The sequence below is a fragment of the Mesorhizobium sp. 113-3-9 genome, from assembly GCF_016756515.1.
Classification (GTDB): Bacteria; Pseudomonadota; Alphaproteobacteria; order Rhizobiales; family Rhizobiaceae; genus Mesorhizobium.
Window position 1 is genome coordinate 4987111 of the sequence record NZ_AP023246.1, and the last position, 54562, is coordinate 5041672.

General features: G+C 62.4%; 62 protein-coding genes (2 of these 62 running past the window's edge). 34 read left to right on the forward strand and 28 right to left on the reverse strand.

The genetic code is table 11. From position 1 onward, the window contains the following. The 8 genes from MesoLj_RS24435 to MesoLj_RS24470 form a co-directional block, all read left to right on the forward strand. Positions 1-367, forward strand: partial view of a competence/damage-inducible protein A gene (locus MesoLj_RS24435; RefSeq protein WP_202322850.1) — the 3' portion only. It extends 377 nt beyond the left edge of the window; only the last 367 of its 744 coding nucleotides appear in the window; its start codon lies beyond the left edge, outside the window; its stop codon occupies positions 365-367. Between the two features lie 142 nt (positions 368-509). Next, a complete protein-coding gene (locus MesoLj_RS24440) occupies positions 510-1343 on the forward strand; it encodes a universal stress protein (RefSeq protein ID WP_202322851.1) in 834 nt (277 codons plus the stop codon). Positions 1344-1460: 117 nt separating this feature from the next. After that, positions 1461-1961: a xanthine phosphoribosyltransferase gene (gene gpt / locus MesoLj_RS24445; protein WP_056566656.1), complete on the forward strand. Its 501-nt coding sequence runs from the start codon at positions 1461-1463 to the stop codon at positions 1959-1961. A gap of 210 nt (positions 1962-2171) precedes the next feature. After that, positions 2172-2660, forward strand: coding sequence for an NUDIX hydrolase (locus MesoLj_RS24450; RefSeq protein WP_140767772.1), 489 nt, complete (start codon positions 2172-2174; stop codon positions 2658-2660). A 116-nt stretch (positions 2661-2776) separates the two neighbouring features. Continuing rightward, positions 2777-3088, forward strand: a complete 312-nt coding sequence (locus MesoLj_RS24455; protein WP_202322852.1) for a PilZ domain-containing protein — start codon at positions 2777-2779, stop codon at positions 3086-3088. A gap of 664 nt (positions 3089-3752) precedes the next feature. After that, complete coding sequence (locus MesoLj_RS24460; RefSeq protein WP_202322853.1) at positions 3753-7541, forward strand: vitamin B12-dependent ribonucleotide reductase; 3789 nt, start codon at positions 3753-3755, stop codon at positions 7539-7541. 10 nt (positions 7542-7551) lie between these two features. After that, a complete protein-coding gene (locus tag MesoLj_RS24465; RefSeq protein WP_202322854.1) occupies positions 7552-9237 on the forward strand; it encodes an AIPR family protein in 1686 nt (561 codons plus the stop codon). Between the two features lie 366 nt (positions 9238-9603). Further along, positions 9604-10056 carry a pyridoxamine 5'-phosphate oxidase family protein gene (locus MesoLj_RS24470; protein WP_140767775.1) on the forward strand — a complete coding sequence of 151 codons (453 nt, stop codon included), beginning with the start codon at positions 9604-9606 and terminating at the stop codon, positions 10054-10056. A gap of 72 nt (positions 10057-10128) precedes the next feature. On the opposite strand, the gene MesoLj_RS24475 is transcribed toward MesoLj_RS24470, so the two are convergent. Both MesoLj_RS24475 and MesoLj_RS24480 read right to left on the reverse strand, forming a co-directional pair. Continuing rightward, on the reverse strand, positions 10129-10755 hold the full coding sequence (locus tag MesoLj_RS24475) for a hypothetical protein (RefSeq protein ID WP_202322855.1): 627 nt from the start codon (positions 10753-10755) through the stop codon (positions 10129-10131). Beyond that, the gene (locus MesoLj_RS24480; RefSeq protein ID WP_202322856.1) at positions 10748-11269 is read right to left on the reverse strand and encodes a hypothetical protein; all 522 of its coding nucleotides are present in this window, start codon (positions 11267-11269) and stop codon (positions 10748-10750) included. Before MesoLj_RS24480 ends, MesoLj_RS24475 begins: the two co-directional genes overlap by 8 nt. Before the next feature lie 181 nt (positions 11270-11450). On the opposite strand from MesoLj_RS24480, the gene MesoLj_RS24485 reads away from it, so the two are divergent. Further along, positions 11451-11810 carry a hypothetical protein gene (locus tag MesoLj_RS24485; protein ID WP_202327444.1) on the forward strand — a complete coding sequence of 120 codons (360 nt, stop codon included), beginning with the start codon at positions 11451-11453 and terminating at the stop codon, positions 11808-11810. Between the two features lie 12 nt (positions 11811-11822). Here the strand turns inward: MesoLj_RS24485 and MesoLj_RS24490 are convergent, their stop codons facing one another. Then, positions 11823-12794, reverse strand: coding sequence for a DUF3592 domain-containing protein (locus MesoLj_RS24490; RefSeq protein ID WP_202322857.1), 972 nt, complete (start codon positions 12792-12794; stop codon positions 11823-11825). 124 nt (positions 12795-12918) lie between these two features. On the opposite strand from MesoLj_RS24490, the gene MesoLj_RS24495 reads away from it, so the two are divergent. After that, positions 12919-13290 (forward strand): VOC family protein, encoded by a 372-nt coding sequence (locus tag MesoLj_RS24495; RefSeq protein WP_202322858.1) that lies wholly within the window; start codon positions 12919-12921, stop codon positions 13288-13290. A gap of 13 nt (positions 13291-13303) precedes the next feature. On the opposite strand, the gene MesoLj_RS24500 is transcribed toward MesoLj_RS24495, so the two are convergent. Together MesoLj_RS24500 and MesoLj_RS24505 are read right to left on the reverse strand one after the other, a co-directional pair. After that, a complete protein-coding gene (locus MesoLj_RS24500; protein WP_202322859.1) occupies positions 13304-13912 on the reverse strand; it encodes a class I SAM-dependent DNA methyltransferase in 609 nt (202 codons plus the stop codon). Between the two features lie 66 nt (positions 13913-13978). After that, positions 13979-14212, reverse strand: a complete 234-nt coding sequence (locus tag MesoLj_RS24505; protein WP_202327622.1) for a hypothetical protein — start codon at positions 14210-14212, stop codon at positions 13979-13981. Here MesoLj_RS24505 and MesoLj_RS24510 point away from each other — a divergent pair. Further along, a complete protein-coding gene (locus MesoLj_RS24510) occupies positions 14211-14399 on the forward strand; it encodes a hypothetical protein (protein ID WP_202322860.1) in 189 nt (62 codons plus the stop codon). The two genes, MesoLj_RS24505 and MesoLj_RS24510, sit on opposite strands and share 2 nt — an antisense overlap. 32 nt (positions 14400-14431) lie before the next feature. On the opposite strand, the gene MesoLj_RS24515 is transcribed toward MesoLj_RS24510, so the two are convergent. Next, positions 14432-15505 (reverse strand): glycoside hydrolase family 25 protein, encoded by a 1074-nt coding sequence (locus MesoLj_RS24515; RefSeq protein ID WP_202322861.1) that lies wholly within the window; start codon positions 15503-15505, stop codon positions 14432-14434. A 236-nt stretch (positions 15506-15741) separates the two neighbouring features. On the opposite strand from MesoLj_RS24515, the gene MesoLj_RS24520 reads away from it, so the two are divergent. Beyond that, the gene (locus tag MesoLj_RS24520) at positions 15742-16725 is read left to right on the forward strand and encodes a DUF1402 family protein (protein WP_202322862.1); all 984 of its coding nucleotides are present in this window, start codon (positions 15742-15744) and stop codon (positions 16723-16725) included. Positions 16726-16750: 25 nt separating this feature from the next. Beyond that, positions 16751-17380, forward strand: coding sequence for a DedA family protein (locus MesoLj_RS24525; RefSeq protein ID WP_140767783.1), 630 nt, complete (start codon positions 16751-16753; stop codon positions 17378-17380). Here the strand turns inward: MesoLj_RS24525 and MesoLj_RS24530 are convergent. The 3 genes from MesoLj_RS24530 to MesoLj_RS24540 form a co-directional block, all read right to left on the reverse strand. Next, the gene (locus MesoLj_RS24530) at positions 17377-18168 is read right to left on the reverse strand and encodes a phosphodiester glycosidase family protein (RefSeq protein WP_202322863.1); all 792 of its coding nucleotides are present in this window, start codon (positions 18166-18168) and stop codon (positions 17377-17379) included. The genes MesoLj_RS24525 and MesoLj_RS24530 overlap by 4 nt on opposite strands. Before the next feature lie 121 nt (positions 18169-18289). Beyond that, entirely contained in the window at positions 18290-18916 is a 627-nt protein-coding gene (locus MesoLj_RS24535; RefSeq protein ID WP_202322864.1) for a transglutaminase-like cysteine peptidase, read from the reverse strand. Between the two features lie 135 nt (positions 18917-19051). Beyond that, positions 19052-19924 (reverse strand): undecaprenyl-diphosphate phosphatase, encoded by an 873-nt coding sequence (locus MesoLj_RS24540; protein ID WP_140767786.1) that lies wholly within the window; start codon positions 19922-19924, stop codon positions 19052-19054. Between the two features lie 169 nt (positions 19925-20093). On the opposite strand from MesoLj_RS24540, the gene MesoLj_RS24545 reads away from it, so the two are divergent. Then, positions 20094-20999 carry a hypothetical protein gene (locus MesoLj_RS24545; protein WP_202322865.1) on the forward strand — a complete coding sequence of 302 codons (906 nt, stop codon included), beginning with the start codon at positions 20094-20096 and terminating at the stop codon, positions 20997-20999. A gap of 5 nt (positions 21000-21004) precedes the next feature. On the opposite strand, the gene MesoLj_RS24550 is transcribed toward MesoLj_RS24545, so the two are convergent. Both MesoLj_RS24550 and MesoLj_RS24555 read right to left on the reverse strand, forming a co-directional pair. Continuing rightward, the gene (locus MesoLj_RS24550) at positions 21005-21217 is read right to left on the reverse strand and encodes a hypothetical protein (RefSeq protein WP_202322866.1); all 213 of its coding nucleotides are present in this window, start codon (positions 21215-21217) and stop codon (positions 21005-21007) included. 151 nt (positions 21218-21368) lie between these two features. Further along, positions 21369-21764 (reverse strand): GFA family protein, encoded by a 396-nt coding sequence (locus MesoLj_RS24555; protein WP_140767789.1) that lies wholly within the window; start codon positions 21762-21764, stop codon positions 21369-21371. A 111-nt stretch (positions 21765-21875) separates the two neighbouring features. Between MesoLj_RS24555 and MesoLj_RS24560 the strand changes: the two genes are divergently transcribed. Continuing rightward, positions 21876-22904: an isopenicillin N synthase family dioxygenase gene (locus tag MesoLj_RS24560; RefSeq protein ID WP_202322867.1), complete on the forward strand. Its 1029-nt coding sequence runs from the start codon at positions 21876-21878 to the stop codon at positions 22902-22904. A gap of 33 nt (positions 22905-22937) precedes the next feature. Here the strand turns inward: MesoLj_RS24560 and MesoLj_RS24565 are convergent, their stop codons facing one another. Together MesoLj_RS24565 and MesoLj_RS24570 are read right to left on the reverse strand one after the other, a co-directional pair. Next, on the reverse strand, positions 22938-23312 hold the full coding sequence (locus tag MesoLj_RS24565) for an SRPBCC family protein (protein ID WP_342215784.1): 375 nt from the start codon (positions 23310-23312) through the stop codon (positions 22938-22940). A gap of 235 nt (positions 23313-23547) precedes the next feature. Next, the gene (locus tag MesoLj_RS24570; protein ID WP_008875526.1) at positions 23548-23796 is read right to left on the reverse strand and encodes a ParB N-terminal domain-containing protein; all 249 of its coding nucleotides are present in this window, start codon (positions 23794-23796) and stop codon (positions 23548-23550) included. A 199-nt stretch (positions 23797-23995) separates the two neighbouring features. On the opposite strand from MesoLj_RS24570, the gene MesoLj_RS24575 reads away from it, so the two are divergent. After that, positions 23996-24412, forward strand: a complete 417-nt coding sequence (locus tag MesoLj_RS24575) for an acyl-CoA thioesterase (RefSeq protein WP_202322868.1) — start codon at positions 23996-23998, stop codon at positions 24410-24412. Positions 24413-24423: 11 nt separating this feature from the next. On the opposite strand, the gene MesoLj_RS24580 is transcribed toward MesoLj_RS24575, so the two are convergent. After that, entirely contained in the window at positions 24424-25383 is a 960-nt protein-coding gene (locus MesoLj_RS24580; RefSeq protein WP_202322869.1) for a LysR family transcriptional regulator, read from the reverse strand. 136 nt (positions 25384-25519) lie between these two features. On the opposite strand from MesoLj_RS24580, the gene MesoLj_RS24585 reads away from it, so the two are divergent. From MesoLj_RS24585 to MesoLj_RS24625, 9 genes are all read left to right on the forward strand, one after another. Further along, positions 25520-26302, forward strand: coding sequence for an ABC transporter substrate-binding protein (locus tag MesoLj_RS24585; RefSeq protein WP_140767794.1), 783 nt, complete (start codon positions 25520-25522; stop codon positions 26300-26302). Between the two features lie 64 nt (positions 26303-26366). Then, complete coding sequence (locus MesoLj_RS24590; protein WP_202322870.1) at positions 26367-27014, forward strand: amino acid ABC transporter permease; 648 nt, start codon at positions 26367-26369, stop codon at positions 27012-27014. A 9-nt stretch (positions 27015-27023) separates the two neighbouring features. Beyond that, positions 27024-27683: an amino acid ABC transporter permease gene (locus MesoLj_RS24595; RefSeq protein WP_140767796.1), complete on the forward strand. Its 660-nt coding sequence runs from the start codon at positions 27024-27026 to the stop codon at positions 27681-27683. Continuing rightward, complete coding sequence (locus tag MesoLj_RS24600) at positions 27680-28444, forward strand: amino acid ABC transporter ATP-binding protein (protein ID WP_274609133.1); 765 nt, start codon at positions 27680-27682, stop codon at positions 28442-28444. The genes MesoLj_RS24595 and MesoLj_RS24600 overlap by 4 nt, the downstream gene beginning before the upstream one ends. An 8-nt stretch (positions 28445-28452) precedes the next feature. Continuing rightward, a complete protein-coding gene (locus MesoLj_RS24605) occupies positions 28453-30093 on the forward strand; it encodes a N,N-dimethylformamidase beta subunit family domain-containing protein (RefSeq protein WP_202322871.1) in 1641 nt (546 codons plus the stop codon). Between the two features lies 1 nt (position 30094). Continuing rightward, positions 30095-31480, forward strand: coding sequence for an aminotransferase family protein (locus MesoLj_RS24610; RefSeq protein WP_202322872.1), 1386 nt, complete (start codon positions 30095-30097; stop codon positions 31478-31480). Positions 31481-31484: 4 nt separating this feature from the next. After that, complete coding sequence (locus MesoLj_RS24615; RefSeq protein WP_140767800.1) at positions 31485-32414, forward strand: 3-keto-5-aminohexanoate cleavage protein; 930 nt, start codon at positions 31485-31487, stop codon at positions 32412-32414. Between the two features lie 9 nt (positions 32415-32423). Next, positions 32424-32942, forward strand: coding sequence for a GNAT family N-acetyltransferase (locus MesoLj_RS24620; RefSeq protein ID WP_202322873.1), 519 nt, complete (start codon positions 32424-32426; stop codon positions 32940-32942). After that, positions 32939-33967, forward strand: a complete 1029-nt coding sequence (locus MesoLj_RS24625) for a histone deacetylase family protein (protein WP_202322874.1) — start codon at positions 32939-32941, stop codon at positions 33965-33967. The genes MesoLj_RS24620 and MesoLj_RS24625 overlap by 4 nt, the downstream gene beginning before the upstream one ends. Positions 33968-33982: 15 nt before the next feature. Here MesoLj_RS24625 and MesoLj_RS24630 read toward each other — a convergent pair whose 3' ends face one another. The 3 genes from MesoLj_RS24630 to MesoLj_RS24640 all read right to left on the reverse strand — a co-directional run bounded on the left by MesoLj_RS24630 (position 33983) and on the right by MesoLj_RS24640 (position 36936). Beyond that, positions 33983-35251 (reverse strand): cysteine desulfurase-like protein, encoded by a 1269-nt coding sequence (locus tag MesoLj_RS24630; protein ID WP_202322875.1) that lies wholly within the window; start codon positions 35249-35251, stop codon positions 33983-33985. A 46-nt stretch (positions 35252-35297) separates the two neighbouring features. Then, complete coding sequence (locus tag MesoLj_RS24635; RefSeq protein WP_202322876.1) at positions 35298-36365, reverse strand: aldo/keto reductase; 1068 nt, start codon at positions 36363-36365, stop codon at positions 35298-35300. 109 nt (positions 36366-36474) lie between these two features. Then, complete coding sequence (locus tag MesoLj_RS24640) at positions 36475-36936, reverse strand: hypothetical protein (protein WP_172352985.1); 462 nt, start codon at positions 36934-36936, stop codon at positions 36475-36477. A gap of 388 nt (positions 36937-37324) precedes the next feature. Here MesoLj_RS24640 and MesoLj_RS24645 point away from each other — a divergent pair, with 388 nt between their 5' ends. After that, entirely contained in the window at positions 37325-37489 is a 165-nt protein-coding gene (locus MesoLj_RS24645) for a hypothetical protein (RefSeq protein ID WP_081294723.1), read from the forward strand. A gap of 53 nt (positions 37490-37542) precedes the next feature. Here the strand turns inward: MesoLj_RS24645 and MesoLj_RS24650 are convergent, their stop codons facing one another. Further along, positions 37543-38049: a DUF1993 domain-containing protein gene (locus MesoLj_RS24650; protein ID WP_140767805.1), complete on the reverse strand. Its 507-nt coding sequence runs from the start codon at positions 38047-38049 to the stop codon at positions 37543-37545. Positions 38050-38189: 140 nt separating this feature from the next. Between MesoLj_RS24650 and MesoLj_RS24655 the strand changes: the two genes are divergently transcribed. Further along, positions 38190-39245 (forward strand): DUF1176 domain-containing protein, encoded by a 1056-nt coding sequence (locus MesoLj_RS24655; protein ID WP_202322877.1) that lies wholly within the window; start codon positions 38190-38192, stop codon positions 39243-39245. A gap of 30 nt (positions 39246-39275) precedes the next feature. On the opposite strand, the gene MesoLj_RS24660 is transcribed toward MesoLj_RS24655, so the two are convergent. The 7 genes from MesoLj_RS24660 to MesoLj_RS24690 all read right to left on the reverse strand — a co-directional run bounded on the left by MesoLj_RS24660 (position 39276) and on the right by MesoLj_RS24690 (position 45729). Next, positions 39276-40169 carry an alpha/beta hydrolase family protein gene (locus MesoLj_RS24660; protein WP_202322878.1) on the reverse strand — a complete coding sequence of 298 codons (894 nt, stop codon included), beginning with the start codon at positions 40167-40169 and terminating at the stop codon, positions 39276-39278. Between the two features lie 32 nt (positions 40170-40201). Continuing rightward, complete coding sequence (locus MesoLj_RS24665) at positions 40202-41812, reverse strand: NTP transferase domain-containing protein (RefSeq protein WP_202322879.1); 1611 nt, start codon at positions 41810-41812, stop codon at positions 40202-40204. 63 nt (positions 41813-41875) lie between these two features. Beyond that, positions 41876-42613: an XdhC family protein gene (locus tag MesoLj_RS24670; protein WP_202327448.1), complete on the reverse strand. Its 738-nt coding sequence runs from the start codon at positions 42611-42613 to the stop codon at positions 41876-41878. A gap of 4 nt (positions 42614-42617) precedes the next feature. Continuing rightward, the gene (locus tag MesoLj_RS24675) at positions 42618-42956 is read right to left on the reverse strand and encodes an XdhC family protein (protein ID WP_202322880.1); all 339 of its coding nucleotides are present in this window, start codon (positions 42954-42956) and stop codon (positions 42618-42620) included. Positions 42957-43005: 49 nt separating this feature from the next. Further along, positions 43006-44271: a vWA domain-containing protein gene (locus MesoLj_RS24680; protein ID WP_202322881.1), complete on the reverse strand. Its 1266-nt coding sequence runs from the start codon at positions 44269-44271 to the stop codon at positions 43006-43008. 4 nt (positions 44272-44275) lie between these two features. Then, entirely contained in the window at positions 44276-45205 is a 930-nt protein-coding gene (locus tag MesoLj_RS24685; protein WP_056562179.1) for an AAA family ATPase, read from the reverse strand. Continuing rightward, on the reverse strand, positions 45202-45729 hold the full coding sequence (locus MesoLj_RS24690) for a flavin reductase (RefSeq protein WP_140767811.1): 528 nt from the start codon (positions 45727-45729) through the stop codon (positions 45202-45204). Before MesoLj_RS24690 ends, MesoLj_RS24685 begins: the two co-directional genes overlap by 4 nt. 182 nt (positions 45730-45911) lie before the next feature. On the opposite strand from MesoLj_RS24690, the gene MesoLj_RS24695 reads away from it, so the two are divergent. Beyond that, positions 45912-46985 (forward strand): branched-chain amino acid ABC transporter substrate-binding protein, encoded by a 1074-nt coding sequence (locus MesoLj_RS24695; RefSeq protein ID WP_202322882.1) that lies wholly within the window; start codon positions 45912-45914, stop codon positions 46983-46985. Beyond that, positions 46985-48007, forward strand: coding sequence for a P1 family peptidase (locus MesoLj_RS24700; RefSeq protein ID WP_202322883.1), 1023 nt, complete (start codon positions 46985-46987; stop codon positions 48005-48007). The genes MesoLj_RS24695 and MesoLj_RS24700 overlap by 1 nt, the downstream gene beginning before the upstream one ends. A 9-nt stretch (positions 48008-48016) precedes the next feature. Here the strand turns inward: MesoLj_RS24700 and MesoLj_RS24705 are convergent, their stop codons facing one another. After that, positions 48017-48271 (reverse strand): DUF2171 domain-containing protein, encoded by a 255-nt coding sequence (locus MesoLj_RS24705; protein ID WP_202322884.1) that lies wholly within the window; start codon positions 48269-48271, stop codon positions 48017-48019. A gap of 130 nt (positions 48272-48401) precedes the next feature. Here MesoLj_RS24705 and MesoLj_RS24710 point away from each other — a divergent pair, with 130 nt between their 5' ends. The 3 genes from MesoLj_RS24710 to purB all read left to right on the forward strand — a co-directional run bounded on the left by MesoLj_RS24710 (position 48402) and on the right by purB (position 51116). Continuing rightward, on the forward strand, positions 48402-49127 hold the full coding sequence (locus MesoLj_RS24710) for a DUF2259 domain-containing protein (RefSeq protein ID WP_202322885.1): 726 nt from the start codon (positions 48402-48404) through the stop codon (positions 49125-49127). After that, positions 49124-49651 carry a hypothetical protein gene (locus MesoLj_RS24715; RefSeq protein WP_446720257.1) on the forward strand — a complete coding sequence of 176 codons (528 nt, stop codon included), beginning with the start codon at positions 49124-49126 and terminating at the stop codon, positions 49649-49651. The genes MesoLj_RS24710 and MesoLj_RS24715 overlap by 4 nt, the downstream gene beginning before the upstream one ends. A gap of 157 nt (positions 49652-49808) precedes the next feature. Further along, complete coding sequence (gene purB, locus MesoLj_RS24720) at positions 49809-51116, forward strand: adenylosuccinate lyase (protein ID WP_140767815.1); 1308 nt, start codon at positions 49809-49811, stop codon at positions 51114-51116. Between the two features lie 74 nt (positions 51117-51190). On the opposite strand, the gene MesoLj_RS24725 is transcribed toward purB, so the two are convergent. Further along, positions 51191-52003, reverse strand: coding sequence for a VOC family protein (locus tag MesoLj_RS24725; protein ID WP_140767816.1), 813 nt, complete (start codon positions 52001-52003; stop codon positions 51191-51193). Between the two features lie 246 nt (positions 52004-52249). Between MesoLj_RS24725 and MesoLj_RS24730 the strand changes: the two genes are divergently transcribed. Next, positions 52250-52798: an RBBP9/YdeN family alpha/beta hydrolase gene (locus tag MesoLj_RS24730; protein ID WP_140767817.1), complete on the forward strand. Its 549-nt coding sequence runs from the start codon at positions 52250-52252 to the stop codon at positions 52796-52798. Positions 52799-52967: 169 nt separating this feature from the next. Continuing rightward, on the forward strand, positions 52968-54134 hold the full coding sequence (locus MesoLj_RS24735; protein WP_202322887.1) for an acyltransferase family protein: 1167 nt from the start codon (positions 52968-52970) through the stop codon (positions 54132-54134). Positions 54135-54172: 38 nt separating this feature from the next. On the opposite strand, the gene MesoLj_RS24740 is transcribed toward MesoLj_RS24735, so the two are convergent. Continuing rightward, positions 54173-54562 carry the 3' portion of an HpcH/HpaI aldolase family protein gene (locus MesoLj_RS24740; RefSeq protein ID WP_202322888.1) on the reverse strand. It continues 384 nt past the right edge of the window, so 390 of the gene's 774 nt are visible here — the last part of the coding sequence; its start codon lies off the right edge, out of view; the stop codon is at positions 54173-54175.

Consider the following 54562-nt stretch of genomic DNA (forward strand, 5'->3'; position numbering starts at 1 on the left):
CGGCGCCGACCATATCGACAACCCGGTGTCCGTGGCGCCCGGCTTTCGCATCGGCAATGTCCATGTCATGGCGGGCGTGCCCTCGATCTTCCAGGCCATGCTCGACAATGTCGTGCCGACGCTGAAGACCGGCACGAAGATGCTGTCGGCGGCGGTGCACTGTCCGTTCGGCGAGGGCCTTGTCGGTGGACCCTTGGGCGAGATCCAGAAAGCGCATCCGGACACGATCATCGGCTCCTATCCAAAGTATGGCGACGGCAAATTCTGGACCGAACTGGTGGTTCGCGCCCGCAGTCAGGAGGCACTCGATGCCGCGCGCGCCGATGTCGAGGCGATGGTGGCGGGTTTCGCCGCCGAGGCGAGCTGATCGCCCCCTGAAGCGGTTGACGCAATTCCTGTGGGAAAACCGCCTCACACGTTTCCTGGAATTGCTCTAGCCGGAACCAAGCGCGGCGCCGCTGCGTTTCCCTGCACGCGTGCTCCAAGGCTCGCCAGATTGAGGGATCACCATGCGCTTCAAGACCATCGTTGCCATTCTGCAGAACGAGCAGGACGCAGAACGCGTGCTCGACTGCGCCATTCCGCTTGCCAGCCGCTTCCAGAGCCACCTGATCGGCATCCATGCCGAGGCGCTTCCGGTGCCCTACACCTCGGCAACCGGTTTTCCCGACACGGAGTTCCTGCAGGTATCGGCCGACATGAGCCGCGAACGCGCCGAAAAGCTTCAGGCGGTTTTTCTCAGGCAAATCGAGGATTCAGGGCTGTCCTTCGAATGGCGCAGCCTGGAGAGCTTCTCCGGCGACAGCGCCCTGACCGGTATTTCGAGCGTGCGCGCCGCCGACCTGATCATCGCGGCGCAGAGCGAAACCGGCAGCGATCCGAGCGCGGATGTGGGCACGCTGGTCTACGATGCCGGCCGACCGGTATTGGTGGTGCCGCCCCAGGGGCCATTGCTCACCACTTTCAAGCACGTGCTGCTCATCTGGAACGGCAGCAAGGAGGCGGCGCGCGCCGCCTTTGACGCATTGCCCTTCATCATCGAGGCCGAGAAGACCGAGATATTGATCATCGACCCGCCTGATACGCTCGATGACAGCCCGGAGGCCGCCGGAACCGAAATCGCTTCGTCCCTTTCACGTCATGGCGCCAGTGTCGGCGTCAGCGTACAAAAATCGGGAGGCATCCCGGTCGAGGACATGATCCAGACAAGGATCGTCGAGACCGGCGCCGATCTGCTCGTTCTTGGTGCCTACAGCCATTCGTGGCTGCGTCGGCTCCTGTTCGGCGGAGTTACACGCTCGGTGTTGCGCACCGCGCCGGTGGCGGCCTTCCTGTCGCGGTAAGTCCACAGCGATCGTTTCCGGTCGCCCTTGCCAAGGCCAAGGGTTTCCAGTTAATTCCGCGCGCATTCCCTTGGTTTTCTTGCACGCGGCCTTCGCGTGCTGCGGAGTGCGCGAGACATGTCCCTTCCCGAAAAAGCCTTCCCGGTCTCCTGGGACCAGTTCCACCGTGACGCCCGCGCGCTCGCCTGGCGGCTTGCCGGCGCCAACAAGGGTCAATGGAAAGCGATCGTGTGCATCACGCGCGGCGGGCTGGTACCGGCCGCCATCATCTCGCGCGAACTCGGCATCCGCATCATCGAGACGGTCTGCGTCGCCTCCTATCACGACTATTCCAGCCAGGGGCAGTTGCAGGTGCTGAAGGAAGTCACCCCCGCGCTGCTTGCCGAGGACGGCGCGGGCGTGCTGATCATCGATGACCTGACCGACACCGGCAAGACCGCCGGCATCGTGCGGGCGATGATGCCCAAGGCCCACTTCGCCACCGTCTACGCCAAGCCCAAGGGGCGGCCGCTGGTCGATACTTTCGTCACCGAAGTCAGCCAGGACACCTGGATCTATTTCCCGTGGGACATGGGCTTCACCTACCAGAAGCCGATCGCCGACGACCACGTCGGCTGATTCGCGACAAACCGCTTTTTCCAGTTAAGCCGTCACCGATGACAATATTTGCTTCCGCGAAAGGCCCCGCGGGGCAGGATATCCTGTGAAATCGACACTTATTGACGGGAATCGGCCAGCCTGACCAAAGTTTTTACTTTTATTGGTGACAATTAGCCGTAAGATTCGTGAGGCGGCAAACGATTCTGGAGGCTGGGGCTAGCTTCTCCGATGTTGACGAGGCCAACGACGCACAACCATCTGGCTGAAAGGGTCCGGCGACTCTTCGGCACCGCGCCGTGCCGCCTGCAGGTTGCCGCCCTGCCCTGGCGCGATACCGGGAACGGCGTCGAGATCATGCTCATCACCAGCCGTGATACCGGCCGCTGGGTATTGCCGAAGGGCTGGCCGGAGGCCAAGGAGCCGCTTTGCGAAGCGGCGGCCCGCGAGGCTGGCGAGGAAGCCGGATTGCGCGGAAGCGTTTCCCATCTCGAAGCCGGCCGTTACTTCTATGCCAAGGTGCTGGCTTCGGGTGAGGAGGTGCCTTGCGAGGTGCTGGTGTTCCCGCTGCACGTCGACAAGATCGCCGATCGTTGGAAAGAAAAGCACTCCCGCACACGCAAATGGGTCAATTCCGGCGAAGCGGTGCGCATGGTCAATGAACCCGACCTTTGCCAGATCATTGCCTATTTCTGCGCCGACCCGCACAGATTCTCCTAGAGCCGACCGTCGACCTCTTCCGCGTGCACCATGGCAGGCTCACAACCCTGTGATGTGCCGCATGAATGGTTTGCTAATTTTTCTTCGCTAGAAAATGGCTAACCTGGCGTTGATCGATGGCGAATCCCGTAAACCCACCTCAGCAAGAACCCGGCGAGCCGCAACGCGAGCACCGTCCCCGCGTGCTCAAGGGCGGTTCCGTCATCACCGGGATTCAAAACTCGGAAGTCGCCGTAATGCTGCGCAACCAGCATGCGAGCGGCGCCGAATTGAAGATACCGGTCGAGGCGCGGATTCCTGATCGTTTCCTTCTCTATGTACCGCTCGACGGCGTGGCCTACCGCTGCGAGGTCCGCTGGCGCCGCAATGACCGGATCGGCGTGCAGTTCACCGGCACCGAGCCGAAGCCGAAACTGCATTACGGCTGAACCAGACCTGCCAGCCGAGAGGCCTTGCAGCCGGCGCGCATCCCCAACAAGGCCTCGTGCCTGTCGGCGGCGCGTAGATCGCCGCCGGAGATGACAATCGCGGCGGCGCGTTTCTATCCCCGTTATCCACATGTGTGACACACAAGATGTTGGGGTCACAAAAGCTACGCAAACGAATCCTTGACGGCGCAAAACGAGTCGCCTTTTATAGGCCATGTGCTCCTGTTGAGAGTGCGACCGGAAAGTTCTGAGCCCGGTCTTTTTCCCGGATTATGTGTGTTTTTGCCCGCATTTCCGCCTGTTTACGAGGCCGGCGGAAGCGTTGGGATTGTGGGTGGTGGGGCGACGAAAGGGACAATTGTCGGACTGGAATAAATTGTCTGTTAATACTATATTTAGTGTTTGCAGATAGGTTCGACGCTAGATAGTGTGAATTTCCCTCTACGTAGGGAATCGCAAAAGTTTCAGTTGAGGACCCGCGGGGTCGGTTTGCAGCTTGGGTAGGCGCCTGGGAAGGCGCTCGGTTGCCTGTTGCTGCGGGCGCTTGCGACGAGGAGATGCCGGCATTGTTCGCCATGCCGGCAAACGGCGGACTGCGCTTTTCGCCCCGGGGGGCAGAAATCCCCTGACGAAAGCGCTATATATAGACAAAAGGACCGGACCAATGCGCATCGAGCGTCGTTTCACCAAGCCAGGCCAATCAGCTTATGCGGAGATCGAATTCCGCAAGGCTCTTTCCGAGATCAAGAATCCGGATGGCTCGGTGGTGTTCCGCTTGGACAATATCGATGTGCCGGCGCAGTTCTCGCAGGTTGCCGCCGACATCCTGGCGCAGAAGTATTTCCGAAAGGCCGGCGTGCCCGCGCGCCTGAAGAAGGTCGAGGAGAACGATGTCCCCTCCTTCCTGTGGCGCTCCGTGGCCGACGAGGCCGAACTTGCCAAGCTGCCGGAAGCCGAGCGCTATGGTTCCGAGATCGACGCCCGCCAGGTCTTCGACCGGCTGGCCGGCACCTGGACCTACTGGGGCTGGAAGGGCGGCTACTTCAAGTCGGAGGAAGACGCGCGCGCTTTCCGCGACGAGCTCGCCTATATGCTGGCCACCCAGCGCGTCGCGCCGAATTCGCCTCAATGGTTCAACACTGGGTTGCACTGGGCCTACGGCATTGACGGTCCGAGCCAGGGCCACTTCTATGTCGACCCCTTCACCGGCAAGCTGACCAAGTCGAAATCCTCCTACGAGCATCCGCAGCCGCATGCCTGCTTCATCCAGGGCGTGCAGGACGACCTCGTCAACGAGGGCGGCATCATGGATTTGTGGGTGCGTGAGGCGCGCCTGTTCAAATATGGCTCGGGCACCGGTTCGAACTTCTCGCTGTTGCGCGGCGAAGGCGAAAAGCTGTCCGGCGGCGGCCGCTCGTCCGGCCTGATGAGCTTCCTCAAGATCGGCGACCGCGCCGCTGGCGCCATCAAGTCGGGTGGCACGACGCGCCGTGCGGCGAAAATGGTCATCGTCGACGCCGATCACCCCGATATCGAGGAATTCATCGACTGGAAGGTCAATGAAGAGCAGAAGGTCGCCTCGCTGGTGACCGGCTCCAAGATCGTCAAGAAGCACCTCGAAGCGATCATGAAGGCCTGCGTCAATTGCGAAGGCCATGACGACGACTGCTTCGATCCGGCCATCAACACGGCGCTGAAGCGCGAGATCAAGGCGGCCAAGAAGTCGGCCGTTCCGGAGAACTACATCTACCGCGTGATCCAGTTCGCCAAGCAGGGCTACACGTCGATGTCGTTCAAGACCTACGACACCGACTGGGATTCGGATGCCTATCTGACGGTTTCGGGCCAGAACTCCAACAATTCGGTGTCGCTAAAGGACAATTTCCTGCGCGCCGTCGAGGACGATGCCGACTGGCACCTGACCGCCCGCAAGGACGGCAAGGTGCTGAAGACGCTGAAGGCCAGGGACCTCTGGGAAAAGATCGGCTACGCCGCCTGGGCGTCCGCAGATCCCGGCCTGCATTTCAACACGACGATGAACGACTGGCACACCTGCGCTTCGGCCGGTGCGATCCGGGCCTCCAACCCGTGCTCGGAGTACATGTTCCTCGACGACACGGCCTGCAACCTCGCCTCGATCAATCTGCTGCCCTACCGCAACGCCGACGGCACGATCGACATCGCCGCCTACGAGCACACGGTACGGCTGTGGACCATCGTGCTTGAAGTCTCGGTGATGATGGCGCAGTTCCCGTCGAAGGAGATCGCCAAGCTCTCCTACGACTACCGTACGCTCGGCCTCGGCTACGCCAACATCGGCGGCCTGCTGATGACCTCGGGCATCCCCTATGATTCCGACGAGGGCCGCGCCATCTGCGCCGCGCTCACCGCCATCATGACCGGCGTCGCCTACGCCACCTCGGCGGAAATGGCCTCCGAGCTCGGCGCGTTCCCCGACTATGACCGCAACGCCCAGAACATGCTGCGCGTCATGCGCAACCATCGCCGCGCCGCCTATGGCGACAAGGACGGCTACGAGAAGCTCGCCGTCAACCCGGTGCCGCTGGTCGCTTCCGACCTCAAGCAGCAGGCGCTTGCCGAGCATGCCAAGGCCGCCTGGGACCGCGCCATCGAGCTTGGCGAGGAGCACGGCTACCGCAATGCCCAGGCAACCGTGATCGCGCCGACCGGCACGATCGGCCTGGTCATGGATTGCGACACCACCGGCATCGAGCCCGACTTCGCGCTGGTGAAGTTCAAGAAACTCGCCGGCGGCGGCTACTTCAAGATCATCAACCGCGCCGTGCCGGAAGCGCTGCGCACGCTGGGCTATTCCGAGAGCCAGATCGGCGAGATCGAGGCCTACGCGGTCGGCCACGGCAACCTCAACCAGGCGCCGGCAATCAACCCCGGCTCGCTCAAGGCCAAGGGCTTCACCGACGACAAGATCACGGCGCTCAACGCGGCGCTGAAGTCGGCCTTCGACATCAAGTTCGTCTTCAACCAGTGGACGCTCGGCGCCGACTGGGTGAAGGAGACTTTTGGGTTCACCGACGAGCAGCTCAACGACTTCTCGTTCGAGATGCTGCCGGCGATGGGCTTCTCCAGGAAGGACATCGAGGCCGCCAACATCCATGTCTGCGGCGCCATGACGCTGGAAGGCGCGCCCTTCCTCAAGGCCGAGCACCTCGCCGTGTTCGACTGCGCCAGCCCCTGCGGCAAGATCGGCAAGCGCTCGCTTTCGATCAACAGCCACATCCAGATGATGGCGGCGGCACAGCCCTTCATTTCGGGCGCCATCTCCAAGACCATCAACATGCCCAACGATGCGACGGTGGAGGACGCCAAGGGCGCCTACATGCTGTCGTGGAAGTTGGCGCTGAAGGCCAACGCGCTCTACCGCGACGGCTCCAAGCTGTCGCAGCCGCTCAATGCCTCGCTGCTCGCCGATGGCGAGGAGGACGAGGACGATGCGGTCGAGCAGTTGATCCAGGCCCCGGCGGCGGCGCGCGCGGCGCAGATCACCGAGCGGATCGTCGAGCGCATCATCGAGCGCGTCTCGCGCGAGCAGGAAAAGCTGCCTGGCCGCCGCAAGGGCTATACGCAGAAGGCCAAGATCGGTGGCAACACCATCTTCCTGCGCACCGGCGAATATGATGATGGCCGCCTCGGCGAGATCTTCATCGACATGAACAAGGAAGGCGCGACACTGCGTGGCCTTCTCAACAACTTCGCCATCGCGATTTCGCTCGGCCTGCAGTACGGTGTGCCGCTCGATGAATATGTGCACGCCTTCACCTTCACCAAGTTCGAGCCGGCCGGCATGGTCATCGGCAACGATGCCATCAAGAGCGCGACGTCGATCCTCGACTACGTGTTCCGCGAACTGGCCATCTCCTATCTCGGCCGCAACGACCTCGCCCATGTCGACCAGTCGGACTTCTCCAACACCGCGCTTGGCCGCGGCATCAGCGAAGGCAAGACCGACGCCGTCTCCAAGGGCCTGACCCGCGGTTCCCCGGTGAAGCTGGTTTCCAGGGCAATCGGCAGCGAGCCGAAGGGCTTTTCCAGCGGCTCGACCGGAACCCCTGCCCGCTCGGCGCCGACCGCCTTCTCCGGCTCCAACGTGCTGGCCTTGAAGCCGGCCAGCGACGAGGCGATCGCCTACAAGCGCGACTATGAGGAGCGGGCCAAGGAACTGGCCGAGGACATCGCCTTCGAGGAAGCGGCGGGCGCTGCTTCCGAGACTTCGGATGCCACGACCGCGCTGTTCACCGACGTCGCGGCGAATGAAGCGGCCGAAGCGAAGAAACTCGCCGCCGACCGCCGCGCCAAGTCACTGCTCCAGGGCTACACCGGCAATTCCTGCTCCGAGTGCCAGAATTTTACGATGGTACGGAACGGGACCTGCGAGAAGTGCGACACGTGCGGCGCCACGAGCGGGTGCAGCTGAGGGGATTTGATTGAGCCCAAAAGTCGTAAATGCAACGACGCCGACAATCCTAGATTTCGGCGTCGTTGAAAGCGGCATACGGGAACGTGAGAGCGCCAGCGTCTCACGCAGCGATGCATTCACTAGACTTGCGTTAGAAACTGTCTTTGGGCTACCTCAACCAGAAGTCGACGAGTATATCGTTGACGGCTTTGATGACCGTGGCATCGACATTGTCTATATCGACCACGACAATCGTGTAATAAATATCGGGTCATGCAAGACGGTTGTCTCATATAAAAATTCTCGTAAGAATTTCCCCGGCGATGAAATTGATAAGATAATCTCTTTTGTTGAGGACCTCGTTCTTAATCGCGAGGATATGCTTAAAACATGTAACGGCCCTCTAGCTGCAAAAGTTAGGGAAATATGGGATATTTTTGCGGAAGAGAGTTATCGGATTTCGGTTCATCTCTTTTCAAACCAGGCCACACTTCAAATAGATGCTCACAACCGACTAGTTGAAGCTCTGAGCCGTCATGAAATTGCGCTGTTCGAATATGGATTGTTCGAGTTATCTCATGGTGTCGTAAAGGCCACGAAGCCTCGGTTCAGAAAGAAGATTGTTCCGTCAGATGATTCTGCGTTCAGCGTAAAAGAGGCCAACAAGCGAGCTGTCATGCTGAAGGTCTCGTTGAAGGAAATGACTCAGTTTCTCAGCGCAGAAAATCAAACATTCGATGAGCGATTAATCTGGCAGAACGTTCGATATTTCCTTGGCTTGGACAATGAGGTCAATAGGGAAATCCGCGAAACATTACTGTCCGGACAGGCAAGCGATTTTTGGTTCTTGAACTCAGGTCTTACAATCGTCTGCGAACAGATAGTTTCAGTAGCGAATGGCCGACACCCTATAACGATGGTAAACCCTCAGATCGTGAATGGCTGCCAAACAGCGACTGTCATTCATGCGGTTTCGACCGGAACCATGGCCGACCTAGACGACGGCTATGTTCATGTGAAAATCATCGAAACGAACGATAGTACATTTATCGAGCGGGTTGCCCTCGCAAGCAACACGCAGAGCCGCATCTTGAATCGCGACTTGAGAGCAAACGACAACATACAGCGCCAACTTGTTGAGTGTCTTCGGCCTCACAACTATTTCTATGTTAGGAAGCGCGGAGAGAACGCACCTCGTCCAGGAATGAGGATGATCGATGCGGCGAGAGCAGGCCAGCTCGTCCTAGCATACCTTTGCGGAGAACCGACAAAGAGCAAAACCAACTCGAATGATATATTTGGCGACCTATATGAGGAGGCATTCAATCCTCATGCAGTAACGCCTGATATAATTATCGCGGCGCACGAATGTTATTCCGTGATCGAGCGTCGCAGAAAAGAAATCCTGGCCTGGCAGGCATCGGTTACTCGAAATTCCTTTGAGGAATCATGGCTGATCGAAGGCCATTTTCATTTGCTATTCGTCATTGGTGAACTCATGCGCCGGGCTTCCATTCCGTTGTCAGAGACGACGATAGCCATTGGCTTGATTGAGAAAGCAAGCAGCATCCTGAGGATTTTTGTCGAGCGGAATCAAAAAGTTGCGAACTATCGACTCTTCCGCTTGGCTAGATCTCGGGAGGAAATCCTGAAGATCATCGACAATAACTCCAAGCCGGACGAGGCTAACCCGGTACAGATTGAGCTATTCTAAAATTCAGGATCCGCTTAGCGCCTACTCCACCCGCAACGTCTGCTCGTCAAACAACGGCTCGTCCTGCCCCGAACGAACAGCACCTTCCGCCCCTCACCCGCCGGCACCTCGAAATACTGGATGCCGTCGGGCATTTCGACCCCGTCGCCGCAGGGCGGTTCGGGAACCTCGTTGGCAAGCGCCTCCAGTTCTTTCGCGTAGGCGGCGTTGGGGCTGAACGTATAACGCTTGACGCCGGTTGGCATAAGGCGAGACTCAGTCCGCCGGGCAGAGCGGCGTCTTTCCTCCATACGTTTGATGTGCGTCAAGGCCAGGCGATCCACGCCTCACTATCTTCACCGTCAGGAACGACCTTGGAGACGAGCGATGGACGCAGAGATCAGAGACAAGATTCAAACGCTCCTTGATCAGCACCGCATCATGACGGTCGCAACACTGAGGGCGGACGGCTGGCCCCAGGCGACGACCGTGGGCTACGTCAATGACGGCCTTTCCCTCTATTTTCTTTGCGGGCTCGACAGCCAGAAGGCGGCGAATCTGGCGCGGGACGATCGCCTGTCGCTGACCATCGATCACGACGCGCCTCAGGTGATGGAGATCACTGGCCTTTCCATGGCGGCACGGGCACAGCCGGTCACGGACAGGGCAGAGGCCGAGAAGGTCCTGGGGATGATGCCGATGAAATATCCGCCACAAGCCTCGATGCCATTCGCGATGCCGACGCCGGAGCAGGTGCGCATCTTCCGTGTGGTGCCTTCCGTCATCTCCGTGCTCGACTACTCGAAGGGTTTCGGCCACACGGATCTCGTGACCTTTTGAGCGCCTGCTCTCGATCAAGATCGGTTATGATGACGGCGTTTTCGCAACCTCCCCTTTGGCTGGAAAGGCCATTCAATTCGGCGGCAACACCCGCAGCGTCTGCTCGTCAAACAACGGCTCGTCCTGCCCCACCCGGACAAACAGCACCTTCCGCCCCTCACCCGCCGGCACCTCGAAATACTGAATGCCGTCCGGCATTTCGCCCCAGTCGCCGCAGGGCGGCTCTGGAACCTCGTCGGGGTTGGCAAGCGCTTTCAGTTCTTTCGCATAGGCGGCGTCGGGGCTGAACGTGTAGCGCTTGACGCCGGCAGGCACTGTGCCTTCCGTGTAAGGCGCCAACACGCAGCGCGAACTGACAGCCTTGTCGGTCTTTTCCAGGAACAGGCGCAGCAGCGCGGCCTCGGCGGTTTCGCCTGATTTGATGTCAAACAGTTCGACCAGAGGATCGGCCGCGCCGCCATCGCTGTATTTGATGGCGAGCGCGTTGCCGGCGAATTCGAAATGGATCTGGCGGAAGCCGAAATCGCAGCGCTGCGCCCAGGCGGCAAGGCCGATCGTCTTGTCGGCCAGCTTTTCCCAGACGCATTTGTCGATCGGCGGGCGCGATGGCGTCGGCTCATCCGCGCGTGCCGCGGCGGATATCGTCACGGATGCAAGCAAGGCGCAGGCCCAAAGGATCGATCTCATGGCGCTAGTCATCGCTGCATCCTGTCAGGGTAAAGGCATCCCAGGCCGAGCCGTTCGGATTGGCGTCGGCGAAATCGGCCCATTCGGTGAAAGCCACTCCGAAATCGGGCAGCAACAGCCCTTTCGGCGCCGGTGTCGCTTCGCGCGAATTCAACTGCTCGGCTCCGCCGCCGGTCAAGGCGTAGACCTGACCATCCCATATCCGGCACAGCCCGCTGCCATCCTGCAGGCCCGCTTCGCGGTCGTCGTCGGTGCAGGTGTGACGGATGGTGCCGAGTGGAAACGAATTCCTGCCATTGGTCCAGGTGATGTCGGCCGGCAGGCTTTTGTCGGTGTTGGGCACGCTCAGCGAAAACACCTGCGCCGTCAGTGCCGCCGGCTCATTGTCCAGCGGCCGGAATTGCAGAACGGCGCCCGAGCGCTGCTCGCGGTAGGTGGCGTGGCTCAACAGGCATTCCCCGGCGCTCGCCATCTGCAAGAAGCCGAGCAAACCCAGAACAACAAAGGCCAGTCTGCGAATGATCATCGATATCTCGGGAAAGCGTTGTGAAGCGAGGCTGCCGGGCTGCACAGTCGCATCATCCATGCAAAACCATAAGCGAAATCCGGAACGGCCGCCCTTGTCCGCTCCAGGACGAAAAACTTATCCGGTATCGATCCCGACAGTCTGTATGGTCGCGTGAAATGGCGAAGGAGAAAGCCCGGTGATGCAGCGGTTTGTGGTGACGATGGCGATATCCGCGTTTGCGGCGATCCCATCGCTGGCGGCGACGCCCTATGTCGGGACGTGGTCGACGGACAGGTTGAACTGCCATGCGGCCGCCGACGCCCAACGCCAGACCGTCTACACCGTGGATCAGTCGGCCCTGTCGTTTCCCGATCTCGGCTGCGAGCGCGCGACCTTCCGCAAAACCGCCACCGGCTGGGTGGTCCGCGCCAGCCAGTGCTATGGCGCGGACCCGTCGCTCGACGAACCATTTTCCCGCATCGTCCATATCAAGAAACATGGCGCGACGGTGCGGTTTACCTGGCGGGGGTTCGACAGCGGACCTCTCATCCGCTGCTGAAGGCGTCGACACTCAGACCAACCCGACGAGCAAGGCCGCGCCGCCGAGGAAGCCCGCCGAACAGACCCATAGCAGCCAGAGCCCGCGCACCCGGCATTCGAGCACGGCCGAGGCGGGGTTGGCGGGGTCGTAGTGCACGTCGACCTTGCTGCCCTCGGCATAGCTCCGGGCCTGGCCGCTGACGAGGCCGGGCAGCGAAGCCGTCACGGTGGCGCCGAACGTCACGCGGTCGGCGCTGTAACGCTGGCCGGCGACGCCATAGCTGTAGACGATGCGGGATTTGAAGACGGTGCGCCAACGTCGATAGCCGCTATAGTTTCGCAGCGCCTGAAGACCCGAGGACTCAATGCGGCCGGCGGCGACCGGCCATTTTGCCGCCTGCTCGGCCAGCGATTTCTGGGCGAAGCCCATGCGCAGGGCGAACAATCCCATGAACAGCAGCAGTGCCGCGGCGCCGAGGTTCTGCGGCTTGGGCAGATGCGGCCGGATCGCCTCCAGCACGCCGCCGACGGAAAACACCAGCACCGCCGTGCCGATCACCAACCCGGCCGAGAGCTGAACCATGAACTTGAAGGCACCGTCCGGCATGGTGCGCTCGATCACGGCTTTGCCGGGATCGGCCGGATTGTAGAAGACCGTCACCTCCGCCCCGCGAGGAAACTGCGCCAGGGTCTCGGCGACTTCGAAATTCCCCAGATTTTCCTTCACGCTGTAGCGCGAGCTTTGAAATTTCCTGCCGCCCACCTTGTATTCGAAGGTGATCGCCGGAAAATTGCGCATCTCGGTGGTGTCGCTGCTGTCCGAGCCGACGCCCGAGCTTCTGACCTCACGCGCCTCGACGCGCGACGAGATGATCTTTCCCGGTGTCGGCAGCCAGCGGCTGAGCGCTTGCACCTCTCGCCATTTCACGAAGGTGATGAGCGACAGACTGCCCGCGACCACGCAGGCAAATCCGATCAGCAGAAATTTGAGTTCCAGCTCCACCCTGATCCCCCCGGATTGCAGGAACCGGCACTAGACAGCACGGCGGCGGCAATGTCTTGCTTATTCGTAGGGGCGCCGAGGTGACCGGCCCAGCAAATGTTCAACATCCCAGGCGAAACACAACATGATCGATCACATCACCATCGAAGTGGGCGACCTGGAGAAGAGCAAGCTTTTCTATGAACGCGGTTTCGCGCCGTTGGGGTATCGCCTGTCCTTCGGCAAGGAGGGCGTGTTCTGGGCCTTCGATGTCGGCAATGGCTGCCTGTTCGAAATCCAGCGCACGGGCGAGAAGACGCCGCTCACCCATCTGCATGTCGCTTTCCGGGTCAAGAGCAAGGTGGAGGTCGATGCATTCCATCGCGCGGCGCTTGAAGCGGGTGCCGAGGACAATGGCGCGCCCGGCCCGCGTCCGGACTATGCGAAGAATTATTACGCCTGCTTCGTGCTTGATCCCGATGGCTACAACATCGAGGCGATGATCAACGAGGCGTGACGCGCCCTTCCCTTCACAACGGCCGCACCGTCAGGAACGTATTCCATTCCTCGTCGTTGCGGCCCAGGTTGAAGTCGTCCCTGAGAAGGACCAGCCCGGCGGCTTCGAGACGAGCCGCGAAGTCGTCCCTGCGCCAGTAGACCGTATGATATTCGCCTGATGTCTCGCCATCGCCATTGCGCATCGATACCAGGAAGGCACCGCCTGGCCGCAGCGACCCGGCTATCTTGGCAAGGACCTGGTCAATCTGGTCGCGCGGTACATGGATCAGGACGGCGAGCGCCAGGACAGCATCATGGGGTCCGCCGAGATCATCGGTGAGGAGATCGAGAAGCTCGCCATGCTTGCCGCGCGCGGCCTGCAGTTCGAGAAACCGTTTTGTCGCGTCGGTGCGGCGAACCTTGACGCCCAGGCCCTCCAGAAAGTCCGCGTCGTAGCCGGCTCCCGAGCCCACTTCGAGAATCCGGCCGGCCGTGCCGGCAATCGCCACAAGGCGCTTCAGCGATGCCTGCTCTCTCTCGTTGGGAACATGTCGCACGATGGCATCGTAGCGTTCCGCATAATCCTCATAGGCGCTGATCGTTTTACGGCTCTTCGCCAGAGCCTCGGATGGCACACTCATCCTTCCCTCCCTCGCATCCATATCGGTCAGAGAGCTTCCTCGGCGAATGGTGCCGGAACGCACATGTCAGTCGAGCACACCGATATCGCACAGGAAATGATCCGACAGCGAACCCTGGTCAAGCAGGTCGCGCCGGCGGGGTCTGAATGGCACCGTGAAGAGGTCCAGCATCGGACGACGAAGCGCAAGGCGGCAGCGTTGCATATGCCCGTCGACACGATGACGTGATGGAAGGGTAATTTGACGACCGACGCGATCCGATGGAGAAATCCACAGCGAGAACAGCCGGAAGATGGCCATGAGCGACGAAACCGACGACGACACCGACATCGTCAACCAGCTCGCCTATGTCAGAGCCGATCCAAGCCAGCACGACACATTGACACTTCTCACCATGATCGATGCCGCGATTGCCGAGATCATGGCATTGAGGAGAAAGCTGCGGCTGAGCGAGGACAAGAATGCCGGGAGCAGCCAGCTCCAATAGGCGGCAGGACCAGAGCGAAGGGCGACGCGAACCTAGTCCGCGTCGGCCATCATCTGACGGCCGCCGCCGCCGGCCCAGGCGCGCCATTGCCGTTCGTCGCCATGGAAGACGTTGAGGTCGATGCGGCCGGTCACGCCATGCGACAGGCCGGAGCCGGAATATTGCCAGAACAGCCATTTGCGGCCCGGGTAGACTTTCGAGGGATGCTGCGCCACGGCGCGCAGCCAGAAGGGGTAGTCCGGGAAAGCACCCTGGAGGTTGTCGCGATAGAAATCCGGCGCGGTATAGATGATCGGACGCTGGCCGTAGTGACGTTCCAGCTTGTCCATGAACACCTGCATCTTCTCTAGCACCTTTTCGCGCGACGGACGCCGCTTGCAGGAGGAATCGCCATTCCACTCGACGTCGATGACCGGCGGCAAGGCACCGTCGACCTTCGGCACGTTGCGGATGAACCAATCGGCCTGCTCGCTGGCAACGCGGCACCAGTAGAAGAAATGATAGGCGCCGCGCTTCAGCCCGGCGGCGTCGGCATTGCGCCAGTTCTTCATGAACATCGGATCGAGATGGTCGCCACCATCGGTCGCCTTGATGTAGGCGAAGTTGGCGCCTTGGGCGCGCAGCTTTTCCCAGTTCACGTCGCCCTGCCAGCGCGAGACGTCGACCCCGTGCACGGCAAGGTGGCGAGGCGAGGAGCGGCCGAAATTGATCGGCTTGGCATCGCGAAAACCGTAGCGCGTGACCGGCCCTGCCAGCATCGGCGGTGCTGCCCGCGACAAAAGCCTTGGCGGCGAGACCAGAGCCGCCGGCTCGATGGGTGGATCGACATTGTCCGGCAATTCGGGAGCCGGAAACGCCACCGTCTCTTCTTCCGCCAGGCCGAAGGGCCGATCAGTGTCTTGCGCCGGCGCCGCCTCGGCCAGCTTGCGCGCTTTACCGGCCTTGGTTGCGGGAACGGATGCGATCGGTGCGCTTGGCCGCACCACCGAACTGGTGGTTTCATTCGACGGCTTCTGCATGTCGAGCGCGTCCATGCCCGATGTCGACGAACAGCCGGCAAGGCACAGGGATGCGATCACGAAACTGATGACGCCTGGTAACCGCATCTGGACCTGTACTCAAAACACAACAGACCGAAGGCAACGGCCCACGGACAACCAGCGCTAGTTATGAACGAGAAATTACCAATAAAGTTTGAATCAGATTTTTACCATGAGTGTGACCCATTTCAGACATTCGCCAGCGAAGGCCGGCCAAGCCTTGACAGCGCCATGATGTGGCTGTTGAGACGGGAGGCGGCGTCTCGCGCCGGCATTACCCGCGATTTTGAAAAAGGCGCCTGATGATTGCGTTGCAGCGGCTTCTCCCGATCCTCCTGCTCGCGGCCCTTTGCTGCGGCGGCGTGCCCTTGGCCGGGACAGCGCATGCCAGCGGGCTGGTCGTCGTTCCCGCCGGCAATCGCTCCGAGACGCAACCGCCGATCCCGGATGCATCAGCGACGCGAACCCGCGCCTTCAAGACCACCTACGCGGAAAAATACGAGAAGATCGTCGCGCTGCTGAAGCGCGAGAAGAAATTGATAGCGCATATCAAGCAGGCGGCCGCGGCTTACGATATCGACCCCATCCATATCGTCGGCGCGCTGGTCGGCGAACACACCTACAATGTGACCGCCGTCGGCTCGGTCCAGACTTACTATGTGAAAGCGCTGTCCTATTCCGGTCTCGATTTCTCCTTCCGCTACAAGGGCGTGCCGGTGCAGAGCTTTGTCCAACGGCCGGAGTTCGCGGCCTGCGCCGAGGCCCGGGACAGTGCCGCCCTGTGGAGCTGCCGCGACAGGGTCTGGGTCGACCATTTCCGCGGCAAGACGGTCGACGGCGTCACCTATGACGCGATGACCTTCCAGCAGGCGTTCTTCCAGCCCTTCTTCGCCGGCCAGACATTCGGCCTCGGCCAGATCAGCCCGCTGACCGCGCTCGAGGTCACCGACCTGGTCAACAAGGTCAGCGGGTACGACAAGCTCACACCGGATCATCCGCAGGCCATCTATCGCGATGTCATGGATCCCGACCGCAGCATCGTCTACATCGCCGCGATCGTGCGCGACGCCATCGACGCCTACAAGGAACAGGGCTTCGACATATCAGGCAATCCAGGCATCACGGCCACGCTCTATAATGTTGGCCAGCCCCGGCAGCGGGCGGCGGATCTGCGCGCGGCGCTCACCAGCGGCAAGGGCCGCAAGCTGCCGGTCGAGAATTATTACGGCTGGCTCGTCAACGACAAGCTCGACGAACTCAGGAGCCTGCTCGGCAGCGGCAGCTGAGAAACAATTTTAAGCAGGAGCTTGCGTGCAGTCGTTCATCGACCAAAGCGTTTGTTTCATCGAGAACCATCAGGCGTGGGCCGGTCTCGTGGTCGGGCTGCTGGCTTTTGGCGAGTCGCTGGTGCTGGTCGGCATCCTGTTGCCCGGCACCACGGTGCTCATCATCGTCGGCGGCTTGGTCGGGGCCGGTATCGTCCAGCCTTTGCCCGTCCTCCTGGCGGCGATGATCGGGGCGGCGCTCGGCGATACCATCTCCTATTTCCTCGGCAGATGGCTGGGGCGCGGCGTCGTCCATAAATGGCCGCTCAATCGCTACCGCCGCGAGGTCGCCAGGGCGCGGCTGTTCTTCCATCGTTATGGTTTTGCGGCGGTTTTCATCGGCCGCTTCTTCGGCCCGGTCCGCGCCACAGTGCCGCTGGTCGCGGGCATGATGGGCATGCACCGGCGCCGCTTCCAGATCGCCAACATCCTGTCGGCGATCATCTGGGCTCCGGTCGTACTGTCGCCGGGATGGCTGGTGGCCAAGGGCGCCGGCAACATCCCCGAGCTCGATGCGACCAGCCTTTTCGGGTTGGCGGCGATCGGCGTGGTTGTCTTGATCATCATGGCGGTGATTGCCCTCAAGCTCCGAAGCAGGCGATCCGCCCGAGCCTAGCCACGCTTCCTGAACACGCCGATCATCGGCCCCAGATTCCAGTAGTCGTCGTTGCGTCCGATGGCAGGCGCGAACAGGCTCGAAATCGTGCCGTCGAGAAACAGCGCATTGTCGCAGCCGAGCGCATCGCGAAACAGGCGGGCGAATGCATGGAAATTCACCGTGCCGTTCGAAATGGCAAAGACCGCGACACCATCCTTGCGCACCCCGACGCCATCGCGGGTCTTGCGCGAGGTGCCGTCGGACTGGAACTTCGGATGCAACTGGCCGTCGATCACCAGCATCGGTCCCGATTGCGTCGCATAGTCGGTGGACGGCCGCTTGCGGACGAAATCCCAGGTCGCCCGAACCGCGGCCTTGCCGCCGCTGATGTAGAAGATGCCATTCGGCTGCAGCGAGAAATTGCCGCTTCCCGATCCTGTCTTCACACCAGCCATTTCCTGGCCACGCTCGACATAGAGGCCCACCGGCCTGAGGTCTGGGTGGTACATGCCGGCGTTGATGGCAAACAGCATGGTGCGGCCGGCCGCGCGCTGGGCGTTGTCGAGATTGTGCAGCGATTGGAAGGGCTTGCCAGCCGGATCCTTCCAGAACAGTTCGATCGAATACAGCTTCGGATCGACCTCGCAAATGAGGTAGCTGGTCGCCTCGAAGGTAAGGTCGCGGCACGGTGGCAGCGACACGAACCATTGGCTGAATGTCATCGTCGTGGCGACTGCCTGCGGCAGCGCCGCCTTGACCAGCCCCAGAAGCAGGGGCGCCGAATTGAGAAGTGTCAGAAAGTCCATGCGCCTGCGGATGCCAGCTTCAATCAGCTTTCGTGGTTATCACCACTTGCTGGCACCATGGAAGTCCGGCACGAAAAGATCGGGCCGAGGTTCATGCCCGGGCGCAGCGGAGCCGACCAGACTATTTGACGGCGCTGACCAGCTGTTCGTCGCCGCCAAGAATGGAGACCCAGTGCCCTGTGTTGTCGCTCGCCTGCCGCTTCAGGTAGCGATAGCTCGTCTGGTTCCAGAGGCGGACCTTGTCGGTCAGATTGTCGAGGATGAAGTCGCCCTTGTCGGTGCGCACCGTCAGCACGGCGTGGCCTTCGCCATCCGGCTTGCGAACCACCGTCATCAAAAGATTGGCTATGGCAATGCCCATGCCGTTGAGCTCGCGCCGCTTTTCCAGCGCGTAGTCCTCGCAGTCGCCGAAGCCGTTGTCCGGATAGGCCCACCACTCGTCCTTGCCGTAATTGTCCATGTCGCTCATCGGTTTGACGCGCGTGTTGACAGAGAAATTGACGGCCGAGATATCGTGCAGCAGCTTGCTGGTCATATGTTCCGGCACGCTGTTAGGCGAGCGGATCGAGCATTCGTCGAGATGGATCTTGCAAAAATCATAGTGGCCAATCGGCTGCGAAGTCGATCCGCCGACAACCATGGAAGCAGGCGCGGCATAGGCCGAACCCGCCGCCGCACAGAAAACGGTCAGGGCAAACGCCAGCCCCAGCCCCTTCGCCTTGCGGCGCCAACCCATCGAGGATGCCATGCGGCCCCACCCATCTGTTTTGTTAACAGAACGTTAAGGGCTGTTATATTCCGAAGTCAATGAACCTGGCCGATCACATCTTTGCGGATCGATGCATGCATCCAGGTGGTTGCCCGCGCGCAACACCGTGACTGGCTAAGCCAACCATCCCATCGCCACGCTCAGCAGCAGGACGACGCCGAGCAGGCCGCGATAGATGACGAAGGGCCAGGCGGAGAAGCGCTCCAGCACGCGCATCAGACCCCATATGGCGAAGAAGGCGGAAATCGAGGCGACGACCAGTCCAGTCGCAAGAACCGACCAGCCATGGGCGTCGAGGTGAACCTTGTGCAGTTCCCACAACTCCTTGAGGCCGGCAAGCGCGATCGCCGGCAGGCCAAGCAGGAATGAGAAACGCGCCGCCTCGGCCCGCTTGAAGCCGAGCCCGAGCGCCGCGGTCAAGGTCGAGCCCGAGCGCGAGACGCCGGGGATCAGTGCGCCGACCTGGGCGACGCCGACAAGCAGCGCATCGGTGAGCGACGCTTCGCCGATGGTGCGCTTGTGGCGGGCGAAAATCTCGGCAAGCGCCAAAAGGATCGCCATGGCGATGCAAGACCAGCCGATCACGCTCAGGCTGCGCAGCGGAGAATTGCAGGCGTTGAGAATGCCCGACAGCGCGACGCCCGCGATAATGATCGGGATCGTCGCCAGCACGATCCAGGAAGCCAGCCTGAAATTCCGGTCGGCGAAATCGCGCCGCGTGAGCGCGTCGAGCGAGCCGAACAGGAGGTCCCTGACATCGCCCCAGAAATAGCTGATCACGGCGGCAAGAGCGGCAAGCTGCATGGCGGCGGAGAAGGCGGAACCCGGATCCTGCCAGCCGAGCACCGCCGGCACGATGCGCATATGGGCGGTCGACGAAATCGGCAGCAATTCGGTGATGCCCTGCACCAGGCCGAGGAAGGCGACCTTGGCAAATCCCAGGCCGACGAAGCCGGTGTCAACGCCCTGGGTGCAGATGTCAGCCATATCGAGCCTTTCCGTCGGATAATCGTAAGGGCAATCCCCGCCTCGCAATAGACTCGCGACGCCCGAAAGCCAATTTACGGATTTGTAAGGCGTCTTTCCGGTTGACAAGCCGCGCGCGAATATTATTATTCACTAATCTTACACTGTAAGTCTGGCGATGGAGGAGAGCATGCAGACCGCCCTGTCAGAATTGCAACTCCCACCCGAAACGCATCCGCCGGTCATCGCGATCGAGGATGTCTCGCGCGACCTCAGCCGTGTTCTCGAGCGCGCCGAAGTGCAGGCCTGGGTCGACCTCTACGCCGCCGCGCCGGCCGATTTCGCCGCGCGGCAAGAACTTTCGCTAGCGAGACAAGGCGACCTTGCCTGGACCACCTGTGCGACGATCCCGTTCATCCATTTCAACTGCGTGAAGAATTTTGGCGTCGACAGCGCGGCCACCGAAGGCCAGCTCGACGCGCTGCTGGCGCACTACCGCGCCGCCGGGATTTCGCGGCCCTGGTTCCATGTCAATCCGCACAGTGAACCATCACGCCTCAGATGCTGGCTCGAGGCGCGCGGCCTGCAACGCCAGGGCGGCTGGGAGCGGATTTATCGCGGGGCGGAACCCCTGCCATCCGAGCCGCTCTTCTCGGCTGACGGCGTTTCAATCGAACGCGTAACGACGGCAACGGCAAGCGACTGGGCCGCTTTCATCGACAGAAGCTATCGGCTGCCCACCTCGCCCTGGCTGCTGGCTCTGGTCGGCCGGCCGGGCTGGCATCACTACATGGCGAAGCGAGATGGCGCGGTGGCGGCGGTGCGTTCGCTGTTCATCGGCGCCGACGGTGCTGCCTGGAGCGGCATCGACGCGCCGGTGCCCGGTATAATGACGCCGAGCTTCGACCTGGACGCCGTGCTTGGAGAAGCGCTGGTGCGCGACGGCATTGCGGCTGGCGCGAAATTGTTTGTCGCCGACATCGAGGCGCCGCACGAGGAGCGCGACGGACCGGCCTATCGCAACTATGCCCGCGTCGGCTTCAGGATCGCCTATTTCCGCAGCCATTACAGCTATTTGCCAGCTAGCTCGAACTGACCGCGCTAATTGCGCAGCCATTGCTGGAAACAGCTCTTGACCACCATATGCGCCGGTGGAATGACCGGCTGGTCCGCGGGTGCGTCATCAACCGCCCGGCTGCGGGCCCGTTCGAGCAGCATGCGTACCTGTTCGGGGCGGACACGGTCGCGCTCCATTACAAGCAGGACCATCGGATCGCTCAAAAGCTCGTCCAGGGTGCTGATGCTGTCGTTCATCCGTCGTCTCCTCGAATGCCGGCCCGCGCAGCATAGATAGGACGACAAAGATGGCTCGCCAATGACGCTTTGCCGGCTATCGCGTGTCGATTTGGATTAATTTTTTGTCATGGTCGGGCCCGCTTCCGCTGTTGAAGGCGGAACGAAAGAGCTAGGCCGGCGGAGCGCCCTCATGTTGCGGCAGGTCGTCGTCGAGCAGCACCCAAGGCTGCTTCGAGGCGGTGAAAATATGCATCTGCGGCCGGAACAGCGAAGGGTCGTCGAGCGAGCCCGTGGTGACGCCGATGATGCCGGCCGAGTCGCGCCGCGAAAACATTGTCGTGCCGCAGCCCGGGCAAAAACCGCGCTTGAGATCTGGCGAGGTGTTGACTGTTGCCAGTGGTCCCTCGATCGTCACATCATCGATGCGAAACAGTACGCGCGCGTTGAAGGCGGCGCCAATCGCCTTCTGGCAAAGCCGGCAATGGCAGATGCGCTCGTTGATGGGAGCCGCCTCGGTGCTGTAACGCACCGCTCCGCACAGGCACCCGCCTTCATACCTTGTCATGGCCTTGATCCAAAATGGAGAGAATAGGCGTCAAGGTTAGTCGTCCGGCCGATAGGGTCAATTGAAATGCTTTGATACGATGCCATCGATAACCGTGATGCGAGGCTCATCATGACCCAAGATATCGAAACCATCGGCATTGCGGATCTGTTCGGGCCACCCTCGCCCGCCCGTGACCGCACCGACGGCCACATCATGGCCGCGGCCTCTGGAATAGGCTTCATGGCGGTCCGGGATTTTCCCGGCGACGCCTGGCTGACACCGGACAGAAGAGCGCAATTGCTACGCATCTTCGCCCTTCCCGACACCGAGAAGCAGAAATTGCTGCGCTGGAATTTCGACAGCACCAGGAAGAACTTTTATCGCGGCTGGTTCCCACTCCAGCCTGCAGCGGTATCCTACAAGGAAGGCATCGACATGGGACCGGATATTGCCGATGCGGCGCGCGTCTCGGCTGCCGACGATCCGCTGTGCGAGCCGACACCCTTGCCGGCCGAAGGCACCGTGCCCGGCTGGCGCACGGCCGCGGCGGATTATTATCGCGCGATGGAGACAGTTGGCAACGCGCTGATGCGGTCGATAGCGCGCGGGCTTGGTCTGCCGGAAACGATCTTCGATCCGTATTTCGAGCACGGCATCTCGACGTTGCGCCTGATCCGCTATCCCTTGCGCGACGCCACTGCCGGCATCGACACCAGCGGCCCGGAGTTCTCGGTGGTCCACAAGGGGGAGTTACGCACCATCATCGGCCGCGAACATGCAGATTCCGGTTTCGTCACCTTGCTGGCCCAGGATGGCGTCGAAGGCTTGCAGGCAAAGAACCGCACCGGCGAATGGATCGACGTGCCGCCGGCCAACGGCACGCTGGCGGTCAATTTCGGCCAGTTGCTGGAACGCTGGACCGGCGGTCGCGTGCGGGCGACGCGGCATCGGGTGATCGCGCCGAAGACAACTCGGTTTTCGATCCCGTTTTTCTATGAACCGGGTGTTAACGCCGAGATCGCCCCCTTGCCACTAAGCGGCGCCGAGCCCTTCGAGCCATTTCTTTATGGCGACTATCTCTGGGAGTCGGCGACGAATTTCGTCGAGATGCGCGGCATCAAGAATCTCAGGCAGCCGCGCCGCGCCAAGGCTTCCTGAGCCGGGCGCGGCAGTCGTCAAGGCGGTCCGATTTCAAAGCGTCTTGGCAATATCTTCGAGCTGGTCGGTGCACTGGCCCCAGCCTGCGTGAAAACCCATCTGCTCGTGCTGTTCGCGGTCTGCGACACTCCAGTGCTGGACGCGCGCTATGTAGCGGGTCCGGCCCTCGCCTTCGTCCTCGAAGGTCAGCACGCCGGTCATGAACGGCTTTTCGGATGGCTGCCAAGCCTTTGTATAGGCATCGGTAAAGACGATCTTCTTGCCCGGGATGACTTCCAGGAAGACCCCGGGGTTCGGGAATTCATTGCCGTCCGGACCGGCCATGACGACAAGGCTCGATCCGCCGGTGCGGACATCCATCTCGGCGCGCGGCGTCGTCCAAGGTTTCGGGGCGAACCACTGCGTCACCAGTTTCGGGTCGGTCCAGCAACGATAGACGTTCTCGCGCGGCGCATCGATGATGCGGGCGACAACCAGTTCGCGGTCGTTGGCGGGGGGCGATGTCGAGCTTGGTGGTCACGGTGGTCTCCTCGGGTTTGATCTGACTTCCGCCCCAAGGACGAGCCGACAGACCGCAACCCGACATGGCCGGCGAAAAAAGATCGGAGATTGCGTGCCGGGAGAACGGCGAACCAGGCGCGCATCAGTGGCGCTTGGCTTGCACCAGATAGGCGTCGATCTCGGTCTCGCCGAGCCACTTGGCCGCTTCCAGCCGGTGCAGGCCTTCAACGAGGATATGGCGCTTGCCGTCGTGGCGGACCTGGATCGGCGTCTTCATGCCGTTCTCCAATATGTCCTCGGCGAGATGGCGAACGGTCTCGGGGTGTAATGTCTTCTTGCGCGCGGTCGGCACGTAGATGTCGTCGACCTTGACCTTTTGCACTCTGAGCATGCCTGTCCCCGTGGCGGAAACGCCGCCGTCCCCTGAGATAGTCGGTTTGGTTCGGAGGGCCAAGGGCACGGCTAACGAATGTCGGTCCCAAGGCCACTCCCGGTCCGAAGGCCATCGACCAGGTCCGCCGGTTTGCCTGTCGCCGCGCGTTTCGATATGGCGTCTCGCGATCCCCAACGATGGCCACGGAGCAATCCCCATGAGCAAGTCCCTCGTCACCTTTGTCGGTGTTGCTCATCCCTGGATGTGCGACGTGATGGGACACGTGAATGTGCGGCACTACGCGGCGATGTTCGATGATGCCAGCTTCCAGCTTCTTGGCCACATCGCCGGACAGGACAGCAGCCAGGCCTCGGCAACGGGATGGGCCGATGTGCGCACTGAAATCGACTACCGGCATGAGACAAAAGCCGGCTCACTTCTCACCATCCGCTCGCATGTGGTGAAGATCGGCCGCACCTCCGTCACCTTCGAACAGGTCATGTCGGGATCGCTCGACGGCGTCGTCCATGCATCGAGCCGGACCACCAGCGTACACTTCGACCTTGCCGCGCGTGCCTCGGTGGCGCTGGACGAAGCGATGCGCGGCCGCGCGGTGGCCTTCCTCGTCGAATAGGCCTGCGTCGATCAGCCGTTGTAGATGCGCTCGTCCAGCGGCGTCTCGGTGATCAGAGCCTGCAGACCCGACAGCAGCGCCTTCTCGGCACGATTCGTCGCCTTGTCGGGATTGGTGAGCAGGAAGATGTCGATGGCCGGCGGCGCGTCGTAGGGCGGCAGCCGCCACAGCGTGCCATCGGCCACGTCGCGTCGCGCCACGTGCAGCGGCAGCGGACCGATGCCGAGCCCGGCGACGATCATGCGCCTGACTTCCTCCAGGCTCGAGGAGACACCGACGACATCGGCGTTCAGCCGGGCTTCGCTGCGCAACAGGGCGACCGGCCGCAGCGCGTCCGAAATATGGTCGGTCTGGAAGGATACAGAGGGCTCGCCGCGCAGATCGGCAAGCTTCAGCCCGGCCTTTCCGTAAAGCCTGTGCTGCGGGCCGCAGAAGAAGCCGAAGAACTCGCGATAGACCATCGCGTAGTCCAACGCCGGGTCGCGCTGGCTGACCAGGCAGATGCCGAAGGAGGCGCGCCGCTCCCGCACCTGCTTGGCCACTTCCGTGCTCGCCGCGACCGAAATGGTGATGCTGGCACGCGGATAGTTGCGGTGAAATTCCGCCAGCGCCCGGTCGAACAGCGGCGAGACGACATGGCTGGCCGTGGCAATCATGACATGGCCGGTGACATCGTCGCTGATGCCCCGCATCAAGAGCGGCAGCTGCGATATCGAGCCGAACACCTCGACGCTCTGCTCGTAGATCAGCCGCCCGACCTCCGTGAGTTCGAAGCGCGTCGCGTCGCGGTCGACCAGCCGCCGGCCAACCCGATCCTCCAGCCGCCGCAAGGCATTGCTGACGCTGGGTTGCTTGAGGTTGAGGCGCTCGGCGGCGCGGGTGATGCTCTTGACTTCCGCGATGACGACGAACGTACGCAGAAGGTTCCAGTCGAGATCCCAGACCAGACGTTCGGGGCGAGGCAAGGCCATTCCTGATATCTATGCTCCCTATTCCCATTATCTATTTGCGCAATGCTGATGCAAAGGCAATCATTGACATCAGGAGAGCGCCCCAACGCCTCCCAAGAACAAGCCTTCGCGCTCCATCCAGAGGACAGGAATTCAGATGAACAGGGTATTTTCCGGCATTGCGGTTGCCGCGCTGCTGCTTGCATCGGCCTTCACGACTGTTTCGGCAAGGGCCGACGACCTCGAGAAGATCAAGGCGGCGGGCGAATTGAAGATTTCCATGAGCGGGCAGTATCCGCCCTTCAACTTCGTCAATGACCAGAACGAGGTCGTCGGCTTCGACGCCGATATCGGCAAGGCCATCGCTGAGCGCATCGGCGTCAAGGGCACCATCATCACCACGGCCTGGGACGGTATCATCGCCGGCCTGCTCGCCAACAAATACGACACTGTCGTCGGCTCGATGACGATCACGCCCGAGCGAGAGAAAGTGGTCGATTTCGTCGGCCCCTACTACCATGCCGGCCGCGCGGTTTTCGTGAGCCAGGATTCCAAGGTGCAGAGCCTCGATGACCTCAAGGGCAAGACCCTTGGCGTGACGCTCGGCGAAACGCATGAGAAATGGGCGCGCGAACAGGGCGGCTGGGATATCCGCACCTATAAGGGCCTGCCGGAGCTGCTGCTCGAACTGAAGGCCGGCCGCGTCGACGCCATCGTCGTCGACAACATTCCGGTCATGGTGGCCGTCAAGGAAACCGGCGAAAAGGTCCGCAAGCTCGACACGCCCAACATCGAGGGCGGCAGCGTCGCCATCGGCATCGCCATCCGCAAGGACAATCCCGAACTCAAGGCCGCCATGCAGAAGGCGCTGGACGGGATGTTGGCCGACGGCACCTACGAGAAGATCTCAAAGCAGTGGGTCGGCAGCGACATCCGCTAATCCTTGCCGGCTCCAGGCGGTGAAAACCACCTGGGGCCGATCGCCACTCCAGCCGAGTCATTCCATGGATTTCGCCTTGATGAGCCGTGTCTTCCCGTTCTTTGCGGAAGCCGCGCTGGTGACACTGGAACTGACAGCGCTGGCCTTGGTTCTGGGGCTGGCAGCGGCGGCGTTGGCCGCAGCCGCCAGAATGTCGAGGTCGGCGATCGCGCGCGCCATCGGTACGGCCTATGTCAGCCTGTTTCGCGGCACGCCCTGCCTGATACAGCTCTTCGTGCTCTATTTCGGCGGTCCGCAGATCGGCATCAATTTGGATCCGTTCACGGCCGGGGTCGTCGGGCTTGGCCTCAACATCGGCGCCTATATGGCGGAATCGATCCGTGGCGCGTTAACAGCGGTCGACCGCGGTCAGACGGAAGCTGCCCGCACGATCGGCTTCAGCCGCTTCCAGACCTTGCGCAAGGTCGTGCTGCCGCAGGCCGCCCGGCTGATGATCCGCCCACTCGGCGTCAACACGGTCGCGCTGTTGAAGGGTTCGGCACTGGTCTCCACCATCTCTGTCGTGGAACTGACCTATACCGCCCAGCGCTTCATCGGCTCGACCTACAAGCCGTTCGAGATCTTCGGCGTCGCCGCCCTGCTCTACATGGTCATGGTCTACGCCGTCGCCCGCATCGTCGACATGCTCGACAAGCGCTTCGCCATCGTCTGAGGGGCCACGATGCAAGGTTTGGATTTCACCGTCGTCGCCCCCTACTGGGACCTCTTGCTGACGGGTGCCTGGTGGACCGCGCTGCTTACGGTCTCGGCCGGAGCGCTCAGCTTCATCTTCGGCATCCTGTTCGCGGTCATCGTGCTCTATGCGCCAGCGATCCTCGCCTACCCCGTTCGCGCCTTCATGTGGCTGTTCATGGGCACGCCACTGCTGCTGCAGCTTTTCCTGATCTATTTCGGCCTTGTGCAGATCGGCATCGACATCCCCGCGCTGGCCGCCGGCATAATCGGGCTTGGCCTGCATTTCGCCGTCTACAATGCCGATGTCATCCGTGCCGGCATCGTGGCGGTCGATCCCGGCCAGACGGAAGGCGCGCGCAGCATCGGCTTCGGCAAGTGGCAGGCGCTGCGCTACGTCGTGATACCGCAAGCCATCCGCAACACGGCACCGCCGATCGGAAGCAATTTGATCGCACTGTTGAAAGAGTCCTCCATCGTCTCGGTCATCGGCATCGCCGAGCTTGTCCATTCAGCACAACTGGCGATCAGCGAAACCTTCCGCCCGTTCGAGTTCTACATCACGGCCGCCGCGCTCTATTACATCTTGAACCTAGTGCTCGAGGCGGCCTTGCATCGGTTTGAAAGACATGTGGAGGTTTCCCGATGAGCACGCGGCGGCCAATGGTCGAGGTCCGCGGCGCGCGCAAATCGTTCGGCGCGGTCGAGGTCCTCAAAGGCATCGACCTGTCAGTGGATCGGGGGCAGATCGTCGCGATTATCGGACCGAGCGGTTCCGGCAAGAGCACGCTGCTGCGCTCCATCAACCATCTTGAGACCCTGAACGGCGGCGAGGTGTGGCTGGACGGCGTGCAGGTCAACCAGAGACTGCACGGCCAGGCCTTCGAGCGGCACATCAACAAGGTGCGCCAGCACATGGGCATGGTGTTCCAGCACTTCAACCTGTTCCCGCACCTGACCGTGATCGAGAACATCACCATGGGACCGGTGATCCTGAAGGGCATGGCAAAAGACGAAGCCCGGGCCTTGGCGCATGGCCTCCTGTCCAAGGTCGGGCTGGCCGACAAGATCGACGCCTATCCGTCGCGGCTTTCGGGCGGCCAGAAGCAGCGCGTGGCGATTGCGCGTGCGCTGGCCATGCAGCCCAAGGTGATGCTGTTCGACGAGGCGACCTCGGCCCTCGACCCGGAATTGGTCGACGAGGTCAACGCGGTGATGAAACAGCTTGCCGCCGAACACATGACCATGCTCATCGTAACGCACGAGATGCGCTTTGCCGGCGAGGTGGCCGACAAAGTGCTGTTCATGGACGGCGGCGTGGTGGTCGAGGAAGGCCCGCCGGGCGAGATTTTCCGCGCGCCTCAGAAGGAGCGCACCCGCACCTTCCTCAAGAAATATCTTTCCGCCTGAGTATCACGATGACCAGATTGCCCACGGAATTTCCCGATTTTGGACTGACGCCGGAGCAGCGTCGCCACGCGGTGCGCGGCCATTACTACGAGTGGCCGGGCATGGATGGCGAGCGTGGCGAAATCTGGTGTTACAGCGACCACTTCTCCTATCGTGCCGGCGAAACGGTAACGCTGCATGTCAGTTCCACGGCTCCCTCCTTCGGCATTACGATCGTCCGCGACGGCGGCAGCGAGACAAAGGTGTTCGACAAGTCGGGAATCGCGGCGCGCTGGCAGGACAGTCCGGACCAGTGCTCGGCAGAAGGCTGTGGCTGGGAAGCATCCTTCGAATTTCGTGTCGACGGCAACTGGCCGTCCGGCGCCTATCGGATAACGTTGAGTGCCGAGGGCCGAGACGGCAAGCCGATCCGCAGCCACCATCTCTTCATTGTCTCTCCCCAGGCCGGCAAGAAGCCCGGCCGTGTGCTGCAAGTGGCGGCGACGGGCACCTGGCTCGCCTACAACACCTGGGGCGGCTCCAACCACTATCAGGGCATCACCGGGCCGGATCGCGACCAGTATTCTCCCATCGTGTCGACGCAGCGGCCCTGGTGCCGTGGCTTCGTCGTGCTGCCGAAGGATGCGCCGCGCGTGCCGCTGGAGGTCGCCGTGCCGCCGAAGACGGTGCCGCGTTACCCCCATATGGAATGGGCGCTTGCCACTGGCCATTCGAAGAAATACGCCTCGTCGGGCTGGGCAAGCTACGACAGCCACTTCTTCCGCTTCGCCGAACGGGCCGGCTATGAGGTCGACCTCGCCAGCCAGCACGATCTGCATTTCTCGCCCGATATTCTCGACGGCTATGACTGCGCCGTCTTCGTTGGCCATGACGAGTACTGGACCTGGGAAATGCGCGATGCGGTCGACAGCTACGTCGAACGCGGCGGCCATGCGGCGCGCTTTGCCGGTAATTTCATGTGGCAGACACGGCTGGAGGACGAAGGCCGCCGACAGGTCTGCTACAAATACCGCGCCCGCGCCGAAGACCCGGCCTATCGCGGCGGCGACGTCACCCGCGCCACCAATTCCTGGGAAGCGCCGGAAATCGGCCGGCCGGGTTCGGCAACCTTCGGGCTCGACGCGACACGCGGCCTCTACGCCGGCTGGGGTGGCTGCGCGCCGCGCGGCGTGCGCGGCTTTCCGGTTTACCGGCCCGAACACTGGGCGTTTGCCGGCACCGGCATCTATTATGGCGACCTGCTCGGCGCCGACAGCCATGTCTATGGCTACGAGGTCGACGGGCTCGATTTCGAGATCCGCGGCGGCCTGCCCTACCCTACCGCGACCAGCGGCGCGCCTGATGGATTACAGGTTCTCGCCGTGGGCATGGCGTCCCAGGTCGAGGAGAGCGCCGATATCCCGATCGAGGACCAGTTCCTCACCGACGAGGATGGCCGTTTCAGCGCCGAGACGCTGTTTGGCGACAGGAGCGACGCCAATCTCGAAAAAGTCAAACGTGGCAACGGCATGATCGTCAACTTCCCGCGTGGCAAGGGCGAGGTCTTTCATGCCGGAAGCTGCGAATGGGTCGCCGGCCTGCTAAGACAAGACCCGATGGTCGAACGCGTCACCCAGAATGTCCTTGATCGCTACCTTGGAAAGTCCTGACATGTCGAACACCCAGACCGCCGCCCAAGCAACCGAGGCGCGCCGAGAATCGCATCTGTTCTACCTCTCCAGCCTGCGCCGGCCGCTCATCGACCGCGCCGAGGGCATCTACATGTGGACGCAGGACGGCCGCCGTTTCATCGACGGTTCGAGCGGGCCGATGGTCGCCAATATCGGCCATTCCAACCGCAACGTTCTGGACGCCATGAAGCGGCAGATGGACCGTGCCACCTTCGCCTATCGCCTGCACTTCGAGAACGAGCCGGCGGAGGAACTGGCGCGCGAGCTCGCGGGCAAACTGCCGGAAGGCATGGACCGCATCTTCTTCGTCTCGGGCGGCTCGGAAGCGACGGAATCCTGCATCAAGCTGGCGAGGCAATGGGCGGTCGCCACCGGCCAGGCCAGCCGCTGGAAGGTGATCACGCGTTTTCCCTCCTATCATGGCGGCACTCTGGGTTCGCTCTCGATCACCGGCGACGATGCGCTGGCCGAAACCTTTGAGCCGATGATGCGGGTGATGCCAACCGTGCCCGCGCCGACCGCCTGGCGCGACCGCGACAATCTTTCGATGGAGCAGCGCGGCGTCCGCTATGCCGACATGCTGGAGGACAAGATCCTCGCCGAAGGCCCGGAGAGTGTCGTCGCCTTCATCATGGAGCCGATTGGCGGCGCCGCCACTGCCGCTCTTGTGGCGCCCGACAGCTATTACGCACGCATCCGCGAGATCTGCGACCGCTACGGCATCCTGCTCATCCATGACGAAGTGATGAGCGGCGCCGGCCGCACCGGCAAATTCCTCGGCGGCGATCACTGGAACTGCAAGCCCGACATCGTCGCGCTGTCGAAGGGGCTGGGCTCCGGCTACGCGCCGCTCGGCGCGCTGGCGGCTCCGATGCGGCTGGTGCAGCCACTGCTCGCTTCGGGCGGGTTCCAGCATGGCCACACCTATGCAGGCAATCCGTTGGCCTGCGCCGCCGGTCTCGCCGTGCTCGGCGAAATGGACCGCCTCGACCTGATCGCCAATGCCGCTGCCATGGGCGATGTGCTGATGGACGGGCTGAAGGGGCTGGCGAAGCGCTTTCCGTTCATTGCCGACGTGCGCGGCAAGGGCCTGCTGACCGGAGCCGAGATGGTTGCCGATCCGGAGACATTGCGACCGATCGACCAAGGCAAGAAGGCCACGCAGCGCCTGCTCGACCTCGCCTACGAGCGCGGCCTGATCATCTATGGCCGCAAGGTCAAGGGTGGCGTCGACGGCGACAATTTCATGGTCGCGCCGCCGATGATCGTCACCAGCGAACAGGTCGGCGAGATCGTCTCCATCATCGGCGATTCCCTGGAGGTCCTGGCTTCCGAGCTCGACCTGCCGGTCGAAGGCCGGGGGTAAGGAAATGGCGCCGCGAAAAGTCATCATCACCTGCGCCGTCACCGGCTCGGTGCACACGCCGTCAATGTCGCCCTATCTGCCGGTGACGCCGGACCAGATCGCGGCCGACGCGATCGCGGCAGCGGAAGCCGGCGCCTCGATCCTGCATCTGCATGCCCGCGACCCCAAGGACGGACGGCCGACGGCCGATCCGGGCGTGTTCATGCAGTTCCTGCCGCGCATCAAGCAGGCAACCGACGCGGTGATCAATATCACCACCGGCGGCTCCTCGTTGATGACACTCGACCAGCGGCTGGAGGCCCCGCTCCGAGCCGAGCCCGAAATGTGCTCGCTCAACATGGGCTCGATGAATTTCGCGCTGTTCCCGATGCTCGACAAGCCACGGGAGTGGCAGCATGAGTGGGAGCCAAAGCTGCTCGAAGCCACCCGCGACACCATCTTCAAGAACACCTTCGCCGACATGGAGGGCGTGCTTGAGAGGCTGGGCAAGGGCTGCGGCACGCGCTTCGAATTCGAGTGCTACGATGTCGGCCACCTCTATTCGCTGGCGCATTTCCGCGATCGGGGTCTGGTGTCGGGGCCGCTTTTCATCCAGTTCGTGCTGGGTATTCTGGGCGGCATCGGCGCCGACCCGGACAATCTCATCCATATGAAGCGGATCGCCGACAAACTGTTCGGCGACAGCTACCAGTTCTCCGTGCTGGCCGCAGGCCGCAACCAGATGCCGCTGATTTCGATCGCCGCGGCAATGGGGGGCAATGTCCGTGTCGGGCTGGAAGACAGTCTCTATGATGGCCGCCAATTGGCGAAATCCAATGCCGACCAGGTGCGCCGTATCCGTGGCATTCTCGACGGGCTGTCGCTGGAGGTTGCCACGCCAGCCGAGGCGCGCGACATGCTGGCGCTCAAGGGCGGCGACCGGGTGGCGTTTTGAGGCAAGACCGTGACCAATCCAACCCTCGGTGACGTCCTGATCCGCCCCGGACGGATCGAAGACGCCGAAACGATCCACGCCGCGCTTCTCAAACTCGGCACCCATATCGGCGCGCATCAGGAGATCACGTCCACATCAGATGATCTCCGCCGCTACGGCTTTGGCGAAAAGCCCGCCTTCTCGACCCTGATTGCCGAGATTGGCGGCGAGTTCGCCGGCCTCTGCCTGCATTTCCCGATCTTCTCGACCTGGATGGGGCGGCCCGGCGTCTATGTGCAGGACCTCTATGTCGAGGACCGCTTTCGCGGCCGCAAGATCGGCGAACGGCTGCTGCGGCGCGTAGCCGCGGAATGCCGGAAAGAAGGCGGCGTCTATCTCAGGCTGTCGGTCGACACCGATAATGAAGGTGCCAAGGCCTTCTACGAGAAGCTTGGCATCGCCTGGTCGAGTTACGAACAAACGCAGAAGATCGTCGGCGAAGCCTTCTTTGCCTTCGCCGACACGCCGGAAAATGGGGAGCAGGAATGAAGGCTTTTTATGCCGAGGAGCAGAAGCGGCACGACCCCAAGGCCTTTCTTTCCAGCGGCGCGCCGCAGCCAAACCCGGAAAAACCCGAGCGCGTCGAAAGATTGTTAGCCGGCGCAAAATCCGCCGGCTGCACGATCAAGCGACCGCGCAATCATGGGCTCGGTCCGGTTGCCTCCGTGCATACGCCCGAATATCTCGACTTCCTCGAACACATTTTCGAGCGCTGGCAACGCATCGACGGCGCGTCCGCCGAAGTGATCCCCAACATCCACCCGATCGCACGTAACGGCTCCTATCCGGCCTCGGCGGTTGGCCAGGCCGGCTACCATATGGCCGACACAGCCTGTCCGATCTCGGGCGAGACGTGGCAAAGCGCATTGTGGAGCGCCTGGAGCGCGGTCGAAGCCGCTGAAACGGTAATTGCTGGCGCGCCGGCGGCCTATGCGCTGTGCCGCCCGCCCGGCCACCACGCCTTTGCCGATGTCGCCGGGGGCTTCTGCTTCATCAACAATTCGGCGGTCGCGGCGCAGGTGCTGCGCAAGCAGGCAGCACGCGTGGCGATCCTCGATGTCGACCTGCACCACGGCAACGGCACGCAAGGCATCTTCTATGCGCGGCCCGACGTGCTCACAGTCTCGCTGCACGCCGATCCGGTGCGCTTCTATCCATTCTTCTGGGGACACGCCGACGAGCGCGGCGAAGGCGCGGGCCTCGGCTACAATTTCAACCTGCCGCTGCCGCGCAAATCCGCCGACGCGGCGTTTCTGGAGGCGCTGGCGGTGGCCTTCCAGCGCATCCGCGCCTTTTCACCGGATGCGCTGGTCGTGGCGCTCGGCCTCGACGCCTTCGAGGGCGATCCGTTCGGCGGGCTTTCGGTGACGACGCCCGGCTTCTCACGCATTGGCGAAGCGATCGCAAAGCTTGGCCTGCCGACGGTCATCGTCCAGGAAGGCGGCTATCTCTGCGACGCGCTTGGCGACAATCTCACCGCCTTCCTCACCGGCTTCGGCGGCAAGGCGCGGTGACGGTTCAAGCTTGCGTCAGGAACGCTGCTGCCTGAGCATGGCGATGACCCGATGCACGCTCTCCAGCGTCTCGTCGATCTCAGCCGCCGTGTTGTAGTGGGCGATACCGATGCGCACGACGCCCTGCTCGGCTGGAATGCCGAGTTGGTGGACGATCTCCCAGGCGTAGTTGTGGCCTGACCACAGGAAGATGTTCTCGGCATTCATCTGCCGCACGATCGTCTCCGGCACGATACCGTCGACGGTGAACGAGACCGTCGGCACGCGATCGCCGAGCCGCTTCGGATCGGTGATGCCATGGATTGTCAGGCCTGGAATGTCGGACAGGCCATCGATCAGTCTTTGCGCCAGCGGGTTTTCATAGGCGATGGACACTTCGAACGCCTTGACGATCTTTTGCCTGCGCGAGCCAGTCTCGCCCGCCGCCTCGCCCAGCCCTGCAAAATGATCGACCGCCGCCGTGAGACCGGCCATCAGCTCGATCTGCGGCGTGCCAAGCTCGAATCGCTCCGGCAGGCCATTGGACGAACAGCGGCATTTATAGGGTTTCAGGCCTTCGATGACGTCACGCCGGCCCCACAATATGCCCATATGCGGGCCGAAGAATTTGTAGGCCGAGCAGATCAAGAAATCGCAGCCGAGGTCCTGCACGTCGATCAAGCCGTGCGGCGCGAACTGCACGGCGTCGACATAGACCAGCGCGCCGGCCTGTTTTGCGATGGCAGTCAACGACCTGACCCGGTTGATCGAGCCGGTCAGGTTGCTGGCGTAGTTCAATGCGACCAGCCGTGTCTTGTCGGAGAGCAGACCAGCCAGGGTCGCCTCTTCGACCTGCCAGCTCTGTTCATCGAATGGCAGCCAGCGCACGACGAGGCCAAGGTCCTCGGCCAGTTGCAGCCAGGGCGAGACATTGCCTTCGTGATCCATGCGAGTGAGGATGATCTCGTCGCCGGGCTTCAGCGAGCGGCCGAGCGTGCGCGACATATGATAGGTCAGCGTCGTCATGTTGGCGCCGATAATGATTTCATCGGGGCTCGCGGCACCAAGGAAATCGGCCATAGCCTGATGCGCCTCGTCGACCACGGCCTGGGCGGCGACCGTCGTTTCGAAGTAGCCGCCGAGATTGGCATTGGTCGTGAGCAGGCAGCGCGATACCGCATCGGCGACGGCCTGGGGCACCTGCGTGCCGGCCGGGTTGTCGAGATAGATGCGGCGGCGTCCCTTGTCGCTCAGGGAAAGAGCAGGGAATTTTCCACGCACGGCCTCTATCGGAAAGTCCACCATCGTCTCCACCCCCTTTTGTTATTCCTCGATAATCCATCCCCTCCAATCAGGGACAGGGATTGCCGACCCGCTGGTGGACCGCATCCACCGCCTTCTGCATCTCTTCGGTCCAGACAACATCCGCCGAAGACAATGCCATTTCGAGTTGCGAAATGGTTGTCGCGCCAATGATATTCGACGTGACGAAGGGTCGGCTCGAGACATAGGCGTTGGCGAACAGGGCCGGCTCCAGGCCAAAGGAGCGCGCCAGCTCATTGTATTCGAGCAGCACCGCGGCGGCATTCGGCGTCTCGTAGCGCTGGCCGCGATTGAACAGCTGGGAGCGTGAGCCCTGCGGTCGGGCGCCATGGTCGTATTTACCGGTCAGATAGCCTTGCGCCAGCGGCGAATAGGCAAGCAATGAGACGTCCTCACGCTCGCAGACCTCGGCGAGGTTCACCTCGAAGGTGCGGTTGACGAGATTGTAGGCGTTCTGGATCGAGTCCACGCGCGGGCCGATCCCCTTGTCGGCCTCTGAGAGGTAACGCATGACGCCCCAGGAACTTTCGTTCGACAGGCCGAAATGGCGGATCTTTCCTGCCTTCACCAATTCATCGAAGACGCCAAGCGTCTCGGCGATCGGCGTTTCGTTGGCTGGTGCGCCGTCAGCATCGGCGCGCCGCGCCACCGCCCCGACACGCGTCGGGTTGGCGCCCCAGGGGATGTCCCGCTCCGGCCAGTGGATCTGGTAGAGGTCGAGATAGTCCGTGCCGAGCTTGGCCAGCGACTTGTCGATGGCGTCAAGAATATCGGCGCGCACCAGTCGCGACGGCCTGTCGCCGCGAAACCACTTATTGGCCGTGCGACCAACGACCTTGGAGGCCAGGATCACCTGGTCGCGGTTGCCCTTGGCCTTCATCCAGCTGCCGATGATCTTTTCCGTCCGCCCTTGCGTCTCCGCCTTGGGCGGGATCGGATAGAGCTCGGCGGTGTCGATGAAATTGACGCCGCGCGAAAAAGCCAAATCCATCTGGGCGTGGCCCTCGGCTTCGGTGTTCTGCTGGCCCCAGGTCATCGAACCAAGGCAGATCTGGGTAACAAGAAGATCGGTCCGACCGAGACGGCGTTTGTGCATGAAATTCTGCTCCGGAGGGAAAGCGTGCGCGGGGCTGCATCTATAGGGAAAGCCAAGGCGCTCTCCAAGCCTCGCCAGGCCGACTTTTGCGTGAACCAGCGCTGATTGACTAGCGGCGAGCGCCGGCCACGGCGCGGCGCTTGGCCTCGTCGATCAGCATGTTGGCCACCTGCATGCGGATCATGGCGCGCTGGCGCAAATGCGGGGCGACGCGATCGGGGTGGTTGCTGAAAGCAAAGCTGCGGCGCATGCGGCCGAAATCGGCAACGCCCTTGGGCTTGTCCAGCCCCAGTTCGGCCGCGATCGATTCAGGATCGATCGGCGGCAGTTTTTCCTCAGGCTTGGGTTCCTCGCCGGCCAGGGCCAGCTTGGCGTGGTCGAGCAAGGCAGCGAATTCGCTCGCCAGATCAGCGCCGGCCTCGCGATATTCGGCGGCGGATACTTTTATGCGGCCGGAGTGGAGTTCATCGGCAACCGAGAGATAGTCGAATGGAATGGAAGGACGCGCACCGGCCTCGTCGCCCTCGATGCCGTCGCCCTTGTCGGAGGCAACGAAGAGGTCGTCGAGCAGCGAAGCAAAATCGCGCTTGGCGCTGGTAGCGATGTCAGCCTCCCCCTTGCCCGACTGTCAGGTCTCCAGGAACATAGAACCGGCTCGTTAAAAATACATACCACCGATCTTAATGAATTTAGCCATTCGAAGGATCGTACCAGGCCCTCAAACAAAAAGCCGGACTGCACTTTCATGCAGTCCGGAAATTCGCCAGGAGTGGCGAGGAAAAACTGGCCATGAGCCAGCGTCGAAGCCTACGGTTCGTGCGGCCCGGAAGTTTCACTGGGCCGCAAAAAAAGTTTGATGAAAATCATCCGGACATAGCAGGCATGCAAATGCTGCACTGCACAATTGTCACGATTCACCTATATTGGCAGCCGTGGAGGACCAATCGGGAGCCTGAATCATGGGTTTCTTCACGGAAATGTTCGCCCGGCCGCGTCCACAGGAACATCTGAGATACCGCGCGGCGCTCGCGCTGCTTCACTCGATGAGCAATGCCGACCGCGCCGATATCGGCATAAAACCCGCCGATTTTCCGCGCATCGCCCGCGAAATGTCCATTCGCTAAGCAGCCTGCGAGATGTCCCGGATCGATCCGGGACATCTCGAAACTTCAGCCGCTCAACGCGATCCCAGGAATGTCGCCTTGCCCAGCGGCACGCCATTGTGGCGAAGGATGTCGTAAGCGGTGGTGAGGTGGAAGTAGAAGTTGGGCATGGCCACATGCAGCAGATACTGCATGCCGCCCAACGTCGTTTCGCGTCCGCCAAGCTTCAACTCGATCACCTTGTCGTCGGAACCGTCGATATCGGCGGCCGAGAACGTTGCCAGAAGCGCGAGCGTCTTGGCTATCCGCGCCTCGAGATCGGCAAAGCTTGCCTCATTGTCCTCGTATTTCGGCACCTCGCGGCCGGCCAGGCGCGACGGCGCCCCCTTGGCATGGTCGGTGGCAATCTGCACCTGCCGGGTCAACGCGAACATGTCCGGCGCAAGCCGCGCCGTCAAAAACACCTGCGGGTCGATCTTGCGGTCAAGCGCGTTTTGTTCGGCAGCCGCCAGCACACTGGAAAGTGCTTTCAGCCTGGCTGAAAACACGGGCACGGATGCCTCATACATCGATATCGTCACGTCAAATCTCCTGTCCGGTCCGAGTGCCGGCGAAGGGACGTAGCGCCTGTGCGAACGATTCTTCAAGCGCCGCGGGCTCCGCGTCACCACGCCGCCGCAATCGCGGTGGTAGAATTTCCGTTATCGAGCGGAGATTCCCGATGAGACGCGTCCTTCTCGCAGCGACTTCCCTTCTCTCCCTTGCCATGTCTGGCCACGCGGCGCTGGCCGCCGATGACACCGCGCCCGAAGCGCCCTATGTCGACGACCGCTCGAGCGCCGAGGCGGTGATCCGCTCCCTCTACAGCGCCATCAACCGAAATGAATTCGCCCGCGCCTGGGGTTACTATGGCGATACGAAGCCGGCTAAGGATTTCGACAGCTTCGTCAAAGGCTATGACGGCACTAACAAGGTGGAAGTCGCGACCGGTGCCATTTCGGACGAAGGTGCCGCAGGCAGCATCTTCTATAACGTCCCAGTCGCCATTCGGGCCACGGACAAGAGCGGCGGCGAGAAGGTCTTTGCCGGCTGCTACACGCTGCGCCAGGTGAATGCCCAGATCCAGGCGGCGCCGCCCTTTGATCCGATCCACATCGAAAAAGGCGCGTTGAAACCTTCGACCGCCGATTTCGAGGAAGCTGTGCCGCCAAGCTGCGGCGACGGCCCACCGCCACCCAAGAAGGACACCGCGCTGGAGCAGGCCAAGAAGGCTTTCCTGGCGACCTATGGCGACCAGTGCGACAAGGAGCTTCTGGCCAATGAGCCGGAGACTTTTTCGATCAAATACAAGGACAAGGATGCACAGCCCGCCGATCCCGACAAGGAAACACGCCTCTTCCATTTCTCCTGCTCGGCCGCAGCCTACAATGAAAACTCCGTCTACTACATGAGCGACGATGTGTCAGGGGTGCGGCAGTTGCAGTTCACCGAGCCCGAGATGGACATTCGCTACGTGAACAATGACAGCGAAGGCAAGGTCGAATCCATGCACATTGTCGGCTTCCGGACGACAGGCTGGGCGACCAATTCCAACTATGACAAGGATGCCCACACGATCACGACGTTCGATAAATGGCGCGGCGTCGGAGATGCCTCTTCATCGGGCACTTATCTGTTCCGCAATGGCGACTTCTCGCTGGTCCAGTATGATGTCGACGCGTCCTATGATGGCGAGGAAAACCCGCAGACGGTTGTCGACTACAACACCGCGCCTTGAGCACCGGACGGCTTCAGGCCAGCCAGTCGATCAAGGTGCCTTCGACAGCATCCAATTGAGCGTTCCGCGCCAGTCGGCCATGCGGACTGGCGTGCCGTGGGTGCCCGTCTCGAAACGGACGAAGCGGGTCGGGTAGGTCTTCGATTTGGCCAGGATGGAGCGGAAGAACGCTTCCTGGTTCGCCACGGGGAAGACCACGTCATGGCTGCCTTGACCGAAGAAGACCGGCACACGGCGTTTGAAGGCGGGGCTGGCAAAAAAGCTCTCGTCCCACAGCGATCCGAGCAGCAGCAAGCCATTTATGCGGCCGCCCGTGTCCTTGCGCCCGGCAAGCTTCCAGCACAGTGCACCACCCATCGAGCCGCAGGCGACGAAGATCTTGGCGCCGGGCGACTGTTCGGCATAGTGATCGATCAGAGCCGCGACTTGTGCGGCACCCTTGTCGCCGAAATCGGGAAAATCCGGCGAGAGATAAAGACCGTCATTGCCGGCCATCAGGTTCTTGATGCGGTTGAAATTGCCGCCGAAGGTGAAGTCGTCGACCCCCTGTTTGCGGCTGCCACCCTGCCCGTGCAGGTAGAGCACGATGATCGCGGCGCCTTGCGTCTTGCCGACGGCGACATGCCTGACATCGCCGGCGTCGGTCTTCAACATCAGATCCTGCTGCACCTTGCGTACGCCGGCGTCGGTGTATTGCGGGTGGACGCGCTTTTCCGGCACCTCGTCACGCTGGTTGATGTCGCGCATCTCGCGATAGTCGATGACCGTATAGGCGCCGCCGTCGCCGGTGGATAATGTCGCCGGATAGGCGAAAAGATCATCCTTGAAGGGTTTCAGTTCGAGAGCATGGGCGTAATCGACAGCGCAAAGAACAAACGCTGCGACCAGAAAGCCGTGGAATGGGGAGAGGATACGAAGAGCCATAACGCAGGCATGCGTAATGAAACTCGGGTTTGTCAATCCTGCAGCACGCCGCCGGCGCCTTCGAGCGCTTCGCGGGTGTCGACATCGACAGACGCGCCCTCGCCGATCTCGACATCGATGACATCGAGCCCTTCGGCCTCGACCAGATGGCGAGCGCCGGTGTCGCCTTCGAGGTGGGCGATGGCCGGGAACAGCGAGCGCGGCAAAAGCACCGGATTGCCGCGCTTGCCCGCATGCGAGGCGCGGACCACGGAATTGCCCCCGGCTCTACGGAAGGCATCGATCAACCGGTCAAGATCGTCCGACTCAACGCCAGGCATGTCACCCAGAACGATCATCGCAGCGGCGATGTCTTCGGGCAGATAGGCAATGCCGGCTTTCAGCGAGGTGGACAGGCCATCGGCGAAATCGGGATTGTCGGCGAAGGTGACGTCGAGACCCGACAATGCCGCGCGCACCCGTTCGCGCTGATGGCCAGTGACGACGATCGTGCCCGATACCTTCGAGCCAAGCGCGCGCTCGGCGGTGCGGCGCACCAGCGGCTTGCCGTCGAACAGCGCCATGAGCTTGTTCGGTCCACCCATGCGGCTCGACCGGCCGGCGGCAAGAAGCACGGCGGCGACCTTGAGATGGGTTTTGGCCGGTAGGGGTTCGCGCGGCTGCGGCCGCGTCGGGATTTCCATCAACAGCCCGCCGACTCCCATGCCGGCGATGTCCTTCGCGGTGACGTCGAGGCCGGCAACCAGACGGTCAAGCACCCAGTCGAAGCCGTTTTCCTTGGGGCTGCGGGCGCAGCCGGGCGCGCCGATGACGCGCTTGCCGGCAAGCGTTCCCAGCACCAGAAGATTGCCGGGATCGACAGGCATGCCGGCGCGGATGACAGTCCCGCCCGCCATCTCGATCGCCGCCGGAACGACATCGGCGAAATCGCTCATCGCCGAGGCGCCGAAGATCACCACCATGTCATTCTCGCGCACCAGCGAACTCGCAGCCTGCGCCACCGGCGCGATCTCATGCGGCGTGCGGCGCTCCGCCGTCAGCCTGCCGCCCGAACGCGCCAACCGTGCCTCGGTGACGCGCAGCGTCTTGTCGAGTACGCTGGGCTTGATGCCCGGCAGGACCGTCTGGATGACCCCGACACGCACCGGCCGATAGGCATTGACGGCAAAGATCTCGCCGCCGGCGCAGATTTTCGCGACCGCATCGACCAGCGCGGAGCTGACCGCGAATGGGATGATCTTCACCGTTGCGATCATCTGCCCTTTTTCGACCGGCGCATGCTGCGCCAGCGTGGCAAGGGTGATGGCGGGATCGACGGCGTTGATGGCGTCGATCATCGCGGCATCGACCGTGAAGATGCCCGATGCCCTGGCGTGGAGATTGACCCGGCCGGTGGCGGCCGGCCTGACATCGATGCCGCTGAAGCTCATGCTTTCGGCAATTTTTTGCGCCGCTGCGTCCTCCCCGAGATCATCGGAAGAAAGCACTGCAGCGACGACCTGCGATATCCCTGCCCGCTTGAGCAGGGAGACGTCTTCGGCGCTCAGCCTGTGCGCCTTGCGAAACCGCTTTTCGCCGGCGGTGGTGGCGTGCGCCAGCACCGCGCCTTCGGCCTCTTCAATGGCAACCGGACCGAATTTCACGCCACAGCGCCCACTGAGCGCCGCGCGTCCACTTGGACGCGCAAAGGACGCTCTGCTTTGAATCTACGCATCGTGCTTCTCCAAAATCGATTCCGATCCTTGGGCCGATGCGGAGGCATCGAGGCCGCGCGAGCGGAAGGCGTAGATGGTCTGCGCCAGCACCGCGACGGCGATCTCGGCGGGGCTGGCGGCACCGATGTCGAGGCCGATCGGCGCATGGATGCGGGCGATCTGATCGGCACTCGCGCCCAGCGCCAGCAGGCGTTCGACGCGCTTTGCATGGGTCTTGCGGCTGCCAAGCGCACCAACATAGAAGCAGTTGGCGTCGAGCGCCGCCTTCAACGCGAAGTCGTCGATCTTCGGGTCATGAGTGACGGCGGCAAGCGCCGTGTAACTGTCGAGTGGCTGGCGCTTCAGCACATCCTCCGGCCACTCGGCATGCAGGGCGATGTCGGGAAAGCGGTCCGATGTGGCGAAGGCCGTGCGCGGATCGATGATCTCCAGGGGATAGCCAGCGATCCTGGCCATCGGCGCCAGCGCCTGGCTGATATGGACGGCACCGATCACCACGAGGCGCGGCTGCGGCAGATGCGCATTGAGAAAGAAGGTCCGTCCTTCCGCCTCGACGGAACCGGAATTGCCCGATCGAAATGCCCTGGCGATCGCGGCTCCAAGATCGCCAGCGACCTGGTCGCCCTCACGCACGATGCGGTCGCGGCCATCGCCGAGATCGGTGACGAGGATCGCCGCGCGGCGGGCGCGGCGCTCCTCGTTGAGCGTTTTCAGCGCGTAGGGATCCATTGGATCAGCCAAGCCTTTCCACATAAACCTTGATACGGCCACCGCAGGACAGGCCGACCTGCCAGGCGGTCTCGTCGGCAACGCCGAATTCCAGCATCCTGGCGTTGCCGGAGCCGATGACGTCGATCGCCTCGGTCACCACGGCGCCCTCGACGCAGCCGCCGGAGACAGAACCGTGGAAATTGCCGTCAGCATCGATGACAAGGTGGCTGCCGACCGGGCGTGGCGCCGAACCCCAGGTCTCGACCACCGTCGCGATAGCGACATCCTTGCCGTCCTTCATCCAACCTTCCGCGATGATCAGCGGATCGCGGGCCTCATCGAGATAAAGACTGTCACTCATCGTTGCTTCTCTCAGGGTCTGTTTTTCCAAGGGCCGAGAAAACATATGGCTATGCGGCGTGTCTCTCGCCAGCGTCAATCCATCGGCGTGGATCGACCGATTGTGCCGACTTCTTGTCGAGTGACGCGCAGAGGTCGGCGAGCGAATCGAGATTGTGCACCGAGCGGAATTCGTCGACATGCGGCAGCATCGCCTTGACGCCGCGGGCGCGCGCCTGAAAACCATCAAAGCGCAGCAACGGGTTCAGCCAGATCAGCCGCCGGCAGGATTTGTGCAGCCGCTCCATCTCCTCCGAGAGGCCGGCGACATCGTCACGCTCCAGCCCGTCGGTTATCAGAAGCACCACCGCACCCTGCCCCAGCACGCGCCGCGACCATATCAGGTTGAACTCGGCCAGCGTGTCACCGATTCGTGTGCCGCCGGACCAGTCCTTGACCGCCATCGAACAGTCGGCAAGGGCGGCATCGGGATCGCGATGGCGCATCTGCCGGGTCAGGTTTGTCAGCCGCGTGCCGAAGACGAAGGTGTGCACGCGCCGGCGCTTTTCCGTCAGGGCGTGCAGGAAATGCAGGAAGATGCGCGTATACTGGCTCATCGAGCCGGAAATGTCGGCCAGCACCACCAGCGGCGGATGAACTTCGCGCGCCGAGCGGAATTTCGGCAGGATCAATTCGCCGCCGGTGCGCGCGGCTGAGCGCATCATGGCGCGCGGATCGATGCGGCGGCCATGCGCGTCGGCCTTGAAGCGCCTTGTCCGCACCATGTCGACGGGCAGCCGCAGCTCGGCGATCGCCTTCCTGGCATCGGCCATCTCGGCTGCGTTCATCTGGGCGAAATCCTTGCCCCGCAACACCTCGCTGCCGGAAAAGGTGAAGCGGGCATCGACCTCGATCTCAGGGACTTCCTGCGGCGGCTGGTTCTTCTGGTGGCCTTCGAACATCGCCTGGCTGACACGGTTTTCGGCCGCGCGCGGCTTCTGCTTCTCCCTGACGTCAGGCGCCACAGGGGAAAACATCGCCAGCAATTTCTCGATCAGTTCGCGCGATTTCCAGAACAGCCGGAAGGCCTCGTCGAAGGTCGGGTGATCCTCATGCCTGGACACCAGCACGGCATGCAGGGTCCAATAGAAATCGTCGCGCGAGCCGATGCCGGCGGCCAGCACCGCCTCGATGGCATCCTTGACGGAAGCCGGCCCGACCCGCATGCCGGCCTTGCGCAAGGTGCGGGCGAAATAGACGATGTTGTCGGCGATGCGCCCATCCGCCGTCGCCTCCGTGGGGTCAGCCTCTTTGGGGTAAGCACCCGGCGCCTTCATCGCGCTACTCGGCCGCCGCGAGCTCGGCCTTGACCTCGTCGAGGATGCGCCGGCCTTCGCCCGAACCAATGCGGGCAATGTCGTCCTGGTATTTCAACAGCACGCCGATCGTGTCGGATACGGTCTCCGGGTCGAGCGCCACCTTGTCGAGTTCCGTCAGCGCGCCGGCCCAGTCTATGGTTTCAGCAACGCCCGGCACCTTGAACAGCTCGATCTGGCGCAGCTTCTGGATGAAGGAGACCACCTCCGCCGAAAGCCGTTGGTTGGCCCGCGGCACCTTGCGGCGCACGATCTCCAGTTCGCGCTCGGCATTGGGATAATCGACCCAGTGATAGAGGCAGCGCCGCTTCAAAGCGTCGTGGATCTCGCGGGTGCGGTTGGTGGTAATGATGACGATCGGCGGCTCTTCCGCCTTGATGGTGCCGAGTTCGGGCACCGTCACCTGGTAGTCGGAGAGGATTTCGAGCAGGAAGGCCTCGAAGGCTTCGTCGGTGCGGTCGAGCTCGTCGATGAGGAAGACAGGCGCGGCACCTGCCTTGCCGGTCAGCGCATCGAGCACCGGGCGGCGGATCAGGTATTTTTCGGAGAATACGTTGCGCTCCATGGCGGAGCGGTCGACCTTGCCGGCCGCCTCCTCCATGCGGATCTCGATCATCTGCGCGGCGTAGTTCCACTCGTAGACGGCGGAGGAGACATCGAGCCCTTCATAGCACTGCAGCCGGATCAGCCGGCGGCCAAGCGCCTGCGCCAACACCTTGGCGATTTCGGTCTTGCCGACGCCGGCCTCGCCCTCGAGGAACAAGGGCCGGTTCATGCGCAACGACAGGAACAGCACGGTCGCCAGCGACCGGTCCGCCACATAGTCCGCGCCGGTCAGGAGATCGAGCGTCTCGTCGATCGTCCGCGGCACGGGGCGCGGTTTCAGTTCGGTCATTCTTTCTCCGTGAACGCCGCCGCTCCGCTGTCCAGGACGTGATAGCCGCGGGCGTGGTAGATCAGCGGCCGCAAATTATCGCCCATGCGCAGGCCTGTCACCTTGCCAAAAAGCACACGATGGGTGGCCAGATCCTTGGTGTCGATCAATTCGCAGTCGAAAACCGCAAGCGCGCCCTTGAGCGTCGGCGCGCCGGTGGAAATCACATCCCATTCGCCGAGCGCGAAACGCTCCTCGACCGGCAGACCGGTAATGCCGGAAAAGCCGATCGACAGCGGCTCCTGGTGCGAAGCCAGCGTGTTCAAGGCAAACTTGCCGTTTTTCACGAACAGCTCATTCTTGGCATTTTCACGGTTGAGGCAGACCAGGATGGTCGGAGGGGTGTCCGACACTGAACAGGCGGCGATCACCGTGGTGCCGCGCTTGCCGGCAGGGCCGTCTGTCGTGACCACATGGACGTGACCGGCAAAATGGCTCATCGCGTCGCGATAGGCCTGCGGTCCAATGTCATTCTTCTTCAGCACAAGAACTTTTCCACAGCCAGAACCCCTACCGCTATATATGGCCAGACATGACATGCCACAAGCGAAGTGCTTGGCCCATATCCCTGAATTCGCGTGTTGCACCAAGGCCGGGCAGCCTTTAGGTCTTGGCGGTAATTGGCGCCCGCGCTGTCATCGCGGGTCTGGAGGAACTCTTCGGCAGGATGCGACCCGGGGCAACGATATCGGCCGCACTGGCCTGGCTGTTCCTGGCCGGCACCGCCGGCGCACAGACGCTGACGATCGGCGTCGCCGCCCCCTTGTCAGGTCCATCGGCCATCCTCGGCAAACAGATCCAGGCCGGCGCCGGGCTGGCGGCGCAGGCAAACGGCATCGAACTCAAGACCGAGGACGATGCCTGCACCGCCGATGGCGGTGCCGCCGCGGCCAGGGTTTTTGCCGCGGCCAAGGTCAGTGTCGTGGTCGGCTTCCTTTGTACCGAATCCATCGAGGCGGCGATGCCGATCCTCAAGGAAGCCAACATACCGGTCATCACAGTCGGCGTGCGAACCGAGAGCCTGACCGACCGCCGCGCCAAGACCGGCTGGCCGGTCTATCGCCTCGGACCGCGCGGCGACGACGAGCGCAACGCCGTCGCCTCCACCCTCACCCGCCTGTGGCAGAACGAGCTGTTCGCCATCATCGACGACGGCACCATCTACGGGCGCGAGATGGCGGAAACATTTCGCGCGGCCGCCGAGCAAGCGGCGCTGAAACCGGTGTTCGTCGATACGTTCCGGCCGCAGCTCGACAACCAGATAGGGATGATCGGGCGGCTGAAGAAGGCCGGCGCCACGCATGTCTTTGCCGGCGGCGACGGCGACGACATCGCCATCATGGGCCGCGACGCGGCGCAGCTCCAGGCCGGCATTGTCTTTGCCGGCGGCGAAAATCTGCGCACGCCGCCCGCGGACGTGCCCTATGCGATGGGCACGCTGATGATCGCACCGCCGGAATGGGCCGATGTCGCCGACGCAAAGGTGCTGGAAAACTTCTCCGCGCAGAAGATCGTGCCGGACGGCTACACGCTGCCGGCCTATGCAGCGGTGGAGATCGCCAAGGCCGCAGCGGCCTCGTCCGGGAGCTCGGGCGGGACCCTCGCCGACGCACTGACCGGTCATGATTTCACCACGGCGATCGGGCCAGTCCGCTTCGACGCCAAGGGCGACCTCAGCCAGAGCCTCTACCGCGTCTTCCGCTTCGACAGCACGCGTTTCGTGCCCTTGGAAGGCAATTGATGTTCCGCACCGGCCCGCGCAATCTTATCACCGACGTTGCCGGCCTGCGCGTCGGCAACGCTTCCGACGCCAGGTTGAAGTCCGGCGTGACGACGGTGCTTTGCGACGAACCGGCGGTGGCCGGTGTCCAGATCCTGGGCGGCGCGCCGGGCACGCGCGAGACGGATCTGCTCGAACCGCACAATTCGGTCGAGGCGGTCCATGCCGTGGTGCTGTCGGGAGGTTCGGCTTTCGGCCTTGATGCGGCGTCCGGCGTGCAGGCCGCGCTGCGCGAGCGCGGCATCGGCTTCGAGGTCGGCGGCTTTCGCGTGCCGATCGTGCCGGCAGCGATCCTGTTCGACCTGCGCAATGGCGGCGACAAGGACTGGGGCCGCTACCCCCCTTACCGCGACCTTGGCTATGAGGCAGCGCAATCCGCCGCCACCGATTTCCAGCTCGGCACGGCCGGCGCCGGCACCGGTGCGCTGACCGCGGGGCTGAAGGGCGGCCTGGGCTCGGCCTCGACGCTGCTCGATAGCGGCGTCACCATCGGGGCGCTGGCCGCCGTCAATCCGACCGGATCGGTGACCGTCGGCCGCACCCGCCATTTCTGGGCAGCACCCTTCGAAATCGGCGGCGAATTCGGCGGGCTTGGCTATCCCTCGCCGATGCCGGACGATGCGACGCGGATATTGCTGAAATACCGCGACAAGCAGGCAGGCAAGCAGATGGAAACCGGCGGCAACACCACCATTGCCGTCATCGCCACGGACGCGGTTCTCACCAAGGCCGCGGCGAAGCGCCTGGCCATGTCGGCGCATGACGGCTTCGTGCGCGCCATCTGGCCGACACATACGCCTGCCGATGGCGATCTCGTGTTTGCACTGGCGACGGGAACGAGCGGCATCCGGCTCGAAGCCGATGCGGCAATCGACCTCTACGCCGCAGCCGGCGCCACCATGGCACGCGCCATCAGCCGCGGCGTGTTTGCCGCGACGCCAGCCGAGAACGATCTGTTCCCGGTCTGGTCGCGCCGGAGCTGAAGACGTCGATCAGGTCGGATCGGACTTTTCTTCCTCGAACGTCACCGCGACATCGGAATTCGCCGACAGCCAGACTTTCTTGCCGTCGACCTCGGCAACCAGGGCCAGGGGAATGTAGTGATGATGGCCCTTGTGAGCACCCTCGCCGCTGTCGGCCTTGGTCAGTTTGATACGCTGGCCGTCAACCTTGTCGACGGTGCCGACATGCACGCCATCGGCGCCGACGATTTCCATATGCTCACGAATCTTGCTGGTGTCGGTCATGGTGGTTCTCCATTGGGACTGCCGACAATAACAAATGACAAGCCGTTTGGATGCATCGGCTTTCGACCCGCACGACGTTTTGATTCGGTCGTGCTAGGGATTGAACGATCGCGGCTGTCGGAGTGAAACAATGCGACTGCTTTTCCTGTTTGCCGTTTCCCTGGCCGTGCAGTTTGCGGCATCGATCGTCGCCCAGGCCGGCGATGTCGCCGAGCTTGAAATCCTTGGCTTCACCAAGGACGGCGGCGTGTTCGCCTTCGAGGAATATGGTGTCCAGGACGGGTCGGGCTTTCCCTACGCCAACCGCTATTACATCGACACGAGCAATGACAGCTTTCTCAAGGGTACCCCAATCAGGGTCCGGCTTGACGACGAGAATGCCACGCTCGACAGCGCCCGCCTGCAGGTCCGGCAAAAGGGCGAGGCCATTGTCAGCCAGACCGAGCTGAGCGCCAATCGCGGCATCACCGCCGGCTTCAACCCGGTGACCGAGCTTTCGGCCGATCCGCACCGCATGGTGGTCAATCCGCGACCGATCTTCTCTCCGGTCGACCAGCCGCTCGAGTTCCGGCTGGACGAGATCGGCATGAACAATACCGAAGGCTGCCAGAGCCAGGGCGAGATCAATGGCTTCAAACTGCTGCGTATCGAAGCGCAGGACGGCGGTACCACCAAATTGCTGCATGAAGACAAATCGATCCCCAAGAGTCGGGGGTGTCCGAACGGCTACCGCATCGGCGCGGTGCAGACATTCTCGATGGACAGCCTCGGCGCCTATGCGGTGCTGATCGCTGTGCGCCAATATGGCTTCGAGGGGCCGGACTATCGCTGGATCGCGGTGACCGGTCGCCTGTGACACCGCTTGCTCAACTCGCCACGTCCAATCGTGGCCTCGCCCGCTTTTGCCACGCGACACCAACGCCGCGCACGGCCCTTCTCGGTGCCCTCCTGTGGGCTGCCACGATGGGCGCCAGCGCGCTCGTCAACCTGTCGTTGCTGGATAGTTGGGTGACGCCGGATAAAATCCGCACAGTGTCGCTGCTGTTCGCGGGCGGCGGCGCCCTGGCATTTCCGATTGGCTTGTTCGCGGCACGGCTGGTCTCGCTCGGAAGGGGCTGGGAGGTCGCCTTCGCGGCAGCAATGGTGTGCCTTGCCGCCGTGACGATCGGGCTGACCGCCGGACTCTATGCCTTGCAGTACCGGTCCTACTATGCCGAATGGCATGCGCCCGTCTTCACTCTCACCTGGGGGTTTCAGTTCGCCTTCACAATGGCGGTGGCGCTCTACCAGTTCGTTGTGCTGGGCATCCGGCTCTATTTTCCGCTTGGGTTTATCGCCTTGTTTGCCGCCAGCCTCTGGTTTGCACGGCAGCGGCGTTGAGCATTTCGTCCGCCTCTGTTAGGACGCGGGCTAACCCGGAGCGGTTCAGCGTTTGGTAGAACCGCCGACCCGCTCTAACTCCTTCTTTTTCGCAATTCCTGTGGGAAAACCGCTGCGCACTTTTCCTGGATTGCTCTAGATACATCAGGACTGACCGATGATCCCTCGCTATTCCCGGCCGGAAATGGTCGCCATCTGGTCGCCCGAAACCCGGTTTCGCATCTGGTTCGAAATCGAGGCCCATGCCTGCGATGCGCTGGCCGAACTCGGCGTGATCCCGAAGGAAGCGGCAAGAACGATCTGGGAAAAGGGCAATGCCGCGAAATTCGACGTCGAGAAGATCGACGAGATCGAGCGCGTCACCAAGCATGACGTCATCGCCTTCCTGACCCATCTTGCCGAATTCGTCGGACCGGACGCGCGTTTCATCCACCAGGGCATGACGTCTTCGGATGTCCTGGACACCTGCTTTGCGGTCCAGCTTACCCGCGCCAGCGACATCCTGCTCGCCGATATTGACGGCCTGCTTGCCGCCCTCAAGCGCCGCGCCTTCGAGCACAAGGACACCGTCACCATCGGCCGCAGCCACGGCATCCATGCCGAGCCGACAACCTTCGGCATCAAGCTGGCGCAGGCCTATGCCGAATTCTCGCGCTGCCGCGAGCGGCTGGTACATGCGCGGGAAGACATCGCAACCTGCGCCATTTCCGGGGCGGTCGGCACCTTCGCCAACATCGAACCCTATGTCGAGGAGCATGTCGCGGCGAAGCTCGGGCTGAAGCCGGAACCGGTGTCAACGCAAGTGATCCCGCGCGACCGCCACGCCATGTTCTTTGCCACGCTCGGCGTCATCGCCTCGTCGATGGAGCGGCTGGCGACCGAGATCAGGCATCTGCAGCGCACCGAGGTGCTGGAAGCGGAAGAGTATTTTTCTCCGGGCCAGAAAGGCTCGTCGGCAATGCCGCACAAGCGCAATCCGGTGCTGACGGAAAACCTCACCGGCCTTGCCCGCATGGTGCGCTCCATGGCGCTGCCTGCGATGGAGGATGTAGCGCTCTGGCATGAGCGCGATATCTCGCATTCCTCTGTCGAGCGCATGATCGGACCGGACGCCACGGTGACGCTGGATTTCGCCCTGTCACGCCTGACCGGCGTCGTCGAAAAACTGGTCGTCTATCCCGAGAACATGCTGAAGAACATGAACAAGTTCCGCGGCCTGGTGCATTCGCAGCGCGTGATGCTGGCGCTGACGCAGGCCGGCCTGTCGCGCGAGGATTCCTATCGGCTGGTGCAGCGCAACGCCATGAAGGTCTGGGAACAAGGCGCTGATTTTCTTGAAGAACTTTTGGCCGACAAGGAAGTGACCGCCGCGCTTCCCGAGACGGAAATCCGTGAGAAATTCGACCTTGGCTACCACACCAAGCATGTCGACACGATCTTCAGGCGGGTGTTTGGGGAAGCTTGAGAGCCCAGTCCTCAGGGAAAAGGCCCGCCTTGCCGGCGGGCCTTTCGTATTCGCACTTGTGATGGAAAAGCCGATCAGGCCTTTCCAGGCACAGTCCTGATCACGGTGCCCCAGGGGTCCTCGCGGGTCGTTTCGCCGGTAACATTGTCCGAACGCATCTCGACCCAGGCAAGGCCCGAGCGGGCCGGGTCGCGGCGGCCGGCGCCGGCGCTTTGCCAGGCATTGGCGCCGATGTGGTGGTGGTAATGGCCTGACGACAGGAACACCGCCTGGCCGCCATACTTGGCCACCGTGTCGAAGCCGAACTCCTGGTTCCACCAGGCCTCCGCCTCTTCCGGCCTGCCGACGCGCAGGTGGACATGGCCGATAATGCTGTTTTCCGGCGCACCTTGCCAGCCCGCATCGCCCGCCGGCACTTCGCCAACGACCGCAGGGACGTTCAACCGCTCCGTCGCCATGGCGACCTTGTCACCATTCCATTTCCAGTCCTGTGGACGGCGGTCGGCATAGATTTCGATGCCGTTGCCTTCGGGATCGGTCAGGTATAGCGCCTCGCTGACCAAATGGTCCGAGGCGCCCTCAATGGCGATCTTGTCTGATATGGCGTGGTTGATCCAGCGGCCGAGATCGGCACGGCTGGGCAGCAGGAAGGCCGTGTGGAACAGGCCGGCGCTGCGCGGATCGTCCGGCTTGGCCGAAGCATCCGGCTCGAGCACCAGCAACGGTCGGTTGGTGGCGCCGAGCGTGATCGCGCCATCGGCACGGCTCAATTCCTGCAGGCCGACGACCCGGCGGTAATAGGCAGCGAGGCTTTCGGCATCGCGCGCCTTCAGCCCGACGCGGGCAACGCTCACCGGCGTGGTGGCGGCAAATGGCAATTCACTCATCATTGTCTCCGTTGCGGCAACGCTTGATGAAGCTCCCAAAGCCAGAAGCCCGGCGCCGCCGATCATTGTACGTCGTGTCAGTGCCAAAATCCCGGTCCTCCACGGCTGTTTTTCTCCTCACCACAGATCGTCGATCGCCATCGTTCACACAAGACAGCGAAAAGCGAACATGGTGTTCACCATTTCAGCTCATGAGCTTGCCTGTCGACGGTTGCATGAGACAATCGCGCTCGCTATCTCAGCGCCATGAAAGTCAAAGACGCAGATATCCTGATCGTTCCGGGCTACACCAATTCCGGACCCGAGCATTGGCAGACCCGCTGGCAGTCGAAGCTGTCGACGGCGCGCCGCGTCGAGCAGGCGGAGTGGTCGAAGCCGGTGCGCGACGACTGGACCGCAAGTGTGGCCAAGGCGGTAAACGAGGCCGAGAGGCCTGTCGTCATCGTCGCGCATTCGCTGGGTGTGGCTGCGGCCGTGCAGGCCATACCGCAATTCGTCAAGCCGGTTGCCGGCGCCTTCTTCGTGGCGCCGCCCGATGTCGCCAACCCCATGATCAAGCCGAAGCACCTGATGACCTTCGGCCCCTATCCGCGCGAGCCGCTGCCTTTTCCTTCGATCCTGATTGCCAGCCGCAACGATCCGTTCTGCGCCTTCGATGTCGCAGAGGACATTGCCGGCGCCTGGGGTTCGCTGTTCATCGATGCCGGCGAGACCGGCCATCTCAACCAGGATTCAGGCTTCGGCCCCTGGCCCGAAGGCTCGATGACCTTTGCCAAGTTCCTGACGGATCTGTGATTCAGGCCCAAAGCCGGCGCAGAAAATACCCGAAGAAACCGTCGAGTCCCAATAAACAATAATTTAAGGCGGCTCGCGATACTTCTTACGCGGGGCGAACTCTGTTCGTCACGTGCAAATATGCAAGATTGCTAAATAAAACTCTTCACGCTCAAACGAAGGTAAGCGCTTGCGCAAGGACGCTTCACTCGAATTCTTGAGGGGTGCCGCAGCGCTTGTCGTCGTGAATGGGCATACTTTGCGCGCTTTTGCGCCGGTAGCGGAGGGCGAAGACAACGCCGCGCAATCCCTCAAGACAGGTCTGGCTTTCATCGCCTTCAATGGCGGCTCTGCCGTCTACTTGTTTTTCGTCCTCTCTTCCTATGTGCTTGTCAGGCGTTATTTCCAGTCCCGCAAAGCGCAAGATCTGTTGCTGGGTGCGATAAAGCGTTTGCCTCGTCTGGCCGGACCAGTGCTTGTTGCGGTTCTGTTATCCTGTGCCATCTTCAAGCTCGATCTGTATTTCTTCCAGGATGCGGCTGCGGTCACCCAATCCGAGTGGCTGAGCAGATTTGGCAATGCCTCGAAGGTGCTGTCGCCGGAGACAGCGAGCTTTTCGGACGCCTTTCTACAAGGGGCCTGGCGGACATTTATCTACGGCGACAAATATTATGACACCAGCCTGTGGACCATGATGGTCGAGTTCTGGGGGAGCATGCTCACCTTCGCCCTCGCACCGATCGTCTTTTTCCTCCAAGGCCGCTGGACGCTGCTCTCCTGGTTCTGCATAGCGGCAGGCGTGTTCCTGGCGCTGCAAGTCAGCTTCTTCTTCTGTGCCTTTCCGGCCAGCTTCATGCTCTATCCGCTTCTCGCCATGGGTTTGCGCCCGAATCGCTGGGTAAGAGGCGCCATGGTGATCGTTTCCCTTGCGCTGCTGGGCTATGCGGGGAGTGCTGTCGGCATATACCAGCCCTTCGTGCTGCTTGAGACCGCAGTTTCTGATGATGTCGGCCTACGGCAAGCCTGCGTGGCCATCCCGGCAAGCATCATGTTGGTCTACGCCGTGCTGAGTGTGGATGAGCCTCCATCATGGCTCTCGGGCAAGGGGGCACGTTTCCTGGGCGACCTGTCTTTCCCGGTCTACCTCGTGCATGTACCCGTTATCTGCTCGCTAGGTTCATGGGCCCTGCTGGTCAGCGGCTCCACCGCACTCGGTGCCGCCGCCGCCATACTGGGTTCCATCCTCGTGGCGTTGCCGCTGATGACCTTCAACAACTGGTGGGTCCAGGTGCTCGGCGCCCTGTTCAGGTTCAGGCGCGGCAGCCCTATCGCCGCGCCTGCTGCGGCGAGCGCCTGACCGCCCGACGCCGTGAGGGCAGTTGGTCCGGCTTGGATTCAGGATCCGATCGAGTCCTGTATGCTCTTCAGCAGGGTCTTTGCCCCCAGCGAAATCAACGCATGCTCGGATCCCGTGGCGAGCAGACGATAGCCCATCGAGACGACACGGCCGGCAATTGCCGGTTCGACGACATAGATGGCGGCATGTTTTCCGGCCTTGCGGGTGCGCTCGGCAACCGACGCCACCGTCTCCATCATGCTCTCCAGCGTGGAATTGACCGTGGCGCCGTTGGTCCAGGCGATCGAGAAATCCGATGGTCCGAGGAAAATGCCGTCGATGCCCGGCGTGTCGAGAATGCCGTCGAGCGCGTCGAGTGCGGCGCGCGTCTCGACCATCGCAAACGCCATCGTGCGCTGGTTGGTATCGCGCAGCCATTCGGCATAGTC

Coding starts and splice junctions, on each gene's coding strand:
- gpt (WP_056566656.1), top strand. CDS start 1,461: ATGTCCCTTCCCGAAAAAGCCTTCCCGGTCTCCTGGGACCAGTTCCAC.
- MesoLj_RS24485 (WP_202327444.1), top strand. CDS start 11,451: ATGCAGCGGTTTGTGGTGACGATGGCGATATCCGCGTTTGCGGCGATC.
- MesoLj_RS24475 (WP_202322855.1), bottom strand. CDS start 10,755: ATGACTAGCGCCATGAGATCGATCCTTTGGGCCTGCGCCTTGCTTGCA.
- MesoLj_RS24585 (WP_140767794.1), top strand. CDS start 25,520: ATGAACAGGGTATTTTCCGGCATTGCGGTTGCCGCGCTGCTGCTTGCA.
- MesoLj_RS24535 (WP_202322864.1), bottom strand. CDS start 18,916: ATGGCATCCTCGATGGGTTGGCGCCGCAAGGCGAAGGGGCTGGGGCTG.
- MesoLj_RS24615 (WP_140767800.1), top strand. CDS start 31,485: ATGGCGCCGCGAAAAGTCATCATCACCTGCGCCGTCACCGGCTCGGTG.
- MesoLj_RS24695 (WP_202322882.1), top strand. CDS start 45,912: ATGCGACCCGGGGCAACGATATCGGCCGCACTGGCCTGGCTGTTCCTG.
- MesoLj_RS24530 (WP_202322863.1), bottom strand. CDS start 18,168: ATGGACTTTCTGACACTTCTCAATTCGGCGCCCCTGCTTCTGGGGCTG.
- MesoLj_RS24660 (WP_202322878.1), bottom strand. CDS start 40,169: ATGGCTCTTCGTATCCTCTCCCCATTCCACGGCTTTCTGGTCGCAGCG.
- MesoLj_RS24600 (WP_274609133.1), top strand. CDS start 27,680: ATGAGCACGCGGCGGCCAATGGTCGAGGTCCGCGGCGCGCGCAAATCG.
- MesoLj_RS24670 (WP_202327448.1), bottom strand. CDS start 42,613: ATGGATCCCTACGCGCTGAAAACGCTCAACGAGGAGCGCCGCGCCCGC.
- purB (WP_140767815.1), top strand. CDS start 49,809: ATGATCCCTCGCTATTCCCGGCCGGAAATGGTCGCCATCTGGTCGCCC.
- MesoLj_RS24710 (WP_202322885.1), top strand. CDS start 48,402: ATGCGACTGCTTTTCCTGTTTGCCGTTTCCCTGGCCGTGCAGTTTGCG.
- MesoLj_RS24545 (WP_202322865.1), top strand. CDS start 20,094: ATGCAGACCGCCCTGTCAGAATTGCAACTCCCACCCGAAACGCATCCG.
- MesoLj_RS24555 (WP_140767789.1), bottom strand. CDS start 21,764: ATGACAAGGTATGAAGGCGGGTGCCTGTGCGGAGCGGTGCGTTACAGC.
- MesoLj_RS24460 (WP_202322853.1), top strand. CDS start 3,753: ATGCGCATCGAGCGTCGTTTCACCAAGCCAGGCCAATCAGCTTATGCG.
- MesoLj_RS24500 (WP_202322859.1), bottom strand. CDS start 13,912: ATGAGTGTGCCATCCGAGGCTCTGGCGAAGAGCCGTAAAACGATCAGC.
- MesoLj_RS24645 (WP_081294723.1), top strand. CDS start 37,325: ATGGGTTTCTTCACGGAAATGTTCGCCCGGCCGCGTCCACAGGAACAT.
- MesoLj_RS24510 (WP_202322860.1), top strand. CDS start 14,211: ATGAGCGACGAAACCGACGACGACACCGACATCGTCAACCAGCTCGCC.
- MesoLj_RS24440 (WP_202322851.1), top strand. CDS start 510: ATGCGCTTCAAGACCATCGTTGCCATTCTGCAGAACGAGCAGGACGCA.
- MesoLj_RS24570 (WP_008875526.1), bottom strand. CDS start 23,796: ATGCTCAGAGTGCAAAAGGTCAAGGTCGACGACATCTACGTGCCGACC.
- MesoLj_RS24515 (WP_202322861.1), bottom strand. CDS start 15,505: ATGCGGTTACCAGGCGTCATCAGTTTCGTGATCGCATCCCTGTGCCTT.
- MesoLj_RS24705 (WP_202322884.1), bottom strand. CDS start 48,271: ATGACCGACACCAGCAAGATTCGTGAGCATATGGAAATCGTCGGCGCC.
- MesoLj_RS24590 (WP_202322870.1), top strand. CDS start 26,367: ATGGATTTCGCCTTGATGAGCCGTGTCTTCCCGTTCTTTGCGGAAGCC.
- MesoLj_RS24685 (WP_056562179.1), bottom strand. CDS start 45,205: ATGACCGAACTGAAACCGCGCCCCGTGCCGCGGACGATCGACGAGACG.
- MesoLj_RS24520 (WP_202322862.1), top strand. CDS start 15,742: ATGATTGCGTTGCAGCGGCTTCTCCCGATCCTCCTGCTCGCGGCCCTT.
- MesoLj_RS24575 (WP_202322868.1), top strand. CDS start 23,996: ATGAGCAAGTCCCTCGTCACCTTTGTCGGTGTTGCTCATCCCTGGATG.
- MesoLj_RS24580 (WP_202322869.1), bottom strand. CDS start 25,383: ATGGCCTTGCCTCGCCCCGAACGTCTGGTCTGGGATCTCGACTGGAAC.
- MesoLj_RS24680 (WP_202322881.1), bottom strand. CDS start 44,271: ATGAAGGCGCCGGGTGCTTACCCCAAAGAGGCTGACCCCACGGAGGCG.
- MesoLj_RS24450 (WP_140767772.1), top strand. CDS start 2,172: ATGTTGACGAGGCCAACGACGCACAACCATCTGGCTGAAAGGGTCCGG.
- MesoLj_RS24455 (WP_202322852.1), top strand. CDS start 2,777: ATGGCGAATCCCGTAAACCCACCTCAGCAAGAACCCGGCGAGCCGCAA.
- MesoLj_RS24470 (WP_140767775.1), top strand. CDS start 9,604: ATGGACGCAGAGATCAGAGACAAGATTCAAACGCTCCTTGATCAGCAC.
- MesoLj_RS24700 (WP_202322883.1), top strand. CDS start 46,985: ATGTTCCGCACCGGCCCGCGCAATCTTATCACCGACGTTGCCGGCCTG.
- MesoLj_RS24675 (WP_202322880.1), bottom strand. CDS start 42,956: ATGAGTGACAGTCTTTATCTCGATGAGGCCCGCGATCCGCTGATCATC.
- MesoLj_RS24540 (WP_140767786.1), bottom strand. CDS start 19,924: ATGGCTGACATCTGCACCCAGGGCGTTGACACCGGCTTCGTCGGCCTG.
- MesoLj_RS24550 (WP_202322866.1), bottom strand. CDS start 21,217: ATGAACGACAGCATCAGCACCCTGGACGAGCTTTTGAGCGATCCGATG.
- MesoLj_RS24605 (WP_202322871.1), top strand. CDS start 28,453: ATGACCAGATTGCCCACGGAATTTCCCGATTTTGGACTGACGCCGGAG.
- MesoLj_RS24505 (WP_202327622.1), bottom strand. CDS start 14,212: ATGGCCATCTTCCGGCTGTTCTCGCTGTGGATTTCTCCATCGGATCGC.
- MesoLj_RS24595 (WP_140767796.1), top strand. CDS start 27,024: ATGCAAGGTTTGGATTTCACCGTCGTCGCCCCCTACTGGGACCTCTTG.
- MesoLj_RS24560 (WP_202322867.1), top strand. CDS start 21,876: ATGACCCAAGATATCGAAACCATCGGCATTGCGGATCTGTTCGGGCCA.
- MesoLj_RS24730 (WP_140767817.1), top strand. CDS start 52,250: ATGAAAGTCAAAGACGCAGATATCCTGATCGTTCCGGGCTACACCAAT.
- MesoLj_RS24495 (WP_202322858.1), top strand. CDS start 12,919: ATGATCGATCACATCACCATCGAAGTGGGCGACCTGGAGAAGAGCAAG.
- MesoLj_RS24625 (WP_202322874.1), top strand. CDS start 32,939: ATGAAGGCTTTTTATGCCGAGGAGCAGAAGCGGCACGACCCCAAGGCC.
- MesoLj_RS24655 (WP_202322877.1), top strand. CDS start 38,190: ATGAGACGCGTCCTTCTCGCAGCGACTTCCCTTCTCTCCCTTGCCATG.
- MesoLj_RS24480 (WP_202322856.1), bottom strand. CDS start 11,269: ATGATCATTCGCAGACTGGCCTTTGTTGTTCTGGGTTTGCTCGGCTTC.
- MesoLj_RS24725 (WP_140767816.1), bottom strand. CDS start 52,003: ATGAGTGAATTGCCATTTGCCGCCACCACGCCGGTGAGCGTTGCCCGC.
- MesoLj_RS24630 (WP_202322875.1), bottom strand. CDS start 35,251: ATGGTGGACTTTCCGATAGAGGCCGTGCGTGGAAAATTCCCTGCTCTT.
- MesoLj_RS24610 (WP_202322872.1), top strand. CDS start 30,095: ATGTCGAACACCCAGACCGCCGCCCAAGCAACCGAGGCGCGCCGAGAA.
- MesoLj_RS24635 (WP_202322876.1), bottom strand. CDS start 36,365: ATGCACAAACGCCGTCTCGGTCGGACCGATCTTCTTGTTACCCAGATC.